The sequence below is a fragment of the Mucilaginibacter sp. P2_A5 genome (assembly GCF_056404995.1).
Genome location: NZ_JBFUCY010000005.1, coordinates 1 through 57,671 on the forward strand (window position 1 = coordinate 1; position 57,671 = coordinate 57,671).

At 44.2% G+C, this 57,671-nt stretch carries 42 protein-coding genes and 1 rRNA gene (1 of these 43 running past the window's edge); 26 read left to right on the forward strand and 17 right to left on the reverse strand.

The window, feature by feature from the left end:
- The first annotated feature begins 130 nt into the window (after positions 1 to 130).
- A 5S ribosomal RNA gene (rrf, locus tag AC1DXF_RS05585) occupies positions 131 to 242 on the forward strand.
- 302 nt (positions 243 to 544) lie between these two features.
- Here the strand turns inward: rrf and AC1DXF_RS05590 are convergent.
- Entirely contained in the window at positions 545 to 2,437 is a 1,893-nt protein-coding gene (locus tag AC1DXF_RS05590) for a T9SS type B sorting domain-containing protein (protein WP_477446969.1), read from the reverse strand.
- 293 nt (positions 2,438 to 2,730) lie between these two features.
- Between AC1DXF_RS05590 and AC1DXF_RS05595 the strand changes: the two genes are divergently transcribed.
- The 13 genes from AC1DXF_RS05595 to AC1DXF_RS05655 all read left to right on the forward strand — a co-directional run bounded on the left by AC1DXF_RS05595 (position 2,731) and on the right by AC1DXF_RS05655 (position 18,948).
- Entirely contained in the window at positions 2,731 to 4,227 is a 1,497-nt protein-coding gene (locus AC1DXF_RS05595) for a phytoene desaturase family protein (RefSeq protein WP_477446971.1), read from the forward strand.
- Positions 4,224 to 5,060, forward strand: a complete 837-nt coding sequence (locus AC1DXF_RS05600) for a phytoene/squalene synthase family protein (protein ID WP_477446973.1) — start codon at positions 4,224 to 4,226, stop codon at positions 5,058 to 5,060. The genes AC1DXF_RS05595 and AC1DXF_RS05600 overlap by 4 nt, the downstream gene beginning before the upstream one ends.
- Before the next feature lie 296 nt (positions 5,061 to 5,356).
- A complete protein-coding gene (gene idi / locus AC1DXF_RS05605) occupies positions 5,357 to 5,893 on the forward strand; it encodes an isopentenyl-diphosphate Delta-isomerase (RefSeq protein WP_477446975.1) in 537 nt (178 codons plus the stop codon).
- Positions 5,893 to 6,327, forward strand: coding sequence for a sterol desaturase family protein (locus tag AC1DXF_RS05610; RefSeq protein ID WP_477446977.1), 435 nt, complete (start codon positions 5,893 to 5,895; stop codon positions 6,325 to 6,327). The genes idi and AC1DXF_RS05610 overlap by 1 nt, the downstream gene beginning before the upstream one ends.
- A gap of 331 nt (positions 6,328 to 6,658) precedes the next feature.
- Positions 6,659 to 7,339, forward strand: coding sequence for a MarR family winged helix-turn-helix transcriptional regulator (locus AC1DXF_RS05615; RefSeq protein ID WP_477446979.1), 681 nt, complete (start codon positions 6,659 to 6,661; stop codon positions 7,337 to 7,339).
- Between the two features lie 33 nt (positions 7,340 to 7,372).
- Entirely contained in the window at positions 7,373 to 8,149 is a 777-nt protein-coding gene (gene cysQ, locus AC1DXF_RS05620; protein WP_477446981.1) for a 3'(2'),5'-bisphosphate nucleotidase CysQ, read from the forward strand.
- A gap of 169 nt (positions 8,150 to 8,318) precedes the next feature.
- The gene (locus AC1DXF_RS05625; protein WP_477446983.1) at positions 8,319 to 8,888 is read left to right on the forward strand and encodes an RNA polymerase sigma factor; all 570 of its coding nucleotides are present in this window, start codon (positions 8,319 to 8,321) and stop codon (positions 8,886 to 8,888) included.
- A 78-nt stretch (positions 8,889 to 8,966) separates the two neighbouring features.
- On the forward strand, positions 8,967 to 9,989 hold the full coding sequence (locus tag AC1DXF_RS05630) for a FecR family protein (RefSeq protein ID WP_477446984.1): 1,023 nt from the start codon (positions 8,967 to 8,969) through the stop codon (positions 9,987 to 9,989).
- A gap of 106 nt (positions 9,990 to 10,095) precedes the next feature.
- On the forward strand, positions 10,096 to 13,548 hold the full coding sequence (locus AC1DXF_RS05635; protein ID WP_477446986.1) for a SusC/RagA family TonB-linked outer membrane protein: 3,453 nt from the start codon (positions 10,096 to 10,098) through the stop codon (positions 13,546 to 13,548).
- An 11-nt stretch (positions 13,549 to 13,559) separates the two neighbouring features.
- Positions 13,560 to 15,047, forward strand: coding sequence for a SusD/RagB family nutrient-binding outer membrane lipoprotein (locus AC1DXF_RS05640; protein WP_477446988.1), 1,488 nt, complete (start codon positions 13,560 to 13,562; stop codon positions 15,045 to 15,047).
- A gap of 30 nt (positions 15,048 to 15,077) precedes the next feature.
- A complete protein-coding gene (locus AC1DXF_RS05645) occupies positions 15,078 to 16,577 on the forward strand; it encodes a DUF5689 domain-containing protein (protein WP_477446990.1) in 1,500 nt (499 codons plus the stop codon).
- Positions 16,578 to 16,634: 57 nt separating this feature from the next.
- Positions 16,635 to 18,047: a calcineurin-like phosphoesterase C-terminal domain-containing protein gene (locus AC1DXF_RS05650; RefSeq protein WP_477446992.1), complete on the forward strand. Its 1,413-nt coding sequence runs from the start codon at positions 16,635 to 16,637 to the stop codon at positions 18,045 to 18,047.
- Positions 18,022 to 18,948 (forward strand): glycerophosphodiester phosphodiesterase family protein, encoded by a 927-nt coding sequence (locus AC1DXF_RS05655; protein WP_477446994.1) that lies wholly within the window; start codon positions 18,022 to 18,024, stop codon positions 18,946 to 18,948. Before AC1DXF_RS05650 ends, AC1DXF_RS05655 begins: the two co-directional genes overlap by 26 nt.
- 20 nt (positions 18,949 to 18,968) lie before the next feature.
- Here AC1DXF_RS05655 and AC1DXF_RS05660 read toward each other — a convergent pair whose 3' ends face one another.
- From AC1DXF_RS05660 to AC1DXF_RS05670, 3 genes are all read right to left on the reverse strand, one after another.
- Positions 18,969 to 20,447, reverse strand: coding sequence for a hypothetical protein (locus AC1DXF_RS05660; RefSeq protein WP_477446996.1), 1,479 nt, complete (start codon positions 20,445 to 20,447; stop codon positions 18,969 to 18,971).
- A 304-nt stretch (positions 20,448 to 20,751) separates the two neighbouring features.
- Complete coding sequence (locus tag AC1DXF_RS05665; protein WP_477446998.1) at positions 20,752 to 21,150, reverse strand: hypothetical protein; 399 nt, start codon at positions 21,148 to 21,150, stop codon at positions 20,752 to 20,754.
- 115 nt (positions 21,151 to 21,265) lie between these two features.
- Positions 21,266 to 21,985, reverse strand: a complete 720-nt coding sequence (locus AC1DXF_RS05670) for an LOG family protein (RefSeq protein WP_477447000.1) — start codon at positions 21,983 to 21,985, stop codon at positions 21,266 to 21,268.
- A gap of 265 nt (positions 21,986 to 22,250) precedes the next feature.
- Here AC1DXF_RS05670 and AC1DXF_RS05675 point away from each other — a divergent pair, with 265 nt between their 5' ends.
- The 4 genes from AC1DXF_RS05675 (at position 22,251) to hemN (ending at position 26,969) form a co-directional block, all read left to right on the forward strand.
- A complete protein-coding gene (locus AC1DXF_RS05675) occupies positions 22,251 to 23,438 on the forward strand; it encodes a PAS domain-containing sensor histidine kinase (protein WP_477447002.1) in 1,188 nt (395 codons plus the stop codon).
- Positions 23,435 to 24,484 carry a response regulator gene (locus AC1DXF_RS05680; RefSeq protein ID WP_477447004.1) on the forward strand — a complete coding sequence of 350 codons (1,050 nt, stop codon included), beginning with the start codon at positions 23,435 to 23,437 and terminating at the stop codon, positions 24,482 to 24,484. Before AC1DXF_RS05675 ends, AC1DXF_RS05680 begins: the two co-directional genes overlap by 4 nt.
- A gap of 81 nt (positions 24,485 to 24,565) precedes the next feature.
- Entirely contained in the window at positions 24,566 to 25,609 is a 1,044-nt protein-coding gene (locus tag AC1DXF_RS05685) for a 2-hydroxyacid dehydrogenase (protein WP_477447006.1), read from the forward strand.
- Positions 25,599 to 26,969: an oxygen-independent coproporphyrinogen III oxidase gene (hemN, locus tag AC1DXF_RS05690; RefSeq protein WP_477447008.1), complete on the forward strand. Its 1,371-nt coding sequence runs from the start codon at positions 25,599 to 25,601 to the stop codon at positions 26,967 to 26,969. Before AC1DXF_RS05685 ends, hemN begins: the two co-directional genes overlap by 11 nt.
- A gap of 368 nt (positions 26,970 to 27,337) precedes the next feature.
- On the opposite strand, the gene adhP is transcribed toward hemN, so the two are convergent.
- The 10 genes from adhP to AC1DXF_RS05740 all read right to left on the reverse strand — a co-directional run bounded on the left by adhP (position 27,338) and on the right by AC1DXF_RS05740 (position 37,364).
- Entirely contained in the window at positions 27,338 to 28,372 is a 1,035-nt protein-coding gene (gene adhP / locus AC1DXF_RS05695) for an alcohol dehydrogenase AdhP (RefSeq protein ID WP_477447010.1), read from the reverse strand.
- A gap of 7 nt (positions 28,373 to 28,379) precedes the next feature.
- Complete coding sequence (locus tag AC1DXF_RS05700) at positions 28,380 to 28,727, reverse strand: hypothetical protein (RefSeq protein WP_477447012.1); 348 nt, start codon at positions 28,725 to 28,727, stop codon at positions 28,380 to 28,382.
- Positions 28,728 to 29,020: 293 nt separating this feature from the next.
- Complete coding sequence (locus tag AC1DXF_RS05705) at positions 29,021 to 29,710, reverse strand: sulfite exporter TauE/SafE family protein (protein WP_477447014.1); 690 nt, start codon at positions 29,708 to 29,710, stop codon at positions 29,021 to 29,023.
- Positions 29,707 to 30,129, reverse strand: coding sequence for a FixH family protein (locus tag AC1DXF_RS05710; protein WP_477447016.1), 423 nt, complete (start codon positions 30,127 to 30,129; stop codon positions 29,707 to 29,709). The genes AC1DXF_RS05705 and AC1DXF_RS05710 overlap by 4 nt, the downstream gene beginning before the upstream one ends.
- Before the next feature lie 4 nt (positions 30,130 to 30,133).
- Positions 30,134 to 31,504, reverse strand: coding sequence for a cytochrome c oxidase accessory protein CcoG (ccoG, locus tag AC1DXF_RS05715; RefSeq protein ID WP_477447018.1), 1,371 nt, complete (start codon positions 31,502 to 31,504; stop codon positions 30,134 to 30,136).
- 3 nt (positions 31,505 to 31,507) lie between these two features.
- Positions 31,508 to 32,407, reverse strand: coding sequence for a cbb3-type cytochrome c oxidase N-terminal domain-containing protein (locus tag AC1DXF_RS05720; protein ID WP_477447020.1), 900 nt, complete (start codon positions 32,405 to 32,407; stop codon positions 31,508 to 31,510).
- Positions 32,404 to 32,595: a hypothetical protein gene (locus AC1DXF_RS05725; RefSeq protein ID WP_477447022.1), complete on the reverse strand. Its 192-nt coding sequence runs from the start codon at positions 32,593 to 32,595 to the stop codon at positions 32,404 to 32,406. The genes AC1DXF_RS05720 and AC1DXF_RS05725 overlap by 4 nt, the downstream gene beginning before the upstream one ends.
- Before the next feature lie 8 nt (positions 32,596 to 32,603).
- Positions 32,604 to 34,730 carry a cytochrome-c oxidase, cbb3-type subunit I gene (ccoN, locus tag AC1DXF_RS05730; protein ID WP_477447024.1) on the reverse strand — a complete coding sequence of 709 codons (2,127 nt, stop codon included), beginning with the start codon at positions 34,728 to 34,730 and terminating at the stop codon, positions 32,604 to 32,606.
- Positions 34,731 to 34,800: 70 nt separating this feature from the next.
- The gene (ccoS, locus tag AC1DXF_RS05735; RefSeq protein ID WP_477447026.1) at positions 34,801 to 34,977 is read right to left on the reverse strand and encodes a cbb3-type cytochrome oxidase assembly protein CcoS; all 177 of its coding nucleotides are present in this window, start codon (positions 34,975 to 34,977) and stop codon (positions 34,801 to 34,803) included.
- Positions 34,974 to 37,364, reverse strand: coding sequence for a heavy metal translocating P-type ATPase (locus tag AC1DXF_RS05740; RefSeq protein WP_477447028.1), 2,391 nt, complete (start codon positions 37,362 to 37,364; stop codon positions 34,974 to 34,976). The genes ccoS and AC1DXF_RS05740 overlap by 4 nt, the downstream gene beginning before the upstream one ends.
- Positions 37,365 to 37,514: 150 nt before the next feature.
- Here AC1DXF_RS05740 and AC1DXF_RS05745 point away from each other — a divergent pair, with 150 nt between their 5' ends.
- Both AC1DXF_RS05745 and AC1DXF_RS05750 read left to right on the forward strand, forming a co-directional pair.
- Complete coding sequence (locus tag AC1DXF_RS05745; RefSeq protein WP_477447030.1) at positions 37,515 to 38,441, forward strand: DUF542 domain-containing protein; 927 nt, start codon at positions 37,515 to 37,517, stop codon at positions 38,439 to 38,441.
- 67 nt (positions 38,442 to 38,508) lie between these two features.
- Entirely contained in the window at positions 38,509 to 40,290 is a 1,782-nt protein-coding gene (locus AC1DXF_RS05750) for a hypothetical protein (protein WP_477447032.1), read from the forward strand.
- A 476-nt stretch (positions 40,291 to 40,766) separates the two neighbouring features.
- On the opposite strand, the gene AC1DXF_RS05755 is transcribed toward AC1DXF_RS05750, so the two are convergent.
- From AC1DXF_RS05755 to AC1DXF_RS05765, 3 genes are read right to left on the reverse strand one after another with little or no spacing between them, the layout of a single operon-like run.
- The gene (locus tag AC1DXF_RS05755; RefSeq protein ID WP_477447034.1) at positions 40,767 to 41,621 is read right to left on the reverse strand and encodes a universal stress protein; all 855 of its coding nucleotides are present in this window, start codon (positions 41,619 to 41,621) and stop codon (positions 40,767 to 40,769) included.
- A complete protein-coding gene (locus AC1DXF_RS05760; protein ID WP_477447036.1) occupies positions 41,618 to 42,058 on the reverse strand; it encodes a hypothetical protein in 441 nt (146 codons plus the stop codon). The genes AC1DXF_RS05755 and AC1DXF_RS05760 overlap by 4 nt, the downstream gene beginning before the upstream one ends.
- 29 nt (positions 42,059 to 42,087) lie before the next feature.
- Positions 42,088 to 42,948 carry a universal stress protein gene (locus AC1DXF_RS05765; RefSeq protein WP_477447038.1) on the reverse strand — a complete coding sequence of 287 codons (861 nt, stop codon included), beginning with the start codon at positions 42,946 to 42,948 and terminating at the stop codon, positions 42,088 to 42,090.
- A gap of 419 nt (positions 42,949 to 43,367) precedes the next feature.
- Between AC1DXF_RS05765 and AC1DXF_RS05770 the strand changes: the two genes are divergently transcribed.
- From AC1DXF_RS05770 to AC1DXF_RS05795, 6 genes are all read left to right on the forward strand, one after another.
- Positions 43,368 to 47,543 carry a hybrid sensor histidine kinase/response regulator transcription factor gene (locus AC1DXF_RS05770; RefSeq protein ID WP_477447040.1) on the forward strand — a complete coding sequence of 1,392 codons (4,176 nt, stop codon included), beginning with the start codon at positions 43,368 to 43,370 and terminating at the stop codon, positions 47,541 to 47,543.
- A gap of 289 nt (positions 47,544 to 47,832) precedes the next feature.
- Positions 47,833 to 51,009, forward strand: a complete 3,177-nt coding sequence (locus AC1DXF_RS05775; protein ID WP_477447042.1) for a SusC/RagA family TonB-linked outer membrane protein — start codon at positions 47,833 to 47,835, stop codon at positions 51,007 to 51,009.
- Positions 51,010 to 51,022: 13 nt separating this feature from the next.
- Entirely contained in the window at positions 51,023 to 52,723 is a 1,701-nt protein-coding gene (locus tag AC1DXF_RS05780) for a RagB/SusD family nutrient uptake outer membrane protein (protein ID WP_477447044.1), read from the forward strand.
- Positions 52,724 to 52,880: 157 nt separating this feature from the next.
- On the forward strand, positions 52,881 to 54,383 hold the full coding sequence (locus tag AC1DXF_RS05785) for an RICIN domain-containing protein (RefSeq protein WP_477447046.1): 1,503 nt from the start codon (positions 52,881 to 52,883) through the stop codon (positions 54,381 to 54,383).
- 145 nt (positions 54,384 to 54,528) lie between these two features.
- Positions 54,529 to 56,955 (forward strand): glycoside hydrolase family 2 TIM barrel-domain containing protein, encoded by a 2,427-nt coding sequence (locus tag AC1DXF_RS05790; RefSeq protein WP_477447048.1) that lies wholly within the window; start codon positions 54,529 to 54,531, stop codon positions 56,953 to 56,955.
- Between the two features lie 45 nt (positions 56,956 to 57,000).
- A protein-coding gene (locus AC1DXF_RS05795) for a glycoside hydrolase family 35 protein (protein ID WP_477447050.1) crosses the window boundary here: on the forward strand, positions 57,001 to 57,671 show its beginning. The gene runs 1,153 nt beyond the window's last position; 671 of the gene's 1,824 nt are visible here — the first part of the coding sequence; it begins with the start codon at positions 57,001 to 57,003; the stop codon falls past the right edge of the window.

Here is a 57,671-nt window from a genome sequence, read left to right on the forward strand (position 1 = left end):
TTAGGGTCTGATGTTGACTAAGCTTATATTAAATCGACAAATAAAATATTGTAAGTATAATGGTACTTATCACTTGAGCAAATAAAATCTTGCTACTTGATACTAGCTACTAAATACTAACAAAAGAAATTCAGGTGCCTATATCGGCGGTGTCTACCTCTTCCCATTCCGAACAGAGAAGTCAAGCCCGCCAGAGCCGATGGTACTGCGGTAAAACGTGGGAGAGTAGGTCGGTGCCAGATCTTATCGCAAAATCCTTCATCCATAAGATGAGGGGTTTTTGCGTTAATATACTTTTCGTCATTGGGCATTCGCTGCGCTGTCATTGGTCATTGGGGTATTTTGGGGGGCGCAAAAGCCAGCCTTCTTCCTGGTTTCCTTCGCTTCAGTTTTGGTCAAGATGTGCAGGTTTGTTTGAGGGACGATTTTTATAATTCATCCGGGGGAGGATGCTAGCAACGGAGCGGGATGCCGGGCAATTGCTGCTGTGTCCGAAACCCTAAATACGTGAGTTGTGAGGGGGCGGCGTACCCGAGTATCCAAATTACCTGAGAATCGTTACGCTTCCCGACAAAGCCTTCTTTCCATTCCTCAGGTTTACGATATAATAATAGGTGGTGGGCGGAACCAGTCGGCCGTTAAACGTACCATCCCAGGGGATGCTGTAACCGGCTGACCTGAATAACCGTTGTCCGTACCTGTTAAATACCTCCACCGTATTTTGGGGGTATGCGTTTAGGCCGGGTATTGCCCACAGGTCATTGCTGCCATCGCCATTGGGCGAAAAGCTGTTGGGGATGCCGATATCAACCAGAGCGGGCGATGGGTTTACCGTAATAGAAAACTGAACGGGCAGACCGGGGCATTCATTATCACTCAAAATAGCCATAAACTTACCACCCGGTTGAACAGGGATTTGCTGCGCAGCTGTATTGGTAGCTGCGTTGATAACAGATACATAAGGCGAAAGGGCATTAACCACATAAACCTTACTGCCATCGCTGCTAGTAGTTATGCCTGACGGGTTTTCGCCAACATCAACAGAAGTTACAATGCTGCGGGTTAAGGTGTTGATGACGGTAATTTTCTTTTCATTAATCATGGATACGTAAAGCTTTGCCCCATCCGGACTTATAGCCAGGCAACTAGCCTCCGTACCAACATCTATTTTATAGGTAATCAGCCGGCTGGCGATATCTATCACCGCTACATCGTGCGAATTATAATTGGCTATATACAGCGTTTTATTATCCGGGCTGATGACAATACTGTTTGGGGTTGTACCGGTAATTATTGCGTATTCAAATAAGTTGGAGGCGGTGTCATAAAACTGCACTGTGTTTGAGCCGGCGTTGATGATATACAGTTTTTTACCATCGGCGCTAATGACCATATCAAATGGGTCATCGCCTGTTATAACGGTTTTTATAATAGCGTAAGTAATGGTATTAACGATACTTAACTGGTTGGTGCTGGCATCTGTTACATACAACCTGCTGCCATCCGGGCTTATCGCCATACCAACAGGGGCAAAGCCGGCCGGGAATGTGATGAGTACTTTATTGGTGGCGGTATTAATTACAGATATCGTATTTGAGCCTTCGTTTGCAACATACAGCAGGCTTTTATCGGGGCTAAACAACAGCTTTTGCGGGCTGGAATTTGCCGGTATACCATCGGTAATAACCTGCTCCACATTGTTGGTAATGGTATTGACTAACGAAACCGAGTTGGACGGAGTGTTGGTTGCATAAGCATAGCTCGCAGGCACCGGGGTAACCGTGATATACGCGGTAATAGGTACCGTACCCGTGTTTATAGCTATAAATTTGCCTATACCCTGGTTTCCGCTTGCGGCCAGGCCAATGCTGGTATTGTCGTTTGTCCAGGTGACGCTGCGCGCTGTGCCGGTAAAAATAATGCCGGTGGTAAGTTGTCCGTTTTGTACAGTTTGGTCAGGAACAGGGTTAACCAGGGGCAGCGGGTTAATGTGGCCTGTTACTTTTGCTGTTTGCTTTATTTCGCCCGAAGTTAGTGCAACATCGCCCCAAATGTTACCTGCTGCTGCCTGCGCCGATGACCGCACATAAACCACCTGGCCGGATATTAAACCGGATGTTTGCATAAGTACAATGCTTGCACTAAAAGGACCATCGGCAGCAAGTGATACCTCGAAATCAGCGGCAGGGGCTGTAATCATCACATCGGCAGATAAACCGCTTGCCGAAACCGTGAATTGCTGAACAGCCGGACTTGCAGAAGCCGTACCGGCACAGGCAGAAATGCCCCCGCTTACTTCGCCAATGATGATCTGTGCTACAGGAGTTTCGGCCTGGGATGATTTACGGTTTACCTGCCGGCCCGACTGTGCCCAAACGCTTATAGTCACCAGGAGCAGTGATATAATGATTAACGGTAAATGCAGGTTTTTTTTCATATAACTTCGTCGCCGGAAAATTAAAACGAATGTTAAACGCTGTAATGCATACAAATATAAGGCTATCTTAACTCACCTGATAATGGTTAGGCAGGCAAATAGCGTTTAAAAGGATTTCATTTTAAAAGAAAGAGGACTTAAACAATTAAAGTCGATTTTATCCCTACAATGTTTTTTTTAGTTCTATATTGTATCATTATATAGTTATTAATGCAATTAAGTACTATATTTGTTTGCTTGTTTAATTGGTTTATCCCAAATGATAATCCATATTTACATAAACAATCATTTAAGTGATTTTGAACGATACTACCAACATCGCTGTTATTGGCTCCGGCTTCGCCGGGTTAAGTGCTGCCGCGTACCTGGCTAAAGCTGGGTACCAGGTGGATGTGATCGAAAAAAATGCAGTAACAGGCGGCAGGGCCCGGCAGTTAGCTACCGATAACGGTTACCTGTTTGATATGGGGCCAAGCTGGTACTGGATGCCCGAAGTGTTCGAAAAATTCTTCGCCGACTTTGGTTACAAACCCACAGATTTTTATGAACTGCAACAGCTGGATCCCGGTTTTACGGTGGTATTTGGCAAAAATGATATATTAGCTGTGCCTGCCGGTTTTGATGCTTTATGCCAGCTGTTTGAATCGGTAGAAACCGGCAGCGCAACACAATTGAAAGTATTTTTGGCCGAGGCTGCTTACAAGTATAAGACAGGGATGGATAAATTGGTTTACAAACCGGGGCTATCGCTTACGGAATTTGTGGATTGGGACCTGGTTAAAGGTGTTTTTAAACTGCAGGTATTTACCGCTTTCAGCAAGCATGTCAGGAAATTTTTTAAAAATCCCAAGCTAATTGCGCTTATGGAATTCCCGGTATTGTTTCTTGGCGCCATGCCCGAAGATACGCCGGCTTTATACAGCCTCATGAATTACGCGGGCCTGCAGTTGGGTACATGGTACCCCAAGGGTGGTTTCGGCAAAGTAATTGAAGCAATGCAGCAAGTTTGCGTAACGCAAGGCGTAAATTTCCGAACAAATGCTGCGGTTACTTCCATCAATGTTAATAAAAACCGGGTTTCGGCAATTGTTACCGGTGATGACAGCAAGGCTTATGATGGCGTTATAGCCACAGCCGATTACCATCATGTTGAAGAAAAACTGCTGGAACCCCAATTCAGAAACTATAAAGAATCTTATTGGCATAAGCGCGTGATGGCGCCATCAAGCCTCATTTTTTATCTTGGCGTAACCTGCAAGATCGACCGCCTCGATCATCATACGCTGTTTTTTGATGCCGACCTTAAGCAGCACGCGCAGGAAATATATAAGGAGCCGCAATGGCCGTCGAAGCCGCTTTTTTATGTCTGCTGTCCTTCAAAATCGGATGATTCTGTAGCGCCGCCCGGTCACGAAAACCTGTTTATCCTGATGCCGCTTGCGCCGGGAATTAAAGATGACGAGGCGTTAAGAGCCAAATATTTTGATTTGATTATGGATAGGCTGGAAGATTTTACCGGGACAGCTATCCGCCAGCGACTTGATTATAAAAAAAGTTATTGCATAAATGATTTTATCACCGATTACAATTCGTACAAAGGCAATGCCTATGGATTGGCCAACACGCTCATGCAAACAGCCAACCTTAAGCCATCTATCAGCAACCGTCGGGTAAATAATTTATTTTATGCCGGGCAGCTTACCGTGCCGGGCCCCGGCGTACCGCCGTCAATCATCTCTGGCAAGGTTTCGGCCCAACAATTGATCAACTACATCAATCAACATAAATGAAAGCGAGATTCGACAAATTATCTGCCACATGCAGCAGGGAAACTACCCGGCTGTATAGTACCAGTTTTTCGCTGGGCATCTATTTTTTAAAAAAGGAGCTGCGGGCGCCCATTTATGCCATTTACGGCTTTGTAAGGCTGGCCGATGAAATTGTAGATAGTTTTCATGAATACCCCAAGGCCGCCTTGCTGGCCGAATTTACAGAAGAAACTTTCCTGGCTATCAGTCGCGGCATCAGCATAAACCCGGTGCTCAATTCGTTTCAGCAGGTGGTTAATAAGTACCATATCGAACATGGCCTCATTCGACAGTTTTTAAAAAGCATGGAAATGGACCTTGCGGCGCAGGAGTATACGCCGGATAAGTACGAGGAATACATTCTTGGGTCGGCACAGGCAGTGGGACTGATGTGCCTGCATGTATTTACCAATGGTAATCCATGCGACTTTGAGCGGCTGCGCCTGCCGGCTATGAAATTAGGGTCGGCCTTTCAAAAAGTGAATTTTTTAAGAGATGTTAATGCCGACTACCAGGAACTAAACCGCAGCTACTTCCCGGAGGTAAACCTGTCGGCATTTTCCGACCAGGATAAAAAAGCGATTGAACAGGACATTTATAGCGAGTTTAATGAAGCCCTGAGTGGCATAAGGCAGCTGCCACAATCAAGCAGGAAAGGGGTTTACCTGGCCTATGTGTATTACCGGCAATTATTCCGTAAAATAGCCAATGTGCCCGCCGACCGCGTGATGGCCCAACGTATCCGCGTATCAAATGGCCAAAAATTCTGGCTGATGTTTGATTCGTTGGTGCGTTATAAACTAAATGTATTATGAATGCCGTTAATGTAAGGAGGAAATAACGGTTATAGCCTGGTGGTTAAGACTCACCCCACGAGGCTTTGCCGGATAGAGGCGAATGGCAGCGTTTTTATTTGTTTTATATAGATATTTGCCGTTCAATCCCCTCTTTCCGGCGAAGCCGAAGAGAGGGTGGCGGGCGCAGCCTCGCCGGGTGAGTCTTAGCCGGCGTTCAAAACGCCTGATTGTGTAAGCTAAACAAACCCCGAATTTTACAATTCGAAATGATTTAATTAGTGCTGATCAAAAAAATAACCAGCAAAACTAACCCGATGGAAGAGCATGTAATCCTGGTTGATGATAATGATAACGCGGTAGGCACCATGGAAAAAATGGAAGCCCACCTGCGAGGTAAACTGCACCGTGCATTTTCGGTTTTTATTTTTAACCCCAAAGGCGAATTGCTGCTACAGCAACGCGCCGCCGATAAATACCACTCGGGCGGCAAGTGGACCAATACCTGCTGTAGCCACCCGCGGCCCGGCGAAGACACACTTAAGGCGGCGCACCGCCGTTTAAAGGAAGAAATGGGTATGGAATGTGAACTGTACGATGTGTTTAACTTTATGTATTGTGCTGCTGTAAATGAAGAGCTAATTGAAAATGAGTATGACCACGTTTTTTTTGGAATAAGCAACAAGGCACCTCATCCGTCGCCCCAGGAGGTAGAATCTTTCAAATATATGAACCTGGATGACCTTGCCAGTGAACTGGCAAACCATCCGTCAAATTATACCAAATGGCTGATGATCTGTTTTGACGAGGTACTTGCAAATTACCATCAAATAGCAAAAATTAACAGTCAGTGATGAGCGTTTTTATTATCATAACCGCGTTTATTGCAATGGAGGGTGTTGCCTGGCTCACCCACAAATACATAATGCATGGCTTGCTATGGTCATGGCACCGCGATCATCATAAAAAAGAACATCCGGGCTACCTGGAAAAGAACGACCTGTTTTTTCTCATTTTCGCTATCCCGGGCATCGGTTGCCTGGCCGTGGGCGCGCTGGCATTGCCTGTTTTTACGTGGATAGGTACCGGCATTACCCTTTATGGCGCCTGTTATTTTTTTGTACATGACCTGTTTATACACCAGCGGCTTAAAGTGCTTCGCCATTCCCAAAACAGGTATTTGAAAGCCATCCGGCGGGCGCACAAAATGCACCACAAGCATTTAGGAAAAGATGAAGGCGAATGTTTTGGCATGTTATGGGTGCCGTTTAAGTATTTCAGGGAATGATAAGGCTAACCTAAATCTTCCCTGTGAGGAGAACTTAAAGTTTCTCAATGCTATTAAGTTTAAGTTAAGGAATTAAGGACGATTTAAATATCGAACACTGAACGCCCAATATCGAATAATAAATGAAGGGAAAACTTCGGTGTTGGACATTCAAAATTCATTATTCGATATTATTATAACTGTGTTTTTGCTCAACTTAATAACATGTAAAGTCTCCCCAACTGGCGGAGATTTAAAGGGGGCTTAAACTCAAACACCCAAAACCGGCAGAATAAAATAAAAGAATTCTAAATTTGGTCGAAAATGGCATTTGCCGGTAAATTGTAAAACCATGAAATCATACCAACTCATCCATCAATTGATAAACCTGGTAGAACAGCTGGAGGAAGAGCACAATGGTCGTGAGATCTCTATCCAGGATTTTACCGGTTTTTTGCTTAACCATGTTGGCGATCCGGCCGGCGATTTTGTAAATGGGGATATCCGTTTCGGCAAAAACGAAACTACAGCGCAGGAACTGGCCTACCAGCTGGACAACAATATAGGCAGGCTGTTTGTGTACATGAGCCGCTATGCCAAATCGTATATTAAAAAAGCCCTTGACGGCACCGCCCTGCAAACTGCCGAAGATTTTACAGGCCTTGCTATTTTGCTTACGCATGACCATTTAACAAAAAGCGAACTGATTAGCCATAACCTGCAGGAAAAAACTTCGGGCACGGAGGTGATCAGGCGATTGATAGCCGCGGGCCTGGCCAGACAGTGGGATAACCCCGAAGATAAACGTGGCAAGTACGTTGGCATTACCGATAAGGGTAAGCAACTATTGTACGAAGTTTTTGTGGATATGGGCTACGTGGGGAAAATGATAACCGGCAAACTCAGCATCCCCGAAAAACTCACGCTGCAATACCTGCTGCAAAAGCTGGAAAACTTTCATTACGGGCACCACGAAAAGAAAACCATTGCCACAAAAGCCGACCTGAAAACTTTTATTGAACAAACCCCGTGATTTAAAGTTAAACCCAATGCTTTGTTAAAATATATGGAAAAAAGCACTTCAATTATCCCGGCGGGCGAACTTGCTGCGTTACTGTTATTGGCCAAAGAAGCCGGGGCTGGTATTTTAAGCGTTTACGATATCCAAATTGAGGTAATGCTAAAAGATGACCTGTCGCCGTTAACACTGGCAGATAAGGTATCCCATGATATTATTACCGAAGGATTAACAGCACTTACTCCGGATATTCCCATAATATCTGAAGAAGGCAAAGAGGTGCCCTTTGAGACCAGGAAAAATTGGGAGTATTACTGGTGCGTCGATCCGCTTGATGGCACCAAAGAATTTATTAAACGCAACGGCGAGTTTACCGTGAACATAGCGCTCATGCATAACAATACCCCGGTTTTAGGTATCATTTATGTGCCCGTAACCGGCGATCTTTATTACGGAGGTGCGGAGATTGGCAACTGGAAACAAACAGCATCCGGCGAGGAAATTCAAATTTATGCCGATGTAAATGCAACGGATTGGATATCTGCCGGTAGTAGGTCGCATGCATCGGCAGAGGAGACAGAACTGCTTGCGCTATATCCTGTTTCAAAAACTATTTCTATTGGCAGTTCCATCAAATTTTGTTTAATAGCCGAAGGTAAAGCCCATATTTACTACCGCCACGGCCCCACGATGGAGTGGGATACTGCAGCGGGCCAGGCTATTGCCGTTTACAGCGGCGCCGTAATGACAAGGCCCGATGGCCGGCCTTTTGAATACAATAAGCCATCGTTACTAAACGGAAGCTTCCTGGTGAAAGTGAGATAGGGGTAATAGTAAATATTAAGGATTTTATATTAGGCAAAGATTTCCGGAGTGCTTAAAGAAAAACAGGTGCTACGCCCCGGCCGTAATTTGCAACATATCTGTTTCAATGGTTTATTTAACATTACGCTAACATCACATTTTTACCTTTGGCCAAAACACTGAATTTGGCATGTATCCTGCACTTACCGATGAAGCGTTAATGAGTCTTTTGAAACAAAATGACCATTTGGCCCTTGAAACTCTTTTTTTCCGTCATTACAAATCCCTGTGCCAGTTTTGTACTGTATACACCAGGGATTATACAGTAGCTGAAGAAATTATCGCCAACCTTTTTATGAAGCTCTGGGATAACCGCCATGATGCTTTAATTTTGAATGTAAAAAGCTACTTTTTTGCATCTGCAAAAAACCTGTCACTCAACCATATTCAAAAAAAGAAAGCCCCGGTTGATTTTATGGAAGATGTGGAGTTCAGCCAGGATATTATCCATGACAGGGATACGCCATTTAAGATCCTTTCGGGCCGTGAATCCTATAACAGGATACTTGCGGTAATAGATACCCTGCCTGCCAGCCAGCGCCAGGTATTGCTGATGAGCCATATTGATAACCTGGATAAACAGGAAATTTCCCGCATCCTTGGGATTTCGGTGCGTACTGTAGAAACCACCTTGTATCAATCTATCAAAAAACTTCGCCTGCTTTTAAAAGGCTATCATAATTCCGCTTCCGGTAGTTAATAATTTCTTAATATAATGTTAACCAACTTCGCTACGTAAGCCGGGCAATAAATCTGTCTTTGATATCAGAGACAGATAATGGAAGATAAAAGTTACCAGTTAATAATTGATTATTTTGAAAAAACCATCAGCGACGATGGTTTGACGCAATTACAGGAATGGATTGAAGCAAGCCCCGATAACCTGACGCAGTTCAGCGAAACCATACAGATCCTTGAAGCATCCAAATCGTACTTTAAGCAAACAGAGCACCCTGAAAAAATGTGGGCAAAAATTAATGCCCACATCAGTCAGCAGGAAAGCCTAAAGCCTGTACCTGTTCAAAAGCGCAGGTGGCTGGCCTATGCAGCAGCTTGCTTCCTGGTTTGTACATCGGGTTGGTTAGTTTATAAGAGCCTGAACAGTAAGCCAGCTTTAGCTGCCGAATACGAAGTAATCAGCAATGCCGATGGCAAACACACTAAGTTACTGCTGCCCGATAGCTCAACCGTATACCTTGGCGGGGGAAGTAAATTGAAGTACGCCAAAAACTTCACAGGTAAAACACGGGCTGTTTACCTGGATGGTGAAGCTTTTTTTGATGTGGTACACCAGGCAAAACCGTTTACGGTAAAAAGCGGGCAGATAACCACGGTAGTTTTGGGCACATCATTCAATGTAAAGGCTTACGCTGCCGAAAATAAGGTGGCAGTTACTGTAAAAACCGGCAAAGTAGGCGTAATGGCCGATGTGCGCGGGAAACCACAAGTGGTAAAATACCTACTCCCGAATGAACAGATTAGTATTAACACAGTAAATGGGCTGTATACATTCAATACAACCGATGCCCGCGCTGTAAACTCCTGGATAAATAATGATTTTATTTTTTACGATACAAGCCTGGAAGAGATAGCTGCATCTATGGAGCATTATTACGGGGTGCAGATAGAATTTACCGAACCGGATCTTGGTAAGGTAAGGCTGACAGCCAAGTTCAAAAATGTTTCATTAAAACAGGCCATGGAAAACCTCAGTGCCCTATCGGGACTGGCCTATACCCAAAAAGGAGTGCACGTATTTATTTCAAACAACAATCAAAAAGGAGGAAAGATTATGAAATAGTATTTACCCCATAATGGTAAGGTAAGCCCGGAATTGCTGGTAACAATCCCAGGCTAAAAAAAGGAATTTAAACTCACGATTAAACAAGTATAAATTAAGTAAATATATGAAAAAGTTATGGTTATTAACCATGCTGTTCCTGTTGCATATGCCTTTTGGCTTTGTCGGCGTCAAGGCACAAACAGTAATTAATAAAAAAATATCTTTCGGTACAGATGGCATCACGCTCAAAGATGCCTTTCAGCAGGTAGAAAAGCTAAGCGATATTTCTATCAGTTATAATAACAACTTATTGGACGACAAGCGCATTGTAAAAATCAGCAAGGCCGAACGTTCGTTGGAAGAAACTATTACCCTGCTGTTAAAGGGGACTGCCTGTACCTTTAAACAAGCCGGAGACAGAAGCATCCTGATCGTTGCCAAAACAAAGGATAAGGGCAAAATAACAGGTAAAATATTTGATGAAAAAGGCGAGCCGCTTCCGGGTGCTTCCATCAAAATTGCGGTTGCAGGTATCAGCGCAGCTTCACTTGCCGATGGTTCCTTTACACTGAACGTTGCCGAAGGTACGTATACTGTTGAGGTAAGTTTTCTTTCTTATCAAACTCAAAAAATAGCTAACATTTTGGTTAACGCCAATGGTGTTACGACCTTAAACATTTCACTTAAGCCCGCATCAAACAGCCTCAACGAAGTTGTGGTAACGGCGCTGGGTATTAAGCGCGACGAAAAGGCTTTGGGATATGCGGCAACCGTGGTAAAAGGCGAACAGCTTACCAGCGCGTTATCCGGCAACTGGACAGATGCCTTATCGGGCAAGGTGGCGGGTTTAAACCTCATCCGTTCCAACAGCGGACCTGCAGGATCAAACAAAATTATTTTACGGGGAGAAAATAACCTTACCGGCGATAATGAAGCGCTGATTGTGGTTGACGGTGTGGTTATTAACCAGGGCAGCGGGAGGCGGACATCCAATTCGGGCGAATCTGCTTACGGCACCAGCAGCGACAATATGCCGGCAGATTACGGCAGCAATGTAAACGACCTTAACCCCGAAGATATTGAGAATGTAACCGTATTGAAAGGCCCCGGTGCAGCGGCATTGTATGGCCAGCGTGGTGCAAATGGTGCTATTATCATAACCACAAAATCCGGTACAAAACGGAATGGCCTGGGTATCACCTTTAATTCCAATGCATCTATGGAGCGTGTGAACCGCTGGCCGGATATGCAGTATGAATATGGCCAGGGTACTGCCGGGTCGCGGTATTATTCTTTCGGTGCCGGGCCGGATGGCGCCAGTACCAGTGCAACCAGTTCGGCGTACGGCCCTAAGTTTGACGGGCAGGAGTTTTACCAGCTTGATCCTGTAACCCAAAAGCAATCAACTGTAAGAACGCCCTGGGTTCCCTACAAAAACCAAAGCCGCAATTTTTTTGAGGTAGGCCAAACCTTTACCAATTCCATTAGCGTGGATGGTGGCACCGATAAAACAAGCGCCCGTTTTTCGGCAACCAATGTAACCAATCACTGGATAACACCCAACACAGGCTACACCCGCAACAGTATAGCGTTATCTGTTAATTCAAAGATAAATGATAAACTAACCATCAGCTCTAAAGTAAATTATAACAATAAAAACAGCGATAATTTACCGGGTGCGGGCTATGGTAACCAGTCATTAATGTACTGGTATATTTTTTGGCAGCCCAGCGCAGATTTGAACTGGCTGAAAAACTACTGGAAAAACGGGCAGATAGACAAAGCTATATATTACCCGTTTAGCTCGTTTCCCGAAAACCCTTATGCTATATCGTACGAGTTTATCAATAAATCAAACCGTAACTCGGTTACCGGCAACATCCAGGCAGAGTACAGCATTACCAAAGAACTGAGCCTGCAGGTGAGGGCGACCCTCGATATGGGTTATGAGCAACGCGCGCAGGAGCGCCCCTATGATGCCGGTACAAAATACCCTAAAGGATCCTACCGTACCCAAAATATTTACTCGGAAGAAGCGGGCGGCGATTTCCTGTTGAAGTATAACAAAAAGATAAGCAGAGACCTTACTATTACGGCAACCGGTGGCGGCAGCATGCTCCGCAATAATTACAACAGGGATGAGGTTCGTGCAGATTCCCTGGTATACCCCGGTGTTTATTCCATGTCAAACAACGCGGGTGCATTGGTTACAGCACCGTTTAAATCAAAATATGCAATCAACAGCTTTTACGGCCTGATATCTACCAGCTTTAAAGATTATTTGTACCTTGACCTTACCGCGCGGCAGGATTGGGTTAGTACACTGGCCACCGCAAATCGGACCGACCAGGTTGGTTTCTTTTACCCTTCGGCAAGTTTAAGCTTTATAGCCTCAGAGGCATTCAAACTGCCACAGGGCATTGATTATGCCAAACTAAGGGCATCGCTTGCGGGTGTGGGCAGCGGTACAACAACTCCGTATCAAACTACCTTTAATTATGTTACGGCAGGCAGCACTTATGCCGGTGGTTTACAAAATCCGCGTACCCTTTCTAACCCCGATTTGAAACCATTACGGACAACCACGCTGGAACTTGGTGCCGAAATGCGCTTTTTCAAAAACCGTTTAGGGTTCGACCTTGCCGTGTATACCGGCAGTACCAAAAACCAGATCCTTAACCGGACCATAGACCAGTCTTCGGGATACAGCCAGGCGGTTATTAATGTGGGCAGGGTAAACAACAAAGGTTTGGAGCTATCGTTAAACGGGGCGCCGGTACGTAAACCAGGTGGGTTCAGCTGGACTGTTAATGCAACCTTTACGGCCAATAAAAACACCATTCAGGAACTGGCAGATAGCGCGGTTGTACTTCGTAACGGGCCAACCGGCGGCGCGCAGATTGTTGCCAGGGTTGGCGGCAGCATGGGCGATATGTATGGCAGGGGTTATTTACGAGCGCCTGACGGACAGATTGTTTATGACCCAACAACAGGTTTTGCAAAATTATCTAATAACCTGGTTTACCTGGGCAACACCATGCCGAAATGGAAAACCAGCCTTGGGCACGATTTTAAGTACAAACAGGTTGGTTTACACTTGTTATTTGATGCACAGGTTGGCGGTGTTTCATACTCGTTATCCAACTACAAACTGGCCGAACAGGGTAAAACAACCAACACGCTTCCGGGCCGGTACAATGGCATCATCGGTAATGGGGTTATTCAGAATGCCGATGGCAGCTATCGCCCCAATGATGTTATCGCCTCTGATGTTGACGGCTATTACCGCTCTCATTATGGTATTGATAATGCCGAGGGTAACACATTCTCCACAAACTTTATCAAATTCCGCGAGGCGAGGCTCGATTTTACGCTGGGTCCACGAACCACCAAACGGCTGGGCCTGCAGCGCGCCACGGTAGGTGTTTATGGCCGCGACCTCTACATCTGGTCTAAATGGCCAATTTTCGACCCCGAATTTGGTACGCTGAGCGGAAGTGATATTGTGCAGGGTTTCGAGGTGGCACAGTTTCCATCTACCCGCACATTTGGTTTTAACATAGTTATTGGTATTTAATAATTGATGAAATGAAAAAGAGTTTAAAGATGATATCAATGCTGCTGTTATGCACGGTAATGCTATCGGCCTGTAAAAAAGGATTTGTTGACCTGAATACTGACCCGAATGGAACACCGAACGCCCTGCCGCAGCAACTATTGGCGCCGGCACTGGTTAATACGGTAAGCATCAATATGCTGCGCAGCCGCAATTTCAATAACGAGCTGATGCAGGTTACTGTAGATCCCGGAGATGGCGAAGGCAAGGTTTTCAGGTACGATGTTAAACGCACCTGGGCCGATTATACCTGGAATGGCTGGTATACCCAGTTAACCAATTTTAAGGACATTTATACCGTAGCCAGCCAGCCGCTTACCTATAACAAAACCTATATGGGTATCTCGCTCATCTGCCAGTCATGGTTATATTCCCTGCTGACAGATACCTATGGCGACGTGCCTTATTTTGAGTCCAACAAGGGTAAGGAGGGTAATTTTACTCCAAAGTTTGATAAGCAGAAAGATATTTACCTTGATATTTTTAAAAAGCTGGAAGCGGCTGATACCCTGCTGAACGGGGCCGCGAACATTTTAGGCGGTAGTGATCCCGTTTATAAAGGCAATGCCTTAAAATGGCGGCAATTTGGTAACAGCCTGTACCTGCGGTTATTATTAAGGCTTTCGGGCAAGGCAGATGTTTCTGCCGCCTGTATTGCCAAAATCAAAGAAATGGTAGATACAAACCCCTCGGCCTATCCCATTATGGCAAGCAATGATGATGCAGCTGTATTGCGCTGGACGGGTGTAGGGGCCCTAACCTCGCCATTTATAGGAGGGGTACGGGAGCAGGACTGGCGCGCTTTAGGTATTGCCGAATTCTTTATCAATAACCTGAACCGATGGGCCGATCCGAGGCTGCTTACTAATCGCTGGTCGATTGCTACCTACCAGGGAAGTTATGTGGGCATTCCAAGCGGGTATGCGCCGGGGCAGAGTGTGCCAAACCGGTCATACTTCCTGTCTACCACATCAGCAACAACCCTGATGAGCGAGCCTTTGATGGGCAACATCATGAACTATTCCGAGCTGCAGTTTATCCTGGCAGAAGCTTCGGCCAAAGGCTGGATTGCCGGCAATGCGAAAACCTATTACAGCAACGGGGTGCTGTCGGGCATTACCTACTGGGTGCCAACTTTTACCATACCTATAGATACTTATTTAACCGGCGCGGATATGGCCTGGGACGATACCGAGACGCTGGATAATAAAATGGAGATGATCCATCTGCAAAAATATTATTCGATGTTTTATACCGACTTTGAACAATGGTTTGAGTACCGCCGCACAGGCCACCCCGTATTGCCTAAAGGTAACGGACTGGTTAACAACGGTATTATGCCTGCACGTTTAACCTACCCTGTTTACGTGCAATCGGCCAACCCTGATAATTACAAAGCGGCGGTTGCCGGCCAGGGTGCCGACGAGATTAGCACACAGGTTTGGTGGCAGAAACCATAATAATTAAATGATAATCCAGATCTCCATAAAATGAAAAAGATATATTTATTCCTGCTCATAACCGCAGCAGTTGGCTTTACTGCCTGTAAGAAAAACAATTATGCAGAAGGCACACTTAGCCCAATTATTGCTATTGTGGATTTGAAAGGCCTGTACAAGGGTGCGGATGTGGCATTAACCACCGATAAACTCGGTGGTGCCAAAGAAGTTACGGGCGTGGTTATTTCCGATGCGGCATCGGGAAATGTTCCCGCGGGTATTTTAGTGATTGAAAACAACAGGCGGAACGCCATCCGCGGTATTTCGTTGGCCATCGGCGCCTCCGCGGCCAACTATGTTCCCGGCGATTCGGTAGTGGTGCAGCTTGCCGGGGCTACCTTAACCAAAGTGAACGGCAGCATGCGCGTTACCGGTCTGCAGGAGTCGTCAGTAAGTAAAGTATCGGCTAATCATATCATATGGTTGCAGGCTGTGCCATCGGGCAAAATACTGGCAACGCCAGATATTTATGAGCATACCCTGGTAACAGTTAGCAAGGCCATCACCCAGCCCGAACCTCAGCCAGACGAAACCTTAAGTGGTGACAAAACCATTAACGACGGTTTTGGCAAAATGATGTTACATACCGAAGCTGCTGCAAACTTTGCGGGACAGGAACTGCCTTTCAGTGCAAATTTCACAGGTATTCCCTTTATTTCGTCTACCGCTGCAGATACTACCGTGCAGTTATGGCCCCGAACTAGGGATGATATATTCATCCTTGCTGCTACCAGGCCATCGCCTGTAATTATAACCGGGTATTTGACCAACCCAAGCGGAAGCGATGCCAATTACGAGTACATCCAGCTAATGGCCACCAGGGATATCGATTTTTCGGTGACTAATTTTGCTGTAGTTACCTGCAATAACGCCGGCACTAATCCAGCACCGGTTAATGGCTGGGCAAACGGCCTGGCGCGTAGCTATAAATTTAACCTTACATCGGGCAAGGTAAGCAAGGGGCAGTTTTTTTATGTAGGGGGCAATAAAAACATCTGGGGTGCAGGCAGTACCGATATCAGCGCCGCCAACTGGATCAGCAGTACTCAATATTCAACTGATCCTGGCGCCGACTTTGGTAACGCCACCTCAAACTTATTGGCCAATAGCGGTAACGTAGCGGGTATAGCCATATTTCAGGGCATAACTGTAGATGCCACAACCGTGCCAGTTGACGTTATCATGTACGGCGGTAACGGAGCAGTTTATGCTGCCGGCCCGCCCGAGATTGGATACCGTATCACCAACACCGACTACTATAGCACCATAAACCCGGTAAGCCACGAAGCTCAGGGATTTTACGGTGGCGGCACCAATACCTCGAAACTGACCCTGCCAACCGACGGTAATTTCGCCCGGCTTGGCGGTGTTTATGATGCAATTACCGGCCGCTGGACAACCGGGCGTACGGTAACAAGCATTCCCTTAACACTCACATCACCTTTAAGCACTATTGAAGCCGGTATCGGTTTTACAATCCTGCAAAACTAAAATCAAAATCCCCGCACCGGTTGAGAATACGGGTGCGGGGGTTTAACAAAAAATGAAATGAACAGAAGATCTTTTATAAAAAACATCGGTTTAATAACGGGGAGCGCCTTCATTGCGCTGCATGTGGATGCCCTTGCTAAAACCGGAACGGGCCTTATCAAAGGAAGAGTTACCGATGGCAAAAAAGGCGTCAAAGATGTCGTCCTTTCCGACGGCTTTTCGGTTGTACTGACAGACGTAGAAGGTAATTACCAGATCACCCCGAACGAAAAGGCCAAAAGCATATTTATGAGCACACCGGCCGGTTACGAGTTTAAAAACGATTACAATATTGCCAAACAGTATGAAAACATAAGTGGCGGCGGCCATTACGATTTCAAGCTGGAACGCTTAAAGGCGGATGACGATAACCATCATTTTATTATCTGGGCCGATCCACAGGTGAAAAACAAAAAGGATGTTAAGCAATTGATGGAAACATCGGTGCCCGATACAATAGAAACTATCCGGTCGTTGGGTAAAAATGCGTTAGTGCATGGCATTTGCGTAGGCGATTTGGTTTGGGATAACCACGCGCTTTTTCCCGATTACAACGAGGCAATCGCAAAAACAGGCATTCCGTTTTTCCAGGTGATAGGTAACCATGATATGGATTACCGGATGGGGGGCGACGAAACATCGGATGTTACGTTTAAGCAGTTTTACGGACCTACCTATTACTCCTTTAACCGTGGTAGAGCCCATTATGTAGTGCTTGACGATGTGCGTTACCTGGGGGTTGAACGCGAGTATGATGGGTACATAACCGAAGACCAGCTGGCCTGGCTGGCCAAAGATCTGCAGCATGTGGGCAAAGATCAGTTAGTTATCATCAACCTGCATATTCCGGTTTATAACGCAGTTAAAAACAACAAGGACTTTTATGCTGTTCTGCAAGGCTTTAAGAACGTGCATGTCATGTCGGGCCATACACACTGGCACGCCAATAATTTTAGTAACGGGGTGTATGAGCACATTCACGGTACCGTTTGCGGCGCCTGGTGGACAGGTCCCATCTGTACAGACGGTACCCCGCGGGGCTACGGTGTTTACGAAGTGACTGGCACCACCCTGAAATGGTATTACAAATCAACCGGACTGCCCAGGGAGAACCAGTTAAGCATTTTTGTAGAAAAACTGACCGACCAGATGCGCCTGATTGCCAATGTATGGAATTATGATCCGGAATGGAAGGTGGAATATTTTTTAGATGATAAACCAATGGGAGTGTTATCCAGGGAAACCGGTTATGATCCTTTATCGGTAACTTTGTATAAAGGTGATGACCTGCCAGCAGGCCGTCATTTTGTGGAACCTCACGAAACAGATCACCTTTTTGTAGCGCATTTTGAACCTGCCGTAAATAAGGTGAAAGTGGTGGCTACGGACCGTTATGGTAACAATTATGAAAAAGAAGTTGATGCAAAATAGAACATTAAACATTATTGCCGGTATCGGCCTGGTTATCTTGCCGGGCCTTACAGGCTTTCAAACAGGTGTTTTGAAAGGTGCGGCTTACCCGGATTTTGATACGGAAGCGCACCGCGGCGGGCGGGGCCTGATGCCCGAAAATACCATCGTAGCTATGAAAAACGCTATTGATCTTGGTGTTACCGGCCTTGAAATGGATACCCATATCACCGCAGATGGCCAGGTTGTTTTATCGCATGATGAATACATCAACCCGCTGTTTACCTTAACCCCCGATGGAAAAGAGATGAGCAGTGAAGAAGCGAAAAAACTGGTACTTTACAAAATGACCTATGCCGACTTGAAACAATACGATGTGGGTTCACGATATTACAGCAAGTTTCCGCGGCAAAAAAAGATCAAAACCTATATGCCCTTATTGGCCGACCTGATTGATTCTGTGCAGCTTTACCTTAAATCGCAGCACAAAAAGCAGGTGTTTTACAATATCGAAACCAAATGCAGCCCGGCCGGCGACCAGGTGTACAACCCCGGGCCCGAAGAATTTGCAGACCGTTTGATGAAAGTAATAAAACAAAAAAAGATCATGCCTTTTGTAGTGATCCAGTCTTTTGATAAAAGAACTATCCAGATCATTCATGAAAAATATCCCGATGTACGAACTTCATACCTGGTAGAGAATAAAAAGACGTTTGAAGAAAACATCAGCGATCTTGGTTATACGCCTTTCATCTACAGCCCGGCCTATAAACTGGTAGATGCCGGATTGGTAAAAAAATGCCACGATATGCATGTGAAAATTTTGCCATGGACAGTTAACACCAGCGAAGAGATCAAACAGCTTAAAGATTTGAAGGTAGATGGCATTATATTTGACTACCCGGATTTGCTGACGAACTAAAATTGGTTTTGACTGGTTTGTTAGTTGCCGAAATCGTATAAATACGCGCTTGCACCACCAAATGTAAATGATTCAATTTTTTTTAAATTCATTTTATCTAATGTATTGATAATCAATTTTTCTGCGTCCGTACCTTCGTAACTTAGCAATAGCCAGTTTTTGCCTTTCAATAGTTTTAGTTGGTCTATATATTTGTTTCTATCTGTGTCGTAAAATCCATAAGTAACCTGGTGTTTTAAATTTACAAACCCGGTTTGGTTATAATACGTAAACGCCGGAACTAAATCATAGTAAACATAAACCCGCTGCTTATCTTTCAGCCTGGGTTTGATAAAATTAATGCTCTGTTTTATTTCCGTATGCACCATTGGGAAAGAATTAAAGTAAACGAAGGAGCAAAAATAGATGGGTATAACTACTACAACAGGCGTCAGCTTCGCAAGTACTTCGGGTTTAACTATGCCTGCCAGCTTTACCCTGCAAAAATCGAATCCAAAAGCTATCGCGATGATAAAAATTGGATATAGATACAATATAAGGCGCTTGTCGAAAGGATACATTTTGAGGCCCGATAACACTAAATGCACAATAATTGGCAATGTGATGAGTATTAAGGAACCAAAAGCTTTTTTCTTGTATAAGTTAAAAAGGCCCGTTAAAAATAGTAAAGGAAAAAATATCTTTCCAAGGTTGCCGTACCCAAATAAAAAGTAAAAAACCATCTGGCTTTTTGTGAACAGGAAACGATAAAAATCCAATTTGAAGGGGTTTAGCGGAAGGAACGCCTGCTCTCTTGACCAATACCCTACCATATAATTCCTGGTTGGATGATTTTGTATAAAGCATAAATAATAGATGCCAAATGTTACTGACCATGTTAAAAACACATAAATGATGCCCGGATGCCAGGCCTTTTTTTTGTAAATGTCAAAAATGAGGTATAGGCCAAATGCAAATAATATGATAACGGTAATGTTTGATAAAAAGATGGATATTGCACCAATAATAGCCAGGGTGAGGTACCTGTTGAAATCGCGCTTGTAAGTTTTTATCAAACAATAATATAATACAATAGCAACCAGTACATCGCTCATATACTGCTTAACCTCACTTGAATAGTAAATTAAAACAGAATTAAATACAAATAGCGACAGCGCAAAAATATGCGTTGAGCGGTTCTTAAATACAATCTTAAGAATTTGATACAGAAAGAATATAGAAGCGATATAACTTAATAACGGGAACAACCTTAATCCGTATTCTGTTCCTGAAATAAAGTAAAAGATGAAATGCTCAATTTCCAAAAACAATAAAGGGGCAACCTGCGCAAGATCTAACGGTTTAAGCAAATCAGCAGGGCTTTTATGGATAATATTTAAAGATAGTGTGGCTTCATCATTCCATAAACTTCTGTTGTAAAGAAACTGGTAAACAGATAATAATATCCCCAGTAAGACAATAAGGAAGATCAAAAATCTAAACAGGCCGTGTTTGTTCATGCTTGAAAGTTAATAAAATTCAGTTTACCTGCTGAGAGATGCCGGCATAAAATATATTTGATGAAGCCGAAACGCCCGGTTAATAAAATTGTTGATTTTGAGAAAAGATAATAGCATACAACAATTTGCTGCCTTAAAGGGCGTAGCAGTTTTGGCGATTGTGCTTTTCATTTTACCATTGCGAGGCACCCGCCAATGAATTTTTGTTATCTGAGATTGGCAGATACCAAAATATAATGTTGTTGCCAGGGCATAAAAAAAGCGCCCATATAAACAGGCGCTTGCTATTATCAATAACAGGAGGTCAATTAACTTGTGGTGGATTGTTTGATTGCGTGGCATCCAATACCAAACTAAACAGATCTTGTTTAACTTGTCGGAATTCGCGGGTCAGGTTGGTCATAAAATAGGCCAGCTTTACCTGGGTAGATGTAAGGGCATCGGTATCTTCGGGGATAATATCTTCAGACATAAGCTCCAATTGCCTTACCTGCCTGGTGAGCAATTCTTCAACCTCCATGTCCTGCAGGTGTTTTAAAGCTTTGCCGGTGGCAATTAATTTATGGATATGCCCGGTATCCTGCAGGTTGGCTATATGCTTATCCAATAACTTTTGCAGGAATGATGTTTCTATCTTAAAAAATTCAAGATCGGATAGCCAGCGCCGTGCTATTACGTAATACTGTAATGACCGTGCAGACATTGATGTGGTAGGTTGCATATTTATTTTACTAATTATTAAGATTGCATTATTGCTTGAATGGTAAAATTAGCGGGCCTTTCACCCATAAAAAATGACTGTCGTCACCTTATTTAAATTAAGCACGTTCAAACAGCCATTTGAGCGGTTTAGGTTTTGTTTTTACTTTCAGACCATATTGTTTTATGCTTTTTTCTTTAATAAGGTTAACGGCCTCGTCAATATCGTCGGTAACCAGGTAAAGGTTGGCGTCAAATTCGCCTATGGTGGCGTTCTTTTTCATAACCTGTATGTGGTCAATCAGTTCTTTATGGTACTCGGTACCGAAAATGATCACCGGGAAATTGTTTATTTTATGTGTTTGTATGAGGGTGAGCGCTTCAAAATATTCATCCAAAGTACCGTAACCGCCGGGCATCACTATAAACGCGAACGAGTATTTTACCAGTAGTACCTTACGTAAAAAGAAATGCTTCATGTACACCCATTTATCCAGGTAGGGGTTGGGTTTTTGCTCTACCGGGAGTTGGATATTACAGCCTACAGATCGCCCGCCAACATCTTTGGCGCCGCGGTTGGCTGCTTCCATTAACCCGGGGCCGCCGCCGGTAAGTATAGTAAACCCAAGTTTGGCAAATTCGGCTGCCGCTTTCGTGGTAAGCTGGTAATAGGGATGGTCTTCCCGGTACCTGGCCGAGCCGAAAACGGTTATACAGGGGCCGATAAAATGCAGGGCCCTAAAGCCGTGGATAAGATCGGCCATGGTTTTAAAAGTAAACTTCAACTCACTGAGCCTTGATTGCGGACCGTCAAGAAATTGGATCTCGGCATTATTCATGGTTTATTTTTATTGGAATAGTCTCAATTAATACAGTGTAAAGATTTAAGTTATTTGTTGTTCAAAACATGACAATGCGCATTATACTACATGCTTGTTATCAGTTTACCGGCAGCCGGGTTATGTTACCGGCGGTCGGAAATCTATAGTCCACACGGATAAAAAAATGACCATCATCATATTTATACATGAAAACTATTATATTTTAATTGGCTGTTTATGCTAATATTTGTGATGTTTATCAGTTTATTGATAACACCTGTTTATGGAAAATGCGGCCTTACTAAAAGCTATTATTGAAAATGCAATTGATGGTATAATTACTATTAATGGCAGGGGGATTGTAGAAACGATAAATCCCGCGGCATGCAAGCTGTTTTTATGTAAGCCGGACGACGTAATTGGTGAAAATATATCTGTGTTGATGCCACAGCCCTATAAGGCACAGCACGACGAATATATCCATCGCTATCAGCAAACGCACGATCCTCATATTATAGGTATTGGCAGGGAGGTTACGGGTTTACGAACTGATGGTACAACCTTCCCCTTCAGGCTTGCGGTAAGCGAAGTTGATTTTGCCGGCAGAAAGATTTACGCCGGGTTTATACATGACCTTTCGAGAGAAAAAGAAGCCGAAGAACAGTTAAGAGATTATGCCGCCCACCTGGAAGATTTGGTTGAGCATCGTACCCAAACCCTTAAAAATACTGTGGAAGCGCTGCAACAGGCAAAAGAAGAGGTGAGTGTATCGCTTGAAAAAGAGAAGGAACTGGGGCATTTAAAAAGCCGTTTTGTATCTATGGCCTCGCACGAGTTCAGGACACCTTTAAGTGCCGTACAGTTATCGGCATCGTTAATAGAAAAATATGCACAGCCTTATGATAATGCCAATATCCGTAAGCATGTAGCAAAAATTAAAAACGCGGTTGGTAATTTAACAACCATCCTTAATGATTTTCTATCGCTTGAAAAACTGGAGGCAGGCCGGGTTGAGCCAACTTATACCCCGTTCGACCTGGTAAAATTTTCGGAAGAAATAACCGAAGAGCTGCAAATGGTTGCTAAACAAAACCAAAGCATTATTTATCAGCACACCGGTACCCGCAGTATAGTAAACCTTGACCCAAACCTGCTTAAAAATTGTGTTATAAACCTGATGTCCAATGCTATCAAATATTCGGGCGAGAATACTTTTATCGAGTTTAATACCGAAATTGCCGATAGCAACTGTGTAATAACTATTAGGGATAATGGCATTGGCATACCCGATACCGATCAGAAACATTTGTTTGAGGCATTTTTTCGCGCGCATAATACAGGTAATATTCCCGGTACGGGGTTGGGCTTAAATATTGTGGCGCGCTATACCAGTTTAATGAATGGCCGTGTTGAGTTTAAAAGTAATATTAACCAGGGTACATTGTTCACCATAACTTTTCCAATATCATGAGTAAAAAAGTTTTGATCATTGAAGACAATAACGACATCCGCGAAAACGTGGTTGAAATTCTGGAACTTGCCAATTACCAGGTTTTTGATGCGAATAATGGCAAAAAAGGGGTAGAGCTTGCCGTAAAAGAGTTACCTGATATTATTTTATGTGATATTATGATGCCCGAGCTGGATGGCTACGGCGTTTTATACATGCTGAACAAAAAACCGGAAACGGCTGCCATCCCTTTTATATTTTTAACTGCTAAGGCCGAGAGGCTGGATTTACGTAAGGGCATGGAAATGGGTGCCGACGATTACCTTACCAAGCCTTTTGATGATATGGAGCTTTTAAATGCCATTGAAAGCAGGTTGAAGAAAAAAGAGTTGCACCAAAGCTTTTACAGTAAATCGCTTGACAGGCTGGGCAGCCTGATAGCAAAAAATGATGGCCTGGCCGAATTAAAAAAAATCATCAGCGAACGCAAAATCCGCCAGTTTAAAAAAAGCCAGGTAATTTATTACGAGAGTGATAAAGGCAACGGGCTTTACCTGGTGGTAACCGGCCGGATAAAAACCATAAAGCTTGCCGAGGACGGACGGGAACTGATGACCGGCATTTACATCGCCGACGATTACCTGGGTATCAACGCTATTTTATCTAACGAACCATATTCAGATACCGCCACCGCGCTTGAAGACAGCTCCCTTTGCCTGATACCCAGGGACCAGGTAGACCACCTGCTAAATCATTATCCCGAAGTAGCCCGCGAGTTCATTAAATTATTGGCCAATGATATTCGCGATAAGGAAGATCAGCTGATGCAATTGGCCTACCATTCGGTACGCAAAAGAATGGCCGAGGCTTTAACCCGCCTGCATAAGCAGCATACCGAAAAAGACGGATTCAAAATAACCCGCGAAGACCTTGCCGCCATGGCCGGTATGGCTACCGAAACGGTAAGCCGCACGCTGTCTGATTTTAAAGATGAAGGGTTGATAGAAAAAAAAGGCAGCCTCATCTCCATTCTTCAGGCCGAAAAGCTTTCTAAAATGAAAAATTGATAAAGATCATTTTTTAGGCTGATAACGCTCATTCTATTACGGCAGGCGCAATGGTAATTTTGTTTTTATAAACAAGATACGATGAAAGCGGTAGCCTACAGTATAAAGCCCTTTGAAAAAGAATACCTGGCAAAGGCCAATCAAAAAAAGCACGATATTACGCTTATTTCAAACCCATTGGGGCCGGATACTGCTATTTACGCGGAAGGTAAAGACGCTGTTATTGTTTTCACCAACGATGATGTTTCGGCCGTTGTTATCGGCAAATTAGCCACGCTGGGTGTAAAGTATATAGTTACCCGTTCATCCGGTACCGATCATATCGATAAGGATGCCGCCGCTGCCCATCACATCAAAATAGCAAATGTTCCTTCCTATTCGCCGCAGGCTATTGCCGAGCATGCCGTAGCCATGGCCTTTGCCCTTAACAGGCAGGTTGTTAAGGCCGATCATCACAGCCACGCATTTGATTTCAGGAACGATGGCCTCATTGGCTTTAATTTTGCCGGTAAAACTGTAGGTATCATTGGATTGGGCAACACCGGCCGGGCCGCTGCCGCTATTTATCATGGGCTTGGCTGTAATATTATTGGCTACGATGTGTTTTTTCCGGCCGATGAAATTTACGCCGAACCGGTATCGCTTGATTATTTACTGCAAAATGCAGATATCATAACCCTGCACGTTCCGTTAACTCCCGATACCAGGCATTTGATAAACGCCGAAAATATTTCGAAAATGAAAAACGGTGTGATGCTGATAAATACTTCCCGTGGCTTGCTTATTAATACCACCGACGCGCTTGCGGCAATTGAAAGCGGCAAAATAGGATACCTGGGTATTGATGTGTATGAATTTGAAAAAGGTTTATTTTTTGAAGATCACCAAAAAGATGCTGTAAAAGATCCTTTGCTGAATAAGCTGATGGAGCACCCTAATGTACTGGTAACACCGCACCAGGCATACCTTACCCGCGAGGCCTTGCAGGAAATAGCCAACTCAACCATAAAAAGTCTTGATTTATGGCAGCAGAACAAATGCGTAGGTAAAGCCTGTGCCTGTTCAAAAGAATGCCAAAAAACGGTAACTAACCACATAACGACAAGCGTTGATAATGGAAAATAAATCTCTCCTGCTTACCGGTAAATATAATGTAGCGGTGCCCCGTTATACCAGCTATCCTACAATGCCCTATTGGGATGCTACCACGTTTAATACAGAATTGTGGCGGCAATCGGTTAAATTTTCGTTTACCGAAAGCAATGCACAATCGGGTATCAGCCTGTATATTCATTTACCTTATTGCGAAAGCCTGTGCACTTATTGTGGCTGCAATACCCGTATCACCAAAAATCACAGGGTTGAGGAGCCCTATATAGCGGCTGTTTTAAAAGAATGGGCTATTTATTTGGCTATGTTTAACGATTCGCCCGTAATAAGGGAAATTCACCTGGGCGGCGGGACGCCTACTTTTTTCAGTCCCAAAAACCTGCAAATGCTGATAAACGGCATTATTAAAACATCCAAATTACATCCCGATGCCGAATTTAGTTTTGAGGCACACCCGGCAAATACCACGGTAGATCACCTGCAGGTTTTATATGATCTGGGTTTCAGGAGGCTTTCATTGGGGATACAGGACTTTGACCCCAAGGTGCAGTTTATCATCAACAGGCATCAAACTGCCGACCAGGTGATGGCCGTAACACAGCAGGCCCGCCGGATAGGTTATACCTCCATTAATTACGATTTGATATATGGCTTGCCGTTGCAAACGTTGGCGGGCCTTGCAGATACCATGAATAAGGTAGCCTTGTTTAAACCAGACAGGATAGCATTTTATAGCTACGCCCACGTGCCATGGATAAAACCCGGCCAAAGGCGTTTTACCGAGCAGGACCTGCCCGATGCTGCCGCCAAAACCAAACTGCACGAAACCGGCAGGGCTTTGCTAATGCACTACGGCTACCATGAAATTGGTATGGACCATTTTGCACTGCCCGGCGATGAGCTTTTACACGCAGAACAAAATGGCAAGCTACACCGTAATTTTATGGGCTATACGCATCAGCATACGCAGTTGCAAATTGGCTTGGGCGTATCGTCTATAAGCGATTCATGGTATGCTTTTGCACAAAATGTAAAAACGGTTGAAGAATACCTGCAACTTACATCGGCCGGGCAACTGCCTGTGTTTAAAGGCCATATTTTAACTGCCGAAGATTTGATTGTCAGGAAACATATCCTGAATATTATGTGCAAAGGCCAAACGGTATGGAACCATCATGGCCAGCCCTGCGCTGCCGTATCTGATGGCCTTGAGCGATTAAATGCCCTGGCAGATGACGGGCTGGTTGAACTAACCGCACTGGGGCTTACCGTTACCGAAATTGGCAAACGCTACCTGCGCAATATTTGTATGTGCCTTGATGCCCGCCTATGGGCCGATAAACCTGCATCGCAGTTGTTTAGTATGGCTATATAAATGATGAGTGTCTATTAAAAACAAAATGTTATTTCGACGAACCTCAAGGGGATTGTGCATAGGGGGAGAGGAGAAACTATATCTTGAGCGCAGCGAAAAATCTTTTACGCCCTACATTCCACGAAGCATTGTAGATATAGCAGGGCGTAGAATTTCTCCTCGTACCTCGTCGAAATGACAATTTTTGTTGAAAAGATGTGGGTACACGGTAGCCTTATGCATTAATTCATTGCCGTTGGCTTCAGCCTGATTTTCGCATTCTGCCTTAAGCTTAAGTCCATAGTATTTTTTAACCAAACAAAAACCAGGTAACTTTTAGGTTCCTGGCTTTTGTTTGGATTATGATGTTGATTTTTGGGGCGAAATTTTTATGGTTCGGCTATCTCTAATACCACGCGGCCGTCAATTTTACCAGCTTTCATATCATCAAACACCGTATTAATATCCTCTAATTTCGCAGCATGTACGGTTGCTTTAACCTTACCCTCAATTGCAAATGCAATTGCTTCTTCCATATCTTTACGGGTACCAACTATTGATCCCCTTACGGTATAGCGGTTAAGCACGGTTTCAAATATGGGCAAGTCAAAAGCGCCTTTGGGCAAGCCGTTAAGCGCGATGGTACCTTTACGGCGCAGCGCAGATATGCCCTGGCTAAAAGCTATTGGCGATACTGCTGTAACCAAAACACCATGCATACCGCCGGTTTCTTTTTGCAGGTATGCGCCGGGATCTTGTTCTTTGGCGTTAACAACCAGTTCGGCGCCTAATTTTTGGGCGAGTGCCAGTTTATCATCGGCAACGTCAATGGCGGCTACATGCATGCCCATAGCTTTGGCATATTGCACGGCCAGGTGTCCTAAGCCGCCAACGCCGGATATAGCTACCCATTCGCCAGGTTTTACTTCAGTTTCTTTTAACCCTTTGTAAACCGTTACTCCGGCACAAATAATAGGCGCCATCTCGGTAAAATTAATGCCAGCCGGGAAATGGGCAACATACCTTGGGTCGGCCAGTACATATTCGGCAAAGCCGCCATCTACACTGTAGCCGCCGTTTTGCTGGGTTCCGCAAAGTGTTTCCCAGCCTGTAATACAAAACTCGCAGCAGCCGCAGGCGCTGTGCAACCAGGGCACACCTACAATATCTCCTTCTTTTACGTTCTTCACTTCGGCGCCCAGGGCCACAACATAGCCAATAGCTTCATGACCAGGGATAAGGGGCAATTTGGGTTTCACCGGCCAGTCGCCATTGCAGGCGTGCAAATCGGTATGGCAAACACCACAGGCAATTACTTTAACCAATATCTGGTTTGCGTTCGGGGTTTTAACCTCCACGTCTTCAATTTGTAGTGGTGCGCCAAACTCCCGTATTACGGCTGCTTTCATTTTTTGAGGTATCATAGGTATGTTAAATAGTAAACACAATAAGCATCAAGGCATGGAGCGCGATGCTTGCAACAAACAGGGTAAGCAAGGTTTTAATGCCGGCGCCGCCCATACCAGCAATAATGTTGGCAAAAAATAACGCTAAGGTTACAACCAAAACAAGTATAGGGGCGTTAAAATAATATAACAATATAGCGGGTACCGGTAAAAAAAATACACCCTGAAAAACCAGTGATACCAGAAACCATAATGTTTTACTATCGGCCTGGCTATTTACAAAGGCATTCCATTTGTAAGCTAAACTTTGGGTGTTTTTTTCTGTTGTTGGTTTGCTGGTCCACTGGACACGGGTACTCATTGTAGTTTCCATGATTCAATTTATTTTTATATCGCAAATATCCCTGGAATTTACAGGGTGCACCATGACAACAGGCACGTCAAAAAGTGATGCTGGTCATCCTAATGAGAGTTCGGGGGAAATAAAAAGCGGAGAATGTGTGATGCATTGCCCTTTGTACACATCCTTTAGATCAAAGAAATGACATTCGGTTTATTTAAAAAAGATACGTACCGATAGTAGTCCATGGGGAGGGAATTAAAAATTCTTCCGGGCAATGATGCCGGTCACACTAAATACCGGGTTAAATTTTGTTCTGATAACCATTAACGGCAATTGTTTATTCCCTGCGATTGTGTTGCAGGGCTTAGGTAGGGGATGTTTAAACCCAACCCGCGCAGCACAAACCATAACCCTAAACATACCATTAGGTAGGGCATCGCTTTATTAATGCGGTTGCGAACCCGTGGGCCTATAAAACCCATACTTACCGTGGCCAGCAGCATTAACGGGAAAGTACCTATCCCGAACCAGAACATATACTGCGCAGATGAATACGGCGAACTGGTATTTACCGCGCCAATTAGGGCCAGGTACACAAAGCCGCAGGGCAGGAAACCATTAAGCAAACCTACCGCGAAATGGCCTGCCTTATGTTTCAGCGCGAAACCTATAAGCTTGTTGATAGGGGCCACCAGTTTAGGCATCAGTTTACTTTGGCTGAATTTTACCTTGAACATGCGCGAAAAGCCGGCCATAATAATCAGAATGCCGCTAACAATACTCACGCCTTGCTGCATGTCGGCCAGCCAAAGCTGCCTGCCCAATAAACCAATTAGTAGACCGAGCAATGTATAAGTGATAACGCGCCCTGCATTATAGATGAATTTGTCAACCACCACCATCCACCACCGGGTATGAAACGATGGTATGGCAAAAGCAAGCGGGCCGCACATACCAATGCAGTGCACACTGCCGAAAAGGCCAATAAAAAAGGCTATCTGGTTGCTGCTCATTCTATGTCTACCTCTTTTTCGTACAGGTACAATTTTCGGTTGCTCTGCCACTCCAATACCATATGCCAGCGGCCTTTAACCAGGGTGGGTGCAAGTAAGCTGGCCGTTTTGCCAAGTTCGGTGTTTATAAGGAAGGTTTTATCCAACGCCTGGCTGGAGGGCCTTATAAATTTTGCGCTGCCCGTTGCCGGTGCTTTAAAGGTTATGCTTATTTGCTTACCATTAATCCGGATTACGGGCTGGGCCTGGTCTGTAATCACCTGCTTTTCCCTGGCGTAATCTTTATTAAAGTTTAGCCCTTTTTCATAATAATGGTGGTCGTATTCATCGGCGGGCAAAGCAAACATTTTTACACACATGAATATGATAAACAGCATGAACATGGCCATGCCGGCAATTATTCCTTTTCCCCAATTCATCTTTTTAATCATTTGGTGGCCCTACAAATGTTGTACTGACCGTTTGAATTACTTTGTTGCCTAACACCAGGTTAATTTTAACATCCGTTTTTGCCGACTTGATATGCGAGGCCGGGATCATCAGGAAAAACACGGTCTTAACCGAGCCTCCCGCTACTATTTTTCCGGGAGCCTGGATGTATTTTATCTTTATAGCCGGATCATCAGGTTGTATGGTTATATCGCGGCTTTGGTTTGATTTGTTGATCACCTCGGCATTGTAAATATTGCTTACAATACCGCCTTTTTGTTCCTGGTACAACATGCCTGCACTACGCATAACCGCAAGGTCCATGTCGCCCCTGCTGAAAATGAAGTAACAAAGCACCGTCATCAAAACAACAATGATCCCGCTGTAGCCCATCATCCTGCCGGTGAATGATGGCTTTTGCTGTTTGTGGATCATGTTCTCCGAGTAAAATCCTATCAGGTTCAACGGCTTATGAATTTTATCCATTACCTCGTTGCAAACATCAATACAGGCGGTACAGTTAATACATTCCATTTGTGTGCCCTGCCTTATATCTATACCGGTAGGGCAAACTGATACACACAGGCCACAATCTACACAATCGCCTTTTGAGGTGTTATTAGCTGTTTTTGAAAGTTTTCCCCTTGGTTCCCCGCGCACCTCGTCATAAGCTACCACCAGGGTATCCCTATCTAACAGCACACCTTGCAGGCGGCCGTAGGGGCAAGCCACGGTACAAACCAATTCCCTAACCTGACTGTAAACCAGGTAAAAAACAATGGTAAAAAGCCAGATGCTTAAAAAGCCAACCAGGTGCAGTTGTACCGGCTCGGTTATGATTTTAAACAGCACATCGCTACCTACCAGGTATGCCAAAAAAGTATTGGCTATCAGGAACGAGAATATGATGAACAGGAAATGCTTGCTTCCTTTTTTCATAATTTTCTCCCTGGTCCAGGGGCCTGCGTCTAATTTTTTTTGCTTGTTGCCATCCCCTTCAATCCAGTTTTCAATCTTCCTGAAAAACATTTCCATAAAAATGGTTTGCGGACAAATCCATCCGCAAAAAACGCGGCCGAAAGCGATGGTGAACAATACCACGCAAACCACAAATACCAGCGATGCCAAAACAAACAGGAAGATATCCTGGGGCCAGAAAACCTGCCCCAGGATAACAAAATGCCTTTCCATAAAATTCAGCAGCAGCAATGGTTGCCCGTTGATCCTGATAAGCGGCCCTGCAAAAAAAAGCAGCAGGTAGGCGTAGCTAATCCACGAGCGCCATTTATATAATTTCCCTTTACGGATTAGCGGGTATATCCACTCGCGCTTATTCGTCTCTTTCGCTACCAGTAACCCGTCCATAGTTTATTTATTTGCTGCAAGTTTATCGTCTGTATCGGTCTCTTTTGTGCCTTGCGGCTCTTTTGCACCTGCGGGGTGAGTACCATGTAACGATTTAACGTAATTAGCCACATCGGCAATTTGCTTGGGCGATAGTTGTTTTTCCCACGTAGGCATACCTTTGGCAAGCACACCGTATTTAATGGTTTTAAACAAATCATTGATCTTGCTCCCGTGCATCCAGAAATCATCTGTCAGGTTGGGGCCAACATTTCCCTGGGCATGATCGCCGTGGCAAGCGGCGCAATTGGTTTTAAATATGCCCTGGCCCGCTGCAATAGCTGCCGGGTCGTGCTCCAATTTTACCGTATTCTCATCTACCCGGTTGGCGGCTTTGCTCAGGTATGCCTTTTTTTCGACATCGGCCTGTACCATCTCTGTTTTATATTCGGCGTACTGTAGCTGCCCGGTTTTAAATACGTGGTAGTTGAGCAGGTAGCCTGCGCCAAAAATGATGGTGGCATAAAAAAGGTACATAAACCAGCCGGGTATTGGGTTATCAAGTTCCTGTATGCCATCATAATCGTGTTCAATAAGGATCTCTTTTTCTTCTTCCAATGGCCTGAGCGAAAGGAGCTTTTGCCAAACTTCAGCTTTGGGTTTTTTCTCCTTTTTTTCCTTAACGGGGTGCAGCCGCGCGGCTATCTCGGCGTCTGATAATCCCTGCTGTTTAAGCATTACGCGTGCTAAAACATTAAATGTTTTTACCAGCACCATCATGGCTATTAAAAAAAGCAGCAGCATGCCAACAATAACACCATAGGCAATATAATTCATTACATCACCCGGAATAAGGTCATCGGCCATAGCGGGCTGGATAAGTAGCACAAAGGCTGATATTAATATAATGCGGTGGTACTTCATGGTTGAAAAGGTTGTTGTAAATCGGTTAAACTATCGTGAAGGGGCAAATCGCTCATATGTTCTATATGTGGTTTCCTGATGCGGATGAGCATAATGGTTACTACAATAAAGAAGACAAAGAATATTCCCAGCGAAAAAAGCAGGTATGCCTGGTTCGCGTTGATGTTTTCGGTGAATTGTTTAAACATGATGGTAATTATTTATTGGCGGTTTTGGTTGCTTTAATATCTGTTCCTAACCGTTGCAGGTAAGCAATTACGGCTATGATCTCCTTATTGCTTTTTACTTTAATATGGTCGCTATATAGGTTGTCCCTTATCTCTTTTTCCTGTTTTTCAAGGTCCTGGTTGGCTATGTTTTCATAACCTAAAGGATAGGGTACACCTAATTTGCGCATGGCGTTTATTTTTGCGCGGGTTGACGTGGTATCCAGGTTCTGGGTAATCAGCCAGTCGTAATTTGGCATAATGCTTCCCGGCGACATCAGGCGCGGATCCATCAGGTGATTGTAATGCCAGGCGTTGCCATATTTTTGACCTTCGCGGGCCAAATCGGGGCCGGTACGTTTTGATCCCCATAAAAACGGGTGGTCGTACACAAATTCGCCGGCTTTGCTGTATTCACCATACCGTTCAGTCTCGGAGCGGAAGGGGCGCACCGTTTGCGAGTGGCAGTTAACACAACCCTCGCGGATGTACAAATCGCGGCCCTGTAATTCCAGCGGTGTATAAGGTTTCACGGCAGCAATAGTAGGTATGTTGGAGGATACGGTTAAGGTAGGCATCAGTTCGATAAATGTGCCCACAAGGATAACCAGCAGGGCGGCAATCAGCATTTGGATAGGCTTGCGCTCCAGCCTGCGGTGCCAGCTATTTTCTGTTGCGATAGTATGAACGGGCTCCAATGGCATAGCCTGCGCTGCTTCGTTGGCAACCAGTTTGCCCTGTAAGGCTGTGCGGGTAAGGTTATAAGCCATTACTATAACGCCCAACAGGTACATGGCCCCACCTGCAGAGCGCATCATGTGCATCGGCAATATCTGCAATGTTGATTCTAAAAAGTTAGGATATTTTAGCATGCCTTCCGATGTAAATTCCTTGAGCATAAGGCTTTGGGTAAAACCTGCCCAGTACATTGGGATGGCGTAAAAAAGGATACCCAGTGTGCCTATCCAAAAGTGGAAGGAAGCCATTTTTTTAGAGAACAGCTCTGTTTTATAAATACGCGGGATTAACCAGTAAAGGATAGCAAAGGTTAAGAAACCATTCCAGCCCAAAGCGCCAACGTGCACGTGGGCAATGATCCAATCGCTGAAGTGGGCTATGCCGTTTACCTGTTTAAGGGAAAGCATTGGTCCTTCAAAAGTAGCCATACCATAGGCGGTTAGGCCTACTACCATAAATTTCAGGATCACATCGTCCCTTACCTTATCCCATGAACCACGCAGGGTTAATAGCCCATTGATCATACCGCCCCAACTTGGCGCTATCAGCATAATAGAGAAAGCTACCCCTAATGATTGTGCCCAGCCTGGTAGCGTGGTATACAATAAGTGGTGAGGGCCTGCCCAGATGTAAATGAATATAAGTGCCCAAAAGTGCAGGATACTTAGTTTATAAGAATAAATGGGGCGGTTGGCCATTTTAGGTAAAAAGTAATACATCATACCCAGGTAAGGCGTAGTCAGGAAAAATGCAACCGCATTGTGCCCATACCACCATTGTACTAATGCATCCTGAACTCCGGCATAAACCATATAGCTTTTAAAGCCCGATACAGGCAGCTCAAATGAATTTACAATATGTAATACGGCTATAGTAACAAACGTGGCTATGTAAAACCAGATGGCTACGTATAAATGCCTTTCGCGGCGTTTAAATATGGTGCCAAACATGTTCCATCCAAAAACTACCCAGATAACAGTAATAGCGATATCTATCGGCCATTCCAGCTCGGCATATTCATGTGATGTTGTTAAACCTAAGGGAAGTGTAATTACGGCCGATAAGATGATTAGCTGCCATCCCCAGAAGTGGATCTGGCTCAGCATATCACTAAACATCCTTGCTTTGAGCAAGCGTTGCAGCGAATAATAAACACCCATAAAAATGGCGTTGCCCACAAAAGCGAAAATCACCGCGTTGGTGTGCAGCGGGCGGATACGGCCGTAAGTAGTGTACTGGTTACCCATGTTAGCGGCCGGGTGATAAAGCTGAATGGCTACAATTAAGCCTACAGTCATGCCGATTATCCCCCAGATTACGGTAGCGATACCAAAATTCCGGACGATTTTGTTGTCATAGTAAAATTTTTCGGGCTGCATAAAATTGTTGTCTTTTTATGGGTGTAAAATTATTGATGTGCCATGGGCGACAGAATGATGGCAGTTGGCTTTAAAAGTGATTGGTGTCACTTTTATCGGCGTCGGCAACATCGTCGTCAAGCAGGATACGCATGGATGGGGTGTACAGGTCGTCATTTTGCCCGCTTCGCTGCGCCCAGAAAAAGGCGGCCAAAAATATCAGCGCAAGCAAAACGCTGCAGCCAATTAAAAAATAAATGATGTTCATATAAGTTTTCGTTTTTTGGCTGCAAAATGAGTTGCCAGGGTAGTGAATGAAATGATAGTGACGGTACTCAAAGGCATCAGTATAGCGGCTATTAATGGCGATAAGTGACCAGTAACCGCGTAACTAAGCCCTATGATGTTGTAGGTAAGGGAGATGAGGAACGACAAACGGACAACGGTTACGGTATCCTTTGCAAAACGCAGAAAAGCAGGCAGCTTACCAAATGATTTTCCATCTAAAATGGCATCACAGCCCGGCGAAAAATTGTTTACATCATCGGTAACCGCTATGCCAACATCGCTTTGTTTTAGCGCACCCGAGTCGTTTAAGCCGTCGCCAAGCATTAAAACCTGCCGTCCTTTTTGCTGAAGCGCTTTTATAAAATCCAGTTTATCCTGTGGCGACTGGTTAAAATGCATTCTTTTATCAGCCTTAAAAAATTTTACCAGGTCGGTACGTTCATGGTCATGGTCGCCCGAAAGTAAAAACAACTCATAGTTATCATTCAGGCAACCAATGTTTTCCATCCCCTCCCTGTATTCCTGCGCAAACTGAAAATATCCCAGGTAATGGCTGTTCATCATAACATGCACACTGGTATTTGGCGCCCCCCCTTCGGCAAAACCGAATACAAATGCCCCGCTACCCAGGCGCAAGATGTTATTTTCAATGGTTGCGGTAATTCCCTTGCCGGCAATCTCTTTGTAGCCGGTTACAGGCAACTTTTTATAGCTCCCCAAAAACTGGCAAATCATCCTGCTTAAAGGATGTATCGAATTGCTGCAGGCGCTGTATATCAGTTGTTTTTGTTTTTCGGTGAGTTGGCCCTGTATAGCCACGCTTTTACTGTTCCCTAATGATATGGTGCCGGTTTTATCCATTACAATGGCTTCAATGCCGGCCAGCTGTTCAACAATACGGGTATTTTTAAGGTAAAAAAGGTTCCTGTCAAATATACTTAGCGCCGCGGCCATGGTAAAGGGGGTGCTTAGGGCAAGGGCGCAGGGGCAGGCTATAATAAGTACAGCAGTAAAAGCATCAATACCCCTCCTGTAATCGGTAAATAGCCAGGCTAATAATGATCCAAATGCAATAATCAGTAGTGCTACGGTAAAGTATTTGCTGATAGTTTCGCTAAAAGTTTTCATCCCGCTATCCTGTTTCCGGGTAAAAGCTTCGTTATTCCAAAGCTGCGTAAGGTAACTTTGCGATACCGGTTTTACTACTTCCAGCTCAATAGCATCGCCGGTTTGCCGCCCGCCGGCATAAATAATTTCGCCCAATGTTTTATTTACGGGGATTGCCTCGCCGGTAACAAAGCTAAAATCAATGAGTGCATCGCCCTTTAACAGGATAGCATCAGCCGGGATAATCTCATTATGGCGTATCAATATCCGCTGGCCGGTAGCAACCTGGGCCAGTGGGATAGGTTGTTCAGTGTCGCCGGTTAATACCTGCACCGCAACGGGGAAAAATGAACGGTAGTCGCGCTCAAAGGAAATATGGTGATAGGTTTTTTGCTGTACAAATTTACCCACCAGCAAAAAGAAAACCAGGCCGCAAAGGGTATCGGCATACCCTGCGCCGGTATGGGCCAATACTTCTGTTACGGTGCGAATGAAAAGCACGGCAATGCCCAACGCCAGCGGGAAATCGATATGGAGTGTCCGGGCTTTTAAATTTCTAAATGCCGAAACAAAATATTCGCGGCCGCAAAAAAATACCACAGGCAATGTGAACACTATATTCAGATAGCCAAAAAAATTTTTGAAAGTTTGCTCAAAGGCCGATAGGCCGAAGTATTCGGGAAAGCTTAGCAGCATAACATTGCCAAAACAAAAACCGGCCACTGCAATTCTTTGAACCAGGTTGCCTTTGCCGGCAGCGTTTTGCTTTTTGATAACATCCTGTAAACTGATGAGGGGTTCGTACCCGATATCGTAAAGTAACTCTGCCAATTGCTGCAGGCTGCACGCGCGGTGGTCAAAGCGTACTATCAATTGCTTTTTTAAAAAATCGACCCTGGAATAATGAATGGCAGGGTTAAACCTGTTTAATTGTTCGAGCAGCCATAAGCACGAGCTGCAATGGATATGTGGTATATATAAGGTAACAATGGTTATATGATCATCAGTATAATCAAGCAAATCGTTAACTATAGATGGTTCGCTTAAATAATCAAACCGTTTGGTAACCCGCGTGCGCGTGGCACCGGGATGCTCGTTGTAATTGTAATAACTGCCAAGGCCGTTACCTGCCAAAATCTGGTAAACGCTTTTACAGCCCTGGCAGCAAAATTGTTTTTCATCTGCTACAAATGATGTGGTTAAACATTCGTCGCCACAATGGTAGCAGGATGTTTTAACAAGAATTGTGTCGTTCGTCATCTTTTTATTCTGGTTTATCAAAAGTCCATTTTAAGCGTGGTAGTTTAAATGATGGATGTTGCAGGGTAATATGACCCTCGTCATTTTTTGGAGATATGCATGCCGGTAGATTTGTAGTTGATGAACAGGCCGGAAATTTTTGATATAAGGATGATTGATCCAAGCAAGGCGCACGCTGATATTTTTGAAAAGCTAAGCACACTGGCAGTCGGCCAGTCATTAGTGATAATCCACGACCAGGACCTGCGGCCGCTTTATTTTCGTTTACTGGCAGAATGTAAGCAGGCGTTTGGTTGGGAAACACGGGATGACGGCCCCGAAGTTTGGCGTATTCAACTCACCAGGAAAGCAGCCGGGGCAAATAATGAAACCATAGGCGATATAGTGTCTAAGGATTACCGGCATGCCACGGTGTTTAAAAGGTTGGGTATTGATTTCAGCTGCAACGGAAAAAGGACGTTAGAAGAAGTTTGCGTTGATAATCATTTGGATATAGATGACCTGCGCCGGCAGTTGGCCTTATGCTTAAACCTGCCCGTGGTACAAACCATAAACTTATTAAGTTGGGCGCCCGCATTTTTATGCCGTTACCTTGTTAATCTTAATCATCAATACATCAAAATAAACACCCCATTCATAAGTGAGCTCGCCCAAAAGGTGGCCGTTAGTTATGGAGATAGCCATCCGCAGATTGGCCGGGTTAGTACAATTTTTTTTAACGCGGGAGAGGTTTTAATGCGTGATGTGTTAAGTGAAGAGGCATCACTTTTTCCTGATGTTGTAAGGCTATCCGAATGTTATATTAAAGGACGTACGCTGACGGAGGATGTAACAGGTGATATTTTAAGCACTTTTTATGATATAATGGCCTCGCACGAAAAGATCGCCTCCGATTTTCGCCTCATCAGGCAGCTAACCGACAATTACCAGGTACCACGTTATGTTTCCTCATCCTATAATATTTTATACAAGCTTTTGCAGGATTATGAGGACGATCTGCTGTTCAATTTTCACCTGGAAAATAATTTGCTTTTTCCTAAAGTCATTGCCATCCGCGATAAGATGCGATCAATGTAAATACTTCTTTAAATACCTTACTATAAACACCGATGTTAAATAATTCTGCTCTTAAATATTTTATATAATGATACATACTTTTCATATCCCGGTTTTGGGGCTTGGCTACTCCATTGATACCCCGTTAAAAGTTGCCCGCTATGGCATATCGTCTGTAATTTCCATTGTAGACGACGAGTTGATTGAAAGAATGCGGGCTTACCACAGCCAGCTAAATAATGAGCCCTATATACCGGTTACCAAAAAAGACCCCGATTACCGGGCAAGGCGGATTACTACTTACCTTGACCTGGTTAACCTGCTGGCCACCCGCCAGTTTGATAACTTGCGCGCGATGGATTTTGAAAAAGGAAACGACCTGTGCAGGTATTTTGAGCTGCTGCCCGAGCAATCAAGATTAAGGCAGGGGTACGACCTGATGCTGGATTATCCCGAAGGAGCGCAAAAGAAATTATTTCAGCAAAGGCTGATTGAAGAGATGGAGCCCGGAAGTATTGATGTAAACATTATGTCGAAACTGGATAAAATGAACTACGCTGCCAACGGTGATTACAGTGGCGATACCTTTACAGATGCCCTTGCGGCATTGCGTGGTTTCGCGAATAGTAAACTCCGTTCATCAATCATTTTATCGGCCGGGATGAACCCCCGTTTATACAGCTACCTGGAAGCTTTCTCTGTTTTTTTTCCTGACGATGATGGGCAACTGGCCAAAAAAATTGTTTTAAAAGTAAGCGATTTCAGGTCGGCGTTTATACAGGCCAAATTCCTGGTTAAAAAGGGGCTGTGGGTATCTGAATTCAGGATAGAATCGGGCCTTAACTGCGGGGGGCACGCGTTTGCAACCGAGGGCTTTTTACTTGGGCCTATATTAGAGGAGTTTAAGCAAAAAAGGCAGGAAATGCTTGACGAATTGTTTAGCGCTTACCAGGCCGTGTTATTGCAAAAAGGAATAGTTATAGCCCACCCGCCGAAGCAAAAGCTTACCGTACAGGGAGGCATTGGCACGGCGTATGAAAACCAGTTTTTGTTAGATCATTATGATATGGATGCCACCGGGTGGGGGAGCCCCTTTTTGCTGGTGCCGGAAGTGACTAACGTAGATGATGGCACGCTTAGCCAGCTGGAAACCGCTACCGAAGAGGATTTTTATTTAAGTGGATCATCGCCATTAGGTATTCAGTTCAATAATTTTAAAAAGAGCACCTCTGAGGAATTGAGGCTGAGCCGTTTAGAGAAAGGACGGCCCGGCAGCCCTTGTACCAAAAAGTATTTGGTAAGCAATACCGAATTTACCGAAACACCTATTTGTACCGCATCAAGAGAATATCAGCACTTGAAAATTCAGCAGCTGCAAAGCATGGCACTCCCGGCCGATGAATATGAACAGCAATACCAGGCCGTTACCGAAAAAATATGCCTGTGTGAGGGGCTTTGCGCATCGGCTTATATAAAATACGATTTGTTAAAGCCAAGGGAGAATAAAGCCGTTGCCATTTGTCCGGGCCCCAATCTTGCCTATTTTTCGCGGGTTTATTCCCTGGACGAAATGGTGCACCATATTTATGGCGCTACAGATTTGCTTGGTAAAATAAGGCGACCGCATATGTTTATAAAGGAGTTGAATCTTTATATAGATTATCTTCAAAACGACCTGCAATCGCAACTAAAGGACCTTACCGAAAAAAAGAAAAAGCAATTGAGCAAATTTAAGCTGCAGTTGCAGGATGGCATAGCATACTACAAAGAGTTGTTTGCCGGTTCGGCAAATCAAACATCTGGTATGCTGCAGGATTGGATAAACGACCTGAGTACCTCAGAAGAGCATTTGAGTAGTATAGCTATATAGCGACAGCTTAGATGGAATATATGGGCAGCCCTTTTTGTTAGGGCTGCCTTTTTATGTTTTCAGACGTTTTGGATGGGTATATTGATGATGTGGTTGATAATCAGTTTCTAAAAATATATTTTGCTGGCACATCTGGGCTTGTTCAACACGAATTAGAGGTGTAGCCTCGGCCAATCTTGTAGCCACGGGTTTTAACCCGTGGAAAAAAATGAAGAAAATGATTGAGAGGTAGGTTCGATCCATAGCATCAAAGCGTCTATATCGTTTGAACAAAATGAAAATACCCGGATTTACACTAAAATATGGGCCGTGCCGACGGCACTCTTGTGGTTTTTTGGCCAATCATCCACGGGTTGAAACCCATGGCTACAATATGTTTCGGGCAGATGGCCTTTAGGGAGAGTTATGTAGAAGCAAAGTGAAATCGAATAACCCACACAAAGCGGCACAGATCCCTTTTTTTGCCTATAAAATATTCAGGGCCTTTTAGGTAATACCATAACCGGGATGGTTATGTGGTGAGTGACGTGGCTGCTTTGGCCTCGTTTAAAAAAGGACGTCATTTGTTCTTTAGGGCGTTTGGCAACGGCCAGCAAGTCTGCCCGTTTATTGGCTTTCAGCCACTCCCAATCTTTTTGATGTTTTATATCGGGTACACTGCGAAAGTATACGCCGCCACAATTTAGTTCATCGTAAAGTTTGTGGTTAAGTTCATTTTCGGCAGCTTTTGTGTTATTGTCGGCCGGGTTATTATTCAGGTGGGCAACCATCAATTCGGCGTGGAAGCCATTCATGAGGCTACCCAGTTCTGCAACAGATAACATGTCTCCTGCATCTAAAGTAGTGGCAAAAGCCATTTTTTCAATATTACGGATTGGGGTATTTGGAGGCACTACCATAACGGGCACGGCTGTCCAGTCTATTATCCTGCCACAGGCATCGCTAAGCATAAAAGATGCCAGGTCGTCGGTTTCAAGCGGCGCCATAACAATCATGGCTATCTCTGTATTGTTAATTATTTCGGTCATCACATCCACCATATCTGTGCCATCGGTGTAAGTGGATATTTGGGGCATAAATGATCCCGGAAAACCCCGTTTCATTAAATCGGCTTCCAATGTTTCTGAAAACGCTGCAAGCTTGCTATCAATCATCAATTCTTCATGGTAATCGTCTCCGCTTAAAACCGGCTGTGCATGAAATATCGCCGGTACCAGTTGCAAGTGATAAAATTTAACATTAGCCTTCATCTTTCTGGCAATGTGCAATGCATACTTAGCCGCATGGGCCGATTTTTCCGAAAAGTCAGTCAGAATTGCTATCGTCTTCATTTCGCTTTTAGTCCTTGATTAATTTTTCCGGATGCCATAATTCTTTCCGCATAGGTAAATAACTTATTTTTTGTTGCCTTTAAGGCAGCCATAGCGTCGGTTAAGCCACTTGCCAGTTCACTGTATTTCTCAATAAACTGAAGGTCCATCGGTTCTTTTTCATTACCTACAAACGGTTTTATAAATACGAGAAATGCTGGTATGTCGGATTTAAGGCTATCGATTTTTTTTTCCTGTTTGCATACTTCCTGTTCAAATTCTTCCTTTTTTAGTATCATATCAGGAGTAAGCTCGGCGCTGTTGTATTTGCCAAGAATGTTGTTGAAAAAGCGGATTTCATCCTCCATAAAACAAACATCTTTCATCCAGTGGCCGGCTAAAATATAAAGCTCCTGTATTTCGTCTGCTAACCCGGTATCGGGGGGTAAATTATTCATAGCGATAAATTTTATCGGAATATTAAGTGTTAAGATTTTGCCGGCAATACCAATAAGGGTAGCGCAATATGACCGGCCATTTTTTTGGTATGGCTACCTGTAAACAGCGATGCCAGCAAACCATGATGGTGGTGCACCATAGCCAGCATATCTATGTTTCCGTAGTTACATAGCCAGTTAAGGCCGGTTTCGGTAGGTGCCTGCTTAATTATTAATGAACTTGTTTTGTGATATCCTGCAAGTTGTTTAACCTCTTGCTCCATTTCGGCTATGTATAATTCAGCTTCGGCGGTGTCTTCGCCTTCATGGCAAATGTGTACCAACTGCAGTGTGGCATTCAATAAAGCCGCCAATGGAATAACGGCGGCAATAGTACCGAAGTCTTCGCCTTTATGTTTCATATCAAGTGCTACCGCTATGGTTTTGATGGGTTTAAAAGCAAAGCCTGATGGTATGAGCAACAAAGGAACAGGCGTAGCATCAATCATATTGCGCGCATGATTGCCCAACATCAGGCCACTTAAACCTCCCGCGCCATGTGTTCCGGCAACTATTAAATCTGCCTGGTCCTGCCCGGCCAGCGATTTTAGCACATCTGTTGCTGTGCCAGGTTCGGCTTTAAAACTGATATGGGGTTTGAAGTCGTCATTGGTGTGTTGGGTTTCCAGTACCTGCTTCAGCTGTTTTAGGTCGGCCAGCGCGGCCTCTTCAATAACATGATATTCTTCCATAGGCCATACAATTACACCGGCCTGGGGAATTTCTGCGGGTATGATCATCGCTGTGCATATTTCTATATCGCTTTTTGTTTGCACAGCCAGCTTGTAACCAAAAATGGCGGCGTTTTTGGCATTCTCAGAAAAATCGGTACCAATCAATATTTTTTTCATGGCTTTAAGTGTTTAATTGTTTCGGGTAAAATTCAGGAAATGAGGCTGTTTAAAAAGTGATGCCTGTCACTTATTATTATGATGCTATATCATTTGGAACGATAACCGGCACCTGCTGAATTGTTGTGGCTAACCTGGTTTTCACATCGGTCAATAATTTCGGCTTATGGCAGTATTAAACAAAAAATGATTTAAAACCAGGTGTTGTTATCGTGCTAGCTGACAGTTACTTATATTTTAAAAGCATATAATTATTTTTTTTATTTCAGCATTAAGCGTAGCTTACACAATTAAACTAAAACCAGTTGAACCTAAAATTCATGACTGTAAGGGTTTTATGCCGATTTGCAATTGGTAACTTGCGGTTAGTTATTGTGTGTTATTGGGCAGTATGGAGTGTAGTTGACGCCTGATTTTTTATGAAGAAAATAATTGTACTTTGTGCTTTGTTGATTTTTGCGCTTTGGGGCTATGCTCAATCGCCTATCAAAAATAAGGTGCTTAAATATTCCCTAAAAGATGGGCTTTCCTTTGGCATAGTAAACAGTATTACGCAGGATAATAAAGGGTTTATGTGGTTTGCCACCAACGAGGGGCTTAACCGTTTTGATGGTACTACGTTTAAGGTTTTTAGGTCGCGCCAGGGCGATTCAACTTCATTGGCAAGTAACTTTGTACAAAGTATAATTTTAGGAAAACAAGGATATATCTGGGTTTCGTCCAGAAGTGGTTTGAGCAGGCTTGATACCCGTACCGAAAAATTCTCGCATTATAAATTCACCTATGGCAATAATGTTAAAAATGCTGTAAATAATATTACCAAAAGCAGCGGCGGCAATCTTTGGATAGCATCCTATGGCGTGGGCTTTTCTTATTTTAATACGCAAACCTTAAAATTTAAAAATTACAACAGCAAATCGCTGCCGGGGCTATCAAGTTACCGCATCACCGCCTTGCTTGAAGATTCAAAAGGTTTGCTTTGGTTAGGTACAGACAACGCGGGTATCAATATAGTTAATCAAAAAAACGGGGTAGTTACCAATAAGGCAAATATGCCTGCATCAATAAATAACTTTGCGGGTGGGCGTATAAACGATATTTTCGAAGATCATTTTCATAATGTATGGATAACTACAGGCAAGGGTATCATATATTATAACCGCAATAACAACACGTTTTCGCAACTGCAAACTGCCCAGCCTGCTTTTAAAAATAAAAGGTATTTATCCATAATTGAAGACGGTAGCAAACTGTTGCTTGTTGGCTTACAGGATGGCGGCGTATACAAGGTTTTTGTAGATCCGGGCCCGGCGCCGGCGCATTTTTCGCTTTTGCCAATCACCGGCGATGATGATCATTATATAACCCAGCGCTCTGTTCAAACCCTTTTTATGGATAGGGACAAAAACATTTGGCTTGGTACCTATGATGATGGCATCGGCATGATAAGCAACATCAAAGCGCGGTTTACCAATATCCAAAAGAAAAGGATTGAAAAAAGCGGCGAAAGCTGGGTCCGGTTTTATGGAATGTGCCAGGACGGCGATGGTTACTTATGGCTTGGTACCGATGGCGACGGTATTTTTAAAACCCGGGCCGATGGAAGCCTGGTTAAACAATACAAAGCAGATAACCGCCCGGGAGGGCTTACAGATAGCGCCTTTTTGTTTGGGTACACAGATAGGGATAAAAATGTTTGGTTTGGCACCTATGCCAGAGGGCTTTTTTTGTACAACAAAAAAACTGATTCGTTTACAAACTTCAACCATGATGCGGCAGATAATAAAAGCATTGGCGGTAATGATGTAAGAGCGATTTACCAGGATATACATAAAAATTTGTGGGTTGGCACCAATGGAGGCGGATTAAGCCTTTTTGATCCCCGCACTAAAACATTTACCAATTATACACCAGCCAACAGCAGCTTTGGTTCATATGACGTAAGGGCCATAGCCGAAGATGAAAAAGGGAATTTGTTTGTAGGTACCTATGGCAATGGATTGATATACTATGATGTTGCGCAAAAAAAATTCTCGAGGTTGTTTAAGGGTGATGCCGAAAAAAGTAATTTCCCCAGCCAGATCATTTTTTCGCTTTATCCTGATAAAAAAAATCAATTGTGGATAGGTACCGAAGGCGACGGGTTAATAGTGTATAATCTTAAGTCAAAAACCTTTAAAAAGTTCAATGAAAAAAACGGGCTGGCAAATAATACCATAAATGCTATAAAAGAAGCCGGCAACGGCACGGTTTGGATAAGTACCAACCAGGGTTTATCATGCATTGATACCCATACCAATAAAATATTTAACTACGATAAATCGGATGGATTACAATCGGGGCAATTTAATGCAGGTTCGGTTGTGATGGATACCGTGGGTAAACTCATGTATTTCGGCGGGACAGAAGGCCTTAATATTTTTGATCCGGAAAAGGTAAATCAAAACCATTACAAATCCCCGATATTGATAACCGGGTTGCAGATTTTTGACAAGCAGATAGAGGTAGGCATCCAGGGCAAGGACGAAACCGTATTATCAAAAACCATTAGCGAAACTTCCCAGCTAAGGCTTCAGCCCGACCAATCGGTGTTTTCAATTCAATACACCGCCTTAAATTATGTATATCCTCAAAAAGGCAATTTTGCGTACCGGTTGGATGGGCTTGATAAATCATGGAACTATGTGGGCAACCAGCGGTCGGCAACCTATCGGTACCTGACGCCCGGCGATTATGTTTTTAAAGTAAAAGCAGCCGACCAGGATGGTATCTGGATGGATGACTATGCAACACTGCATATAAAAATTTTGCCGCCATGGTACAAAACATGGTGGGCTTATTTATGCTACCTGGCCACAATAGGGGTTGTTATTTATTACTATATACAGTATAGGGCAAACCAGTCGAAGCTTAAATACGATATCAGGATAGCCCAGCTATCGGCCGAAAAAGATAAAGAACTGAATGAGCGGAAGCTTTCGTTTTTTACCAACATATCCCACGAGTTCAGAACACCGCTAACCTTAATTATTAACCCCGTAAAGGATATGCTGTTTGGCCCGGCTGATAAGAGCGACGTGGGCAACCTGCACATTGTTTACAGAAATGCCAGGCGATTGTTAAGCCTTGTTGATCAGTTGCTCCTGTTCAGGAGGGCCGAGAGTGATACCGATAAGTTAAAGTTAGTCAAACTCAACATTGTAAACTTATGCCGCGAGGTTTTTTTATGTTTTAATCACCAGGCCAAAACAAAGCAAATACAGTTTGATTTTATAAGCCAGGCAGAAGCGATCGAAATATTTGCCGACCGCGAGAAGATTGAGATTGTTTTATTTAACCTGATATCAAACGCCCTTAAATTTACACCCGAACATGGTGCAGTAAGTTGTACGGTAATAAACGAAGCCGACAACGTAAATATCGAAATACGCGATACCGGCTGCGGTATAACCGAAGGCACCGGCGAGCAACTATTTAACAGGTTTTACCAGGTTCAAAATGCCGCGCCAATGGCGGGTGGGTTTGGCATTGGTTTATACCTGGTTAAAGTGTTTGTTGAAAACCACAATGGCAAAATTAATTATGAAAGTAAACCGGGCAGCGGTACTGTTTTTAATATTTGCCTGTTAAAAGGCAAAGCGCATTTTGGACAGCAATTTGTTTTTGAAGATGTTGCCGAAACCTCCGTTTTTTTAGATGAGCTTATCGAGAACAAGGGGGAAATGCCATCGGATACTGCAACCAGCACACAGGCAAAAGCCAAAAATGCCGACCCGCTGAGCTCCGATACCAAAACTATGCTCCTTATTGAAGATAATCAGCAAATCCGCGAATATCTGAAGCAAATATTTAAGGATGAGTTTGAGATTTTTGAAGCAGATAATGGTACAGACGGGCTTGCCCTGGTTTATCAGCTTGTACCGGATATTGTTATCAGCGATGTAATGATGCAGGGTTTAAGCGGTATTGAAGTTTGTCATCGCGTAAAGGAAGATCCCGTATTAAACCATATTCCGGTAATTTTGCTTACAGCAAGCTCATCTGCCGAGATAAAATTAAAGGGCATTGAAGGCGGTGCAGATGATTATATTACAAAACCGTTTGAAAAAGAAATACTGATAGCCCGCGTTAACGGGATTTTGAAAAGCCGGAACAACCTGCAAAAATATTTTTATAACGAGATAACTCTCAAATCAAACGACCTGAAGATCTCGCAGGAATACAAGGAGTTTTTAGAAAAATGCCTGGTTATTGTAGAGCAGCATTTAACCGATCCGGAGTTTAGCATAAAAACGTTGGCTGCCGAAATAGGGATGAGCCATTCTAATTTGTACCGGAGGATCAAGTCTATTTCCGGGCAATCTGCAAACAGCTTTATCCGGTTTATCAGGCTAAGGAAAGCGGCCGAGATTTTTTTAACAACCGACAGCACGGTTTATGAAACGGCCTACAAAGTAGGGTTAAATGACCTTAAATATTTCAGGGAACAGTTTTACAAACTGTTTGGCGTAAACCCGTCAGATTACATTAAAAAGTACCGTAAACCTTTTCATAATAATTACAACGTAAACCGCGATGTAATTAAAGATAATTGACGACGGTTAATTTACCCCCTATACAAAACCCGCTTTAATGACGTATTTAGGCGGGTTTTGCTTATTTACCCCCTATCTAATTGAGAATTTACCCCTCACTCAATTTTGCTATTTAACCTCATTTTGGCCTTACCAATTAACCGGAGATAAATCGTAATTCATTACCGGCTATTTTAATAACATGCAAAAAGCTTTGTAAAATCATGGGTTTACGCGGCTTGATGTGTCTGTTTTAATTGCCGGGAAGAGCGTCCGATCTACCTCCTAAATTTAGCAAACCCAGTAAAATATGAAATCAAATTTACACGTAAAGCATTCCCCTCACAGGAAAAGATTACCGCGGCTTTTCTTATTGGCCACAGGCATGGCCCTTGCTTGTATGACTACTGCTGCACTGCCAACCCCGGTTTATGCAGGAGTTAAAAACGTTAACAAGCAGGACCTTAAAATAAGCGGTGTGGTAACCGACGAAAAAGGCGAAACCCTGCCAGGCGTTTCCGTAACGCTAAAAGGTACATCAACCGGCGCTATTACCGATATTAACGGAAAGTTTACACTAAACGTGCCCGATGCCTCGGCCACTTTGGTATTTACTTACCTTGGCTATGCAAAGCAGGAGGTTCCCGTTAACGGTCAAACTATTATTAATGTAAAGTTAGAAGCCGATTCAAAATCATTAAACGAAGTTGTAGTTGTTGGTTACGGCACGCAAAAGAAAGCTACGTTAACCGGTTCAATATCCCAGGTAAAGGGATCGGAGTTGGTTAAAAGCCCGGCACCCAATTTGTCAAACGCGTTAGCAGGTCGTGTTTCCGGTGTAATTGTAAATAACCGCAGCGGCGAACCGGGTTACGATGGCTCCAATATTACCGTTCGTGGTTTGGCTACTACGGGCAGCAATAATGTGCTAATTGTAGTTGATGGTGTACCCGGCCAGATAGGTGGTCTGGAAAGGATTGACCCTAACGATGTTGAAAGCATGTCGGTATTAAAGGATGCATCTGCTGCCATCTACGGTAACAGGGCGGCAAACGGTGTTATTTTAATTACCACCAAACGTGGTAAAACAGGTAAACCAACCATTAGCTACAGCTTTAACCAGGGCTTCAGTTCGCCAACACGTTTGCCAAAAATGGCCGATGCTGCTACTTATGCGCAAATCATGAACGAGATCAGCCTTGACTCGAATCCCGGCGGAGGCCCAAACCAGTCATACTCGGCAGATCAGATTCAGAAATTCAAAGACGGATCAGACCCGCTTAACTATCCTAATACCGATTGGGAAAAGCAAACACTTAAAGGTACTGCGCTGCAAAATCAACATAGCTTGTCAGTAATGGGCGGTAGCGATGATGTAAAATACTTTGTTTCGTTGGGTACTATTTACCAGGATGGTTTGTACAAAAACGGTGTTACCAAATATCACCAATACAACTTCCGCTCAAACATTGATGCGAATGTTACCAAACGTTTAAAGGTTGGTTTATCACTTTCGGGTAGAGAAGAGGACAGGCAATTTCCTCAGGTTGGTGCAGGCGATGTGTTCCGTTCGGTATACCGCGCAAAACCTATTGTTGCGGCCTATTATCCAAATGGCTTGCCAACTACGGGTATCGAAAATAATAACCCGGCAGTACAGGTAACAGATATTGGCGGTGTCAACAATAACCCAACCCAGGTTTTTAATGGTATTTTAAGAGGCAGCTATGCAATTCCAGGCATTGAAGGCTTGTCGCTTGATGGTTTCTTTTCAGTTGACAAATCATACAATTTTGATAAAAACTTCAGTAAACCCTACATTCTGTACAGCTACGATGGCAATGCCAAAACCTATAACAAAAATATTGTTGGCGGTAATAACAACGCTCCTACATTGTTCGAATCGCAAAATAACCAGGCTTTACTTACCTCGAACATTAAGTTAAACTACGCCCGCAAATTTGGCAAGCATGATGTGAACGCCTTTGTTGGTTATGAGCAAAGTAAAAACCATCTGGAGTACTTTGACGCTACCCGTTACAACTACTTATCATCACAGCTGCCCGAACTTTCGCAGGGTGGCAGCGCGGCTACAGATTACCTTAACTCGGGCTATAGCTCAAACTATAACCGCCGTAGTGTGATCAGTCGCCTGGCTTATGCATATGATGAAAAGTATTTGTTTGAAGGTCAGTTTCGTGCAGATGGCAGCTCAATATTCCCGTCTGGAAAACAATGGGGTTATTTTCCATCAGCATCCGTAGGATGGAGGGTTACCAAAGAAAACTGGTTTAAGGATAATGTTACCTTTTTTGATGATTTAAAGTTAAGGGCATCATACGGTTCATTGGGTAACGATAACGTAAATGGTTTCCAGTATTTTGACAACTATGTTTTAGTAAATAACGGTTTTGTTGCAAGTGTTCCGGGAAGCGGGTCAAACACCATTCAGCCAAACGTTAACCTGGTAAAACTGGCAAACCCCAATATTACCTGGGAGGTTGCTAAAAAGCTGGATGTGGGTATTAACGCTACTTTCCTGCATAACTTTACCATCGAGGCTATCTACTTTCAACAAAAACGTTCAGACATTCTTGCTGCAAGGAATGCGTCATTGCCGGGTACTTCGGGTATAGTAAACCCTTATGGATCAGATCCTTTGGTTCCATCTGAAAATATTGGTAAAGTAAATAGCAATGGCTTCGAGGCAACTTTAGGTTACAACCATGCCAGCAATAAATTTAACTGGGGCGTAAGCGGTAACATTACCTATGCCAAAAGCAAAATTATTTTTATTGACGAAGCCAGCGGTACTTTAGGTTATCAGCGCCAAACCGGCAGGCCAATAGGTACTTCCCTGCTATATGACGCTGTAGGTATATTCCGTACCCAACAGGAACTTGATAGTTATCCGCATGTTTCGGGTGCTAAAGTGGGCGATTTGAAATACCTGGATTACAATAATGACGGCAAAATAACCGCCGACGATCAAACACGAACTAAATACGGCAACATTCCGCAAATTACCTACGGCTTTACCCTTAACGCGGCTTACAGTAATTTCGATCTTATGGTATTGTTTTCAGGTCAGGCGCAGGTTAGCCAATATGTTTTACCTGAGGCCGGCAGCATTGGTAACTTTTACAGCAGCTGGGCCGATAACAGGTTTAGCGCTTCAAATCCAAACGGAACTTATCCAAGGGTAACCGATCGTGCATCTAACGCTATCAGCGGTGGCCAATACAATAATACCTTTTGGCTTAATAATGCTTCTTTCTTCAGGTTAAAGAATGTGGAGTTAGGTTACAATTTTAATTCAGCTTTCCTTTCTAAAATTAAATTAGGTGGCTTAAGGGTGTATGCAAGCGCATTCAACCTGTTCACCATCACCAAAGTGAAGGATTATGACCCTGAAGGAACAAGCGGCAGCGGTCAGTTTTATCCGCAACAGCGAATTATCAACTTAGGTGTTAACGTTAAATTTTAATTGACAAACAATTATGAAACTACAATATAAAGCCCCGCTGTACTTAATGGTGTGTGGTATGCTGGGTACTACAGCGTGTAAAAAAAATCTTTTAGATGTGCAGCCTACCGACAGGATTGCCACATCTGCCATCCAATCGGATACTGCGGTATTCGAGGCTTATGTAACCAATCGTTATATAGGCGCAAAATTACAGGATAAAGAGGGCGATGGATCGAACCCTGGTTTCGGTCGCGGTTTTGAATATAGCATGTGGAGCTCACTTACAGATGAATCTATCTATAACAATGATGATGCTACCTGGTTGGTGCAGCGCGGGCAATTGGCGCCTGAAAATTTAGGTGGGGCTGGTGTGCTTTGGGGCCGCAGCTACCGCAGCATAAGGGAGTGTAATTATGCGTTAAGTATTTTGCCAAACCTGCCTTTAAGTGCCGGACATAAAACACATCTTGAAGGCGAACTGAAGTTTATCAGGGCATTCCGTTATCAAGATCTCATCCGCAATTATGGAGGGATAGTATTGATTGGCGATAAAGTAACCAACCTGACTGATAACTTACAGGACCCATCGTTATTTAAAAGAGCAACTATTAAAGAAAGTATAGATTATGTTACAGCTCAGCTTGATGACGCGGCAGCTAAACTTCCTTTAAATAATGATGGTGGCTGGCTTTTGGGCCGCGCTACTAAAGGCGCAGCATTGGCTTTAAAATCAAGGCTGAAACTTTATGCTGCAAGTCCGTTGTACAATGCAGGTACCTGGGCCGACGCTGTAACAGCAGCGCAGGCGGTTATTAGCCTTAACAAATACGGCATTTATACAGGAGGATATGATAACATGTTTTTGGTTAACGAAACCAACGAAGTTATTTTTGAACGCCTATATACCAAAAATGCCAACCATACCCATATGGAAATTGCCAACGGACCTAATGGTTATGGCGGCTGGGCTGGTAACACGCCACTGCAAAACTTAGTTGATGACTACGAGATGGATAATGGTAAAGCAATCACCGATCCGACATCAGGATACGATCCGACTCATCCTTACGACCATCGTGACCCACGGTTTGATGCAACTGTATTACACAACGGGTCGCCGTACCGGGAGCGCACTGTTGAAGCATTTATACCAGGAGGGAAGGACAGTAAAGATGGAGACAGCAACTGGAATACCACCAAAACAGGTTATTACCTGCGCAAGTATATGGATGATGCTTACCCGCTTCAAAACCCATGGGGCAATGCCGGGTTTCATCCGTGGATCTATTTCCGTTACGCCGAAATCTTGTTAAACTTTGCCGAAGCAGCCAACGAAGCTTACGGTGCAGATGTTGTTCCGACTGGTTCAACCATGTCGGCAAGGCAGGCAATCAACATGATCAGGGCAAGGCCAAGTGTTAATATGCCGCCATTAGCGTCGGGATTAAACCAATCACAAATGCGTGACGCGATCAGGTACGAGCGCCGTGTTGAGCTTGCATTTGAAGAACACCGTTTTTACGATGTACGCCGCTGGAAAATTGCCGATATTACCGAAAATAAACCCGCGGGAGGTGTAATAATCACCAAAACCGCGAGCGGTACATTTACCTATACGCCTAAAGTAGCATTGGATGGACGCAGTTTCCAAACAAAACACTACTGGTTGCCAATACCACGCACTGAAATCCAGGCTTCTGGTGGCCAGTTGCAGCAAAATGCAGGTTACTAAAAAGAGTAGCCTCACCTAAATCCTCTCCAAAGGAGAGGACTTAAAAAAAACAGGCAAATCAAGAACCCTCTCCTTTGGAGAGGGCAGGGTGAGGCTAAACAGAAGGGAGTATTACTTGCTCCCTTCTGTTTTAATGGGGCTAAAAACAACATCAGCCATGAAAAAAATATTTAGTTTACTATTTGCAGCGGGCATTCTAATAAGCGGCTGTAAAAAAGACAACGGCCCCGTAACCAAAACTGTTACAAAAACGGAAGTAGATATCCCGGCAAAACTCGTTACTGTCGATTCGACCCCGGCAAGCGCGCTTAAAGGCGTTAACTGGGCCTGCGATGGTGATAATTTTAGCGATGGGATATTGGTGTTAAGCGGTTTGTCATCAACCGATAGTTATGCTACGGTATCGGCAAAGGCCGATGGTGTAATATCGGGCCTGCAAACCAACACGGGGGCAAATACCCTGCGGCTGCCGGTAAATTACCCAACCGTATCACAAGCCTGGTGGGATTCCTATACAGGTGTAATTGATAAGGCCCTGAGCAAGGGAATGAATGTTATTTTGGCTTGCTGGGAATCTAAATCAGCAGCAGATGGCGTGATAGATAATACAACGCAATTTTGGTCGATGTGGCAAGCTGTTGTTACCAAATATGGCAGCAATGCACATGTATACTTTGAGATATTTAACGAGCCTCATGGCTATACTTTAAGCGCCTGGACAACTATCTGCGCGCAATGGCTAAGCAATTACCCATCCATACCACAAGGCCGCATCCTGGTTAGCGGTACCTCATACTCGCAGGATATTACCGGCGTTGGGGCCGATAGCCGTTTTAGCGGTTGCCTGTTATCTATACACGACTATACTTTTTTCAGCAATGGCACCAACACTACAGCCGCGCAATGGGAAAGCAGGCTGCGGGGCAATATCGGCAGCTACAGTAGCCGAGCGGTATTAACCGAATTTGGCGTACCCATGACGGGCAGTAAAAACTACACTGGCGCCATAGGCGGCGATCAGGAGATTGCTTATCTGCAGGGCTTAACCAACCAGGTTAGGGCATTTGGCATGGGCAGTGTTTACTGGCCGGGTATCCGCACCGGCGATAGCTACGCCATGGAGACTTTGGGTGGTACGGGCACAAGCCTTACTGTTTCAAACACCAACACATCGGGTTTAAGCAGGCTTAAATATGGCTGGGGCGTGGGCGCAGGTGGTACCGATACCTTTTACCCAACAGCTTACTACCGTTTGTTAAACATCAACAGCGGTTCGGCTTTAGATGTAAATGGCTCGTCGATAGCTAATGGCGCGGGTATTATACAATGGCCGCAAAACGGCGGTAATAACCAGCAATGGATAATAACCAGCAACGGCGGCGGATACTACAAAGTAACCAACCGCAACAGTACGCTGGCACTTGATGTTAACAGCGCATCAACCGCCAATGGCGCGGGCATTATTCAATGGCCATGGAATGGCGGCAACAACCAGCAATGGCAGCTTACAGCCGTAGCAGATGGCGTTTACAAAGTAATTAACCGCAATAGCGGTCTTGTATTGGATGTTAATGGCGGCGTAGCCACCAATGGTGCCGGCATTATTCAGTGGCCATGGAATGGCGGTACTAACCAGCAATGGCAAATTGTACAACAGTAAGTTTTAAGTTCCGAGTCTTGAGTGTTGAGTTCTGAATTTTGAGTAATGAGTATCTGGTCTTAAGCCGCAAATTCGATTTGTCATTTTTTTAACTCGATACTCATGACTCAATACTTTAAACAAAAAATAATATGGTTACTAAAACATGAATATTAAAAACTACATCTGCTTTTTTTTACTTGTAACACTTCCGTTGGCTTTGTTTGCGCAGGATAAATCCAAGCCTGTATTGTTTAATTCGGGCTGGGGTTTCCATAAAGGCGATATGACCAATGGCGATAAAGGCGGCGCAGCCGGTGTTTTATGGACAACCGTTGATTTGCCGCACGATTGGAGTATTGAGGGACCTTTTAGCGAGGACTGGGCGAGCGCCACGGGCTATTTACCCGGCGGTATAGGCTGGTACAAAAAGACATTTTATGCCGAAGCCGGATGGCGAGGCAAACAAGTTTACATTTACTTTGATGGCGTTTACAAAAACAGCGAAGTTTGGATAAACGGCCATCATCTGGGCAAGCGCCCCAACGGTTTTATTCCGTTTCAGTATGAACTTTCAAAATACCTTAACTATAAGGGTAAAAACATAATAACTGTAAGGGCAGATCATAGTGAATTTGCCGATTCAAGGTGGTACACAGGATCGGGCATTTATCGCAACGTTTACCTTGTTGTTAAAGATCCGGTTCATGTCGATCTGTGGGACGTGGCGTTCACTACGCCAAAAGTATCTGCAGATAAAGCAGACATTAACGTAAAGGTAAACATCAGCAATAGTACAGCAACCCAGGCGGCTATCGGCATCAAAATAAATCTGGTTGATAATGCCGGTAAAACTGCCGCAGCTATACAAAAGCAGGTTAGGGTAAAACCGGGCAAACATGAAACAAGTTTTGATGCTGAAATATCTTCTCCCCGTTTATGGGATGTGGAACATCCTGAACTATACCAATTACAGGTACAGCTAAGCCGCAACGGCAAACAAATTGATGCTGTAAACCAGGCGGTGGGCATCCGCAGCATCCGTTTTGATAAGGACAAAGGGTTCTTTTTAAATGATAAAAGCACCAAGCTTAAAGGCGTATGCATCCACGACGATGCCGGCGCGTTGGGTGTGGCCGTTCCTGTGGAGGTGTGGATACGCCGTTTAAAAATATTAAAGGACGCCGGGGTTAACTCACTGCGCCTGAGCCATAACCCACACGCAGACTATTTATACAATCTGTGTGATAAAATGGGCTTTTTAGTAATGGATGAAGCGTTTGACGAGTGGGAACTGGGCAAAAATAAATGGGTTAAAGGGTGGAATGTAGGTACCCCATCTAAAGATGGCTATCACGAATATTTTAAAGAATGGGCCATGCGCGATCTGTCAGATATGGTATTACGTGCCCGTAACCATCCATCCATCATTATGTGGAGCATTGGTAATGAGATAGATTACCCCAATGATCCATACACCCACGAAGTATTAAACACCGGCAAAAATCCGCAGATTTATGGCAAAGGCTACCTGCCGGATCATCCTGCTGCAAGCGGTTTAACCGTAATTGCTAAAAAGCTGGTTAAGGCTGTTAAGGCAATTGATACTACCCGCCCGGTTACCGCAGCGCTTGCGGGAGTAGTAATGTCGAACGAAGTAGGCTACCCGGAAGAACTTGATGTTGTTGGTTATAATTACCAGGAATACCGTTACGCCGACGATCATAAAAAGTATCCAAACCGAATTATTTACGGTAGCGAGAACGGCATGCAGCGCCAGGCCTGGAACGCGGTTGATAGTAACGAATACATATCGGCTCAATACCTTTGGACAGGGATAGACTACCTGGGCGAGGCCGGTAAATGGCCGCAGCGCAGCAACGGGGCAGGGCTTATTAACCTGGCCGGCTTTAAAAAGCCCGAATACTTTTACCGGCAAAGCCTTTGGGCCGATAAGCCAATGGTTTTTATTGGTGCCAAGCCTATTACACAACAGGAAGATAAAGGCATCTGGAGCCATAAAGCCATTGAACCTGTTTGGAATTGGCCGGCTGGCAGTAAAATAAGGGTTGATTGCTTTACCAATTGCCAGGAAACGGAGTTGTTTTTAAACGGCAAATCCCTTGGTAAACTTTCGCGGGCTGATGCTAAAGGCCAAATACCATCGTGGGCGGTTGATTATCAACCGGGTGAGCTAATGGTAAAAGGTTACAATAACGGAATTGAAGCAGCCAGCTACACATTAAAAACAGCCGGCGAGGCATCCGGTATCCAGGCAATTGCCGATGGTACAACATTTAACACCAAAACAAAAGGATTAAGCCAGGTAGAGATACAGGTGACCGATAAAAACGGAGTCCCGGTCGCTAATGCTGATAATGAAGTTGCGGTAACCATAACTGGTCCGGCTAAATTGCTGGGATTGGAAAGCGGGAGTACCACCAGTCATGAAAACTACCAGTCAGATAGCCGCAAGGTTTTAAAAGGCCGCCTGTTGGCCTATATTCAAACGACCGGCAAGCCGGGCAAAACCATCATACAGTTCAGCGCTGCCGGGCTTAAGTCTGCATCAATTACTTTAACCACAAAATAGCTTCTATATCAACCCTAATAAACAATTGCCTGCATTTTTTAATTTATGAAACTTTTTAAACTACTAATTCTACCCGTTATTCTACTCTGCGGCATCAGCGCGAATGCGCAAACGGCCAAACACACATTTGCATTAACCGATAGTACATTTTTGCTTGATGGTAAACCATTGCAAATTATATCCGGCGAAATGCATTACCCCCGCGTACCGCGTGAGGCCTGGCGCCAGCGTATGAAAATGGCAAAGGCAATGGGGTTAAACACAATAGGTACCTACGTTTTCTGGAATGTTCACGAACCACAAAAAGGGCATTTTGATTTCGCCGGTAATAATGATGTAGCCGCGTTTGTAAAAATGGCGAAAGAAGAAGGCCTGTGGGTTATTTTGCGCCCAAGCCCCTACGTTTGCGCCGAATGGGAATTTGGCGGATATCCTTACTGGCTCGAAAAAGAAAAAGGCCTGGTAGTGCGCAGTAAAGAACCGACATATTTGAAAGAATATGAGCAATATATTAAGGAGGTGGGCAAACAGCTTGCCCCCTTACAGGTAAACCATGGCGGCAACGTTTTAATGGTGCAGATAGAAAATGAATACGGATCATACTCCAACGATAAAGACTACCTGGCACTAAACCGTAAAATGTTTATCGATGCCGGTTTCGACGGCCAGCTATATACCTGCGACCCCGAAGCGGCTATTAAAGACGGGCACCTGCC

Excerpts from the sequence above, each read along its gene's own strand:
- AC1DXF_RS05655 (WP_477446994.1), top strand. The coding sequence starts at position 18,022 with ATGAAAAAGAAGTTGATGCAAAATAGAACATTAAACATTATTGCCGGT.
- AC1DXF_RS05680 (WP_477447004.1), top strand. The coding sequence starts at position 23,435 with ATGAGTAAAAAAGTTTTGATCATTGAAGACAATAACGACATCCGCGAA.
- hemN (WP_477447008.1), top strand. The coding sequence starts at position 25,599 with ATGGAAAATAAATCTCTCCTGCTTACCGGTAAATATAATGTAGCGGTG.
- idi (WP_477446975.1), top strand. The coding sequence starts at position 5,357 with ATGGAAGAGCATGTAATCCTGGTTGATGATAATGATAACGCGGTAGGC.
- AC1DXF_RS05600 (WP_477446973.1), top strand. The coding sequence starts at position 4,224 with ATGAAAGCGAGATTCGACAAATTATCTGCCACATGCAGCAGGGAAACT.
- AC1DXF_RS05590 (WP_477446969.1), bottom strand. The coding sequence starts at position 2,437 with ATGAAAAAAAACCTGCATTTACCGTTAATCATTATATCACTGCTCCTG.
- AC1DXF_RS05610 (WP_477446977.1), top strand. The coding sequence starts at position 5,893 with ATGAGCGTTTTTATTATCATAACCGCGTTTATTGCAATGGAGGGTGTT.
- AC1DXF_RS05705 (WP_477447014.1), bottom strand. The coding sequence starts at position 29,710 with ATGAGCAGCAACCAGATAGCCTTTTTTATTGGCCTTTTCGGCAGTGTG.
- AC1DXF_RS05760 (WP_477447036.1), bottom strand. The coding sequence starts at position 42,058 with ATGAATAATTTACCCCCCGATACCGGGTTAGCAGACGAAATACAGGAG.
- AC1DXF_RS05720 (WP_477447020.1), bottom strand. The coding sequence starts at position 32,407 with ATGAAGTACCACCGCATTATATTAATATCAGCCTTTGTGCTACTTATC.
- ccoN (WP_477447024.1), bottom strand. The coding sequence starts at position 34,730 with ATGCAGCCCGAAAAATTTTACTATGACAACAAAATCGTCCGGAATTTT.
- AC1DXF_RS05685 (WP_477447006.1), top strand. The coding sequence starts at position 24,566 with ATGAAAGCGGTAGCCTACAGTATAAAGCCCTTTGAAAAAGAATACCTG.
- AC1DXF_RS05755 (WP_477447034.1), bottom strand. The coding sequence starts at position 41,621 with ATGAAGACGATAGCAATTCTGACTGACTTTTCGGAAAAATCGGCCCAT.
- AC1DXF_RS05700 (WP_477447012.1), bottom strand. The coding sequence starts at position 28,727 with ATGGAAACTACAATGAGTACCCGTGTCCAGTGGACCAGCAAACCAACA.
- adhP (WP_477447010.1), bottom strand. The coding sequence starts at position 28,372 with ATGATACCTCAAAAAATGAAAGCAGCCGTAATACGGGAGTTTGGCGCA.
- AC1DXF_RS05630 (WP_477446984.1), top strand. The coding sequence starts at position 8,967 with ATGGAAGATAAAAGTTACCAGTTAATAATTGATTATTTTGAAAAAACC.
- AC1DXF_RS05745 (WP_477447030.1), top strand. The coding sequence starts at position 37,515 with ATGATTGATCCAAGCAAGGCGCACGCTGATATTTTTGAAAAGCTAAGC.
- AC1DXF_RS05645 (WP_477446990.1), top strand. The coding sequence starts at position 15,078 with ATGAAAAAGATATATTTATTCCTGCTCATAACCGCAGCAGTTGGCTTT.
- AC1DXF_RS05710 (WP_477447016.1), bottom strand. The coding sequence starts at position 30,129 with ATGAATTGGGGAAAAGGAATAATTGCCGGCATGGCCATGTTCATGCTG.
- AC1DXF_RS05790 (WP_477447048.1), top strand. The coding sequence starts at position 54,529 with ATGAATATTAAAAACTACATCTGCTTTTTTTTACTTGTAACACTTCCG.
- AC1DXF_RS05660 (WP_477446996.1), bottom strand. The coding sequence starts at position 20,447 with ATGAACAAACACGGCCTGTTTAGATTTTTGATCTTCCTTATTGTCTTA.
- AC1DXF_RS05725 (WP_477447022.1), bottom strand. The coding sequence starts at position 32,595 with ATGTTTAAACAATTCACCGAAAACATCAACGCGAACCAGGCATACCTG.
- ccoG (WP_477447018.1), bottom strand. The coding sequence starts at position 31,504 with ATGGACGGGTTACTGGTAGCGAAAGAGACGAATAAGCGCGAGTGGATA.
- AC1DXF_RS05670 (WP_477447000.1), bottom strand. The coding sequence starts at position 21,985 with ATGAATAATGCCGAGATCCAATTTCTTGACGGTCCGCAATCAAGGCTC.
- AC1DXF_RS05665 (WP_477446998.1), bottom strand. The coding sequence starts at position 21,150 with ATGTCTGCACGGTCATTACAGTATTACGTAATAGCACGGCGCTGGCTA.
- cysQ (WP_477446981.1), top strand. The coding sequence starts at position 7,373 with ATGGAAAAAAGCACTTCAATTATCCCGGCGGGCGAACTTGCTGCGTTA.
- AC1DXF_RS05765 (WP_477447038.1), bottom strand. The coding sequence starts at position 42,948 with ATGAAAAAAATATTGATTGGTACCGATTTTTCTGAGAATGCCAAAAAC.
- AC1DXF_RS05750 (WP_477447032.1), top strand. The coding sequence starts at position 38,509 with ATGATACATACTTTTCATATCCCGGTTTTGGGGCTTGGCTACTCCATT.
- AC1DXF_RS05770 (WP_477447040.1), top strand. The coding sequence starts at position 43,368 with ATGAAGAAAATAATTGTACTTTGTGCTTTGTTGATTTTTGCGCTTTGG.
- AC1DXF_RS05775 (WP_477447042.1), top strand. The coding sequence starts at position 47,833 with ATGAAATCAAATTTACACGTAAAGCATTCCCCTCACAGGAAAAGATTA.
- AC1DXF_RS05740 (WP_477447028.1), bottom strand. The coding sequence starts at position 37,364 with ATGACGAACGACACAATTCTTGTTAAAACATCCTGCTACCATTGTGGC.
- AC1DXF_RS05780 (WP_477447044.1), top strand. The coding sequence starts at position 51,023 with ATGAAACTACAATATAAAGCCCCGCTGTACTTAATGGTGTGTGGTATG.
- AC1DXF_RS05615 (WP_477446979.1), top strand. The coding sequence starts at position 6,659 with ATGAAATCATACCAACTCATCCATCAATTGATAAACCTGGTAGAACAG.
- AC1DXF_RS05635 (WP_477446986.1), top strand. The coding sequence starts at position 10,096 with ATGAAAAAGTTATGGTTATTAACCATGCTGTTCCTGTTGCATATGCCT.
- AC1DXF_RS05675 (WP_477447002.1), top strand. The coding sequence starts at position 22,251 with ATGGAAAATGCGGCCTTACTAAAAGCTATTATTGAAAATGCAATTGAT.
- AC1DXF_RS05650 (WP_477446992.1), top strand. The coding sequence starts at position 16,635 with ATGAACAGAAGATCTTTTATAAAAAACATCGGTTTAATAACGGGGAGC.
- AC1DXF_RS05640 (WP_477446988.1), top strand. The coding sequence starts at position 13,560 with ATGAAAAAGAGTTTAAAGATGATATCAATGCTGCTGTTATGCACGGTA.
- AC1DXF_RS05785 (WP_477447046.1), top strand. The coding sequence starts at position 52,881 with ATGAAAAAAATATTTAGTTTACTATTTGCAGCGGGCATTCTAATAAGC.
- AC1DXF_RS05625 (WP_477446983.1), top strand. The coding sequence starts at position 8,319 with ATGTATCCTGCACTTACCGATGAAGCGTTAATGAGTCTTTTGAAACAA.
- ccoS (WP_477447026.1), bottom strand. The coding sequence starts at position 34,977 with ATGAACATCATTTATTTTTTAATTGGCTGCAGCGTTTTGCTTGCGCTG.